General features: G+C 72.9%; 39 protein-coding genes. 19 read left to right on the top strand and 20 right to left on the bottom strand.

Annotation, left to right across the window (positions count from 1 at the left end):
- Positions 1-1,203, top strand: a complete 1,203-nt coding sequence (locus ACWEV0_RS26535) for a serine hydrolase domain-containing protein (RefSeq protein ID WP_453151997.1) — start codon at positions 1-3, stop codon at positions 1,201-1,203.
- On the opposite strand, the gene ACWEV0_RS26530 is transcribed toward ACWEV0_RS26535, so the two are convergent.
- Positions 1,200-1,781: a TetR/AcrR family transcriptional regulator gene (locus ACWEV0_RS26530; RefSeq protein ID WP_453151995.1), complete on the bottom strand. Its 582-nt coding sequence runs from the start codon at positions 1,779-1,781 to the stop codon at positions 1,200-1,202. The genes ACWEV0_RS26535 and ACWEV0_RS26530 overlap by 4 nt on opposite strands.
- Positions 1,782-1,934: 153 nt before the next feature.
- Here ACWEV0_RS26530 and ACWEV0_RS26525 point away from each other — a divergent pair, with 153 nt between their 5' ends.
- Complete coding sequence (locus tag ACWEV0_RS26525; protein WP_453151994.1) at positions 1,935-4,403, top strand: glycoside hydrolase family 3 protein; 2,469 nt, start codon at positions 1,935-1,937, stop codon at positions 4,401-4,403.
- A 58-nt stretch (positions 4,404-4,461) separates the two neighbouring features.
- On the opposite strand, the gene ACWEV0_RS26520 is transcribed toward ACWEV0_RS26525, so the two are convergent.
- Positions 4,462-5,358, bottom strand: a complete 897-nt coding sequence (locus ACWEV0_RS26520) for an SGNH/GDSL hydrolase family protein (RefSeq protein WP_453151993.1) — start codon at positions 5,356-5,358, stop codon at positions 4,462-4,464.
- A gap of 262 nt (positions 5,359-5,620) precedes the next feature.
- On the opposite strand from ACWEV0_RS26520, the gene ACWEV0_RS26515 reads away from it, so the two are divergent.
- Complete coding sequence (locus ACWEV0_RS26515) at positions 5,621-6,115, top strand: DUF3145 domain-containing protein (RefSeq protein WP_403793243.1); 495 nt, start codon at positions 5,621-5,623, stop codon at positions 6,113-6,115.
- A gap of 83 nt (positions 6,116-6,198) precedes the next feature.
- A complete protein-coding gene (locus tag ACWEV0_RS26510) occupies positions 6,199-7,821 on the top strand; it encodes an outer membrane protein assembly factor BamB family protein (RefSeq protein WP_453151991.1) in 1,623 nt (540 codons plus the stop codon).
- Between the two features lie 78 nt (positions 7,822-7,899).
- Here ACWEV0_RS26510 and fabF read toward each other — a convergent pair whose 3' ends face one another.
- The 5 genes from fabF to ACWEV0_RS26485 form a co-directional block, all read right to left on the bottom strand.
- On the bottom strand, positions 7,900-9,162 hold the full coding sequence (fabF, locus tag ACWEV0_RS26505; protein WP_453151989.1) for a beta-ketoacyl-ACP synthase II: 1,263 nt from the start codon (positions 9,160-9,162) through the stop codon (positions 7,900-7,902).
- 94 nt (positions 9,163-9,256) lie between these two features.
- Positions 9,257-9,505 (bottom strand): acyl carrier protein, encoded by a 249-nt coding sequence (locus ACWEV0_RS26500; protein WP_403793247.1) that lies wholly within the window; start codon positions 9,503-9,505, stop codon positions 9,257-9,259.
- Between the two features lie 57 nt (positions 9,506-9,562).
- On the bottom strand, positions 9,563-10,594 hold the full coding sequence (locus tag ACWEV0_RS26495) for a beta-ketoacyl-ACP synthase 3 (protein WP_453151988.1): 1,032 nt from the start codon (positions 10,592-10,594) through the stop codon (positions 9,563-9,565).
- Between the two features lie 18 nt (positions 10,595-10,612).
- Positions 10,613-11,545, bottom strand: a complete 933-nt coding sequence (locus ACWEV0_RS26490) for an ACP S-malonyltransferase (RefSeq protein ID WP_453151986.1) — start codon at positions 11,543-11,545, stop codon at positions 10,613-10,615.
- Between the two features lie 89 nt (positions 11,546-11,634).
- Positions 11,635-12,816, bottom strand: coding sequence for a PucR family transcriptional regulator (locus ACWEV0_RS26485; RefSeq protein WP_453151984.1), 1,182 nt, complete (start codon positions 12,814-12,816; stop codon positions 11,635-11,637).
- A gap of 123 nt (positions 12,817-12,939) precedes the next feature.
- On the opposite strand from ACWEV0_RS26485, the gene ACWEV0_RS26480 reads away from it, so the two are divergent.
- Positions 12,940-13,608, top strand: a complete 669-nt coding sequence (locus ACWEV0_RS26480) for a pirin family protein (RefSeq protein WP_453151983.1) — start codon at positions 12,940-12,942, stop codon at positions 13,606-13,608.
- A gap of 33 nt (positions 13,609-13,641) precedes the next feature.
- Here the strand turns inward: ACWEV0_RS26480 and ACWEV0_RS26475 are convergent, their stop codons facing one another.
- Complete coding sequence (locus ACWEV0_RS26475; protein ID WP_453151981.1) at positions 13,642-14,229, bottom strand: helix-turn-helix domain-containing protein; 588 nt, start codon at positions 14,227-14,229, stop codon at positions 13,642-13,644.
- A 110-nt stretch (positions 14,230-14,339) separates the two neighbouring features.
- Here ACWEV0_RS26475 and ACWEV0_RS26470 point away from each other — a divergent pair, with 110 nt between their 5' ends.
- Positions 14,340-15,758 (top strand): MFS transporter, encoded by a 1,419-nt coding sequence (locus ACWEV0_RS26470; RefSeq protein WP_453151980.1) that lies wholly within the window; start codon positions 14,340-14,342, stop codon positions 15,756-15,758.
- Positions 15,759-15,780: 22 nt separating this feature from the next.
- On the opposite strand, the gene ACWEV0_RS26465 is transcribed toward ACWEV0_RS26470, so the two are convergent.
- Positions 15,781-16,926 carry a L,D-transpeptidase family protein gene (locus tag ACWEV0_RS26465; protein ID WP_453151979.1) on the bottom strand — a complete coding sequence of 382 codons (1,146 nt, stop codon included), beginning with the start codon at positions 16,924-16,926 and terminating at the stop codon, positions 15,781-15,783.
- Positions 16,927-17,168: 242 nt separating this feature from the next.
- Between ACWEV0_RS26465 and ACWEV0_RS26460 the strand changes: the two genes are divergently transcribed.
- Genes ACWEV0_RS26460 through ACWEV0_RS26440 form a run of 5 tightly spaced genes read left to right on the top strand, consistent with a single transcriptional unit; the run spans position 17,169 to position 22,797 of the window.
- Positions 17,169-18,344, top strand: coding sequence for a lipid II:glycine glycyltransferase FemX (locus tag ACWEV0_RS26460; RefSeq protein ID WP_453151978.1), 1,176 nt, complete (start codon positions 17,169-17,171; stop codon positions 18,342-18,344).
- Positions 18,341-19,963 (top strand): murein biosynthesis integral membrane protein MurJ, encoded by a 1,623-nt coding sequence (gene murJ, locus ACWEV0_RS26455; RefSeq protein WP_453151977.1) that lies wholly within the window; start codon positions 18,341-18,343, stop codon positions 19,961-19,963. Before ACWEV0_RS26460 ends, murJ begins: the two co-directional genes overlap by 4 nt.
- Before the next feature lie 43 nt (positions 19,964-20,006).
- The gene (locus tag ACWEV0_RS26450) at positions 20,007-20,690 is read left to right on the top strand and encodes a response regulator (RefSeq protein WP_453151976.1); all 684 of its coding nucleotides are present in this window, start codon (positions 20,007-20,009) and stop codon (positions 20,688-20,690) included.
- Positions 20,691-20,698: 8 nt separating this feature from the next.
- Positions 20,699-22,168, top strand: a complete 1,470-nt coding sequence (locus ACWEV0_RS26445; protein ID WP_453151975.1) for an ATP-binding protein — start codon at positions 20,699-20,701, stop codon at positions 22,166-22,168.
- Positions 22,165-22,797 carry a hypothetical protein gene (locus tag ACWEV0_RS26440; RefSeq protein WP_453151974.1) on the top strand — a complete coding sequence of 211 codons (633 nt, stop codon included), beginning with the start codon at positions 22,165-22,167 and terminating at the stop codon, positions 22,795-22,797. Before ACWEV0_RS26445 ends, ACWEV0_RS26440 begins: the two co-directional genes overlap by 4 nt.
- Before the next feature lie 9 nt (positions 22,798-22,806).
- Here ACWEV0_RS26440 and ACWEV0_RS26435 read toward each other — a convergent pair whose 3' ends face one another.
- Complete coding sequence (locus ACWEV0_RS26435; protein ID WP_453151973.1) at positions 22,807-23,388, bottom strand: TetR family transcriptional regulator; 582 nt, start codon at positions 23,386-23,388, stop codon at positions 22,807-22,809.
- A 125-nt stretch (positions 23,389-23,513) separates the two neighbouring features.
- On the opposite strand from ACWEV0_RS26435, the gene ACWEV0_RS26430 reads away from it, so the two are divergent.
- Entirely contained in the window at positions 23,514-24,389 is an 876-nt protein-coding gene (locus ACWEV0_RS26430; RefSeq protein WP_453151972.1) for a class I SAM-dependent methyltransferase, read from the top strand.
- A gap of 9 nt (positions 24,390-24,398) precedes the next feature.
- Here the strand turns inward: ACWEV0_RS26430 and ACWEV0_RS26425 are convergent, their stop codons facing one another.
- Entirely contained in the window at positions 24,399-25,217 is an 819-nt protein-coding gene (locus ACWEV0_RS26425; protein ID WP_453151998.1) for a serine hydrolase domain-containing protein, read from the bottom strand.
- A 73-nt stretch (positions 25,218-25,290) separates the two neighbouring features.
- On the opposite strand from ACWEV0_RS26425, the gene ACWEV0_RS26420 reads away from it, so the two are divergent.
- Together ACWEV0_RS26420 and ACWEV0_RS26415 are read left to right on the top strand one after the other, a co-directional pair.
- Positions 25,291-25,713: a MerR family transcriptional regulator gene (locus ACWEV0_RS26420; RefSeq protein WP_453151971.1), complete on the top strand. Its 423-nt coding sequence runs from the start codon at positions 25,291-25,293 to the stop codon at positions 25,711-25,713.
- Positions 25,710-26,750, top strand: coding sequence for an aldo/keto reductase (locus ACWEV0_RS26415; protein ID WP_453151970.1), 1,041 nt, complete (start codon positions 25,710-25,712; stop codon positions 26,748-26,750). The genes ACWEV0_RS26420 and ACWEV0_RS26415 overlap by 4 nt, the downstream gene beginning before the upstream one ends.
- 35 nt (positions 26,751-26,785) lie before the next feature.
- On the opposite strand, the gene ACWEV0_RS26410 is transcribed toward ACWEV0_RS26415, so the two are convergent.
- From ACWEV0_RS26410 to ACWEV0_RS26380, 7 genes are all read right to left on the bottom strand, one after another.
- Positions 26,786-27,991, bottom strand: coding sequence for an acyltransferase family protein (locus ACWEV0_RS26410; RefSeq protein ID WP_453151969.1), 1,206 nt, complete (start codon positions 27,989-27,991; stop codon positions 26,786-26,788).
- On the bottom strand, positions 27,988-28,995 hold the full coding sequence (locus ACWEV0_RS26405) for an alpha/beta hydrolase (RefSeq protein WP_453151968.1): 1,008 nt from the start codon (positions 28,993-28,995) through the stop codon (positions 27,988-27,990). The genes ACWEV0_RS26410 and ACWEV0_RS26405 overlap by 4 nt, the downstream gene beginning before the upstream one ends.
- Before the next feature lie 179 nt (positions 28,996-29,174).
- Positions 29,175-29,861 carry a response regulator gene (locus tag ACWEV0_RS26400; RefSeq protein ID WP_453151967.1) on the bottom strand — a complete coding sequence of 229 codons (687 nt, stop codon included), beginning with the start codon at positions 29,859-29,861 and terminating at the stop codon, positions 29,175-29,177.
- 162 nt (positions 29,862-30,023) lie between these two features.
- Positions 30,024-31,370: a sensor histidine kinase gene (locus ACWEV0_RS26395; RefSeq protein WP_453151966.1), complete on the bottom strand. Its 1,347-nt coding sequence runs from the start codon at positions 31,368-31,370 to the stop codon at positions 30,024-30,026.
- A gap of 101 nt (positions 31,371-31,471) precedes the next feature.
- Positions 31,472-32,350, bottom strand: a complete 879-nt coding sequence (locus ACWEV0_RS26390) for a DUF4429 domain-containing protein (RefSeq protein WP_453151965.1) — start codon at positions 32,348-32,350, stop codon at positions 31,472-31,474.
- An 88-nt stretch (positions 32,351-32,438) separates the two neighbouring features.
- Complete coding sequence (locus ACWEV0_RS26385) at positions 32,439-33,662, bottom strand: alpha/beta hydrolase (RefSeq protein WP_453151963.1); 1,224 nt, start codon at positions 33,660-33,662, stop codon at positions 32,439-32,441.
- 296 nt (positions 33,663-33,958) lie between these two features.
- A complete protein-coding gene (locus ACWEV0_RS26380) occupies positions 33,959-34,588 on the bottom strand; it encodes a TetR family transcriptional regulator (RefSeq protein ID WP_453151962.1) in 630 nt (209 codons plus the stop codon).
- A gap of 162 nt (positions 34,589-34,750) precedes the next feature.
- On the opposite strand from ACWEV0_RS26380, the gene ACWEV0_RS26375 reads away from it, so the two are divergent.
- Positions 34,751-36,382 carry an MFS transporter gene (locus ACWEV0_RS26375; RefSeq protein WP_453151961.1) on the top strand — a complete coding sequence of 544 codons (1,632 nt, stop codon included), beginning with the start codon at positions 34,751-34,753 and terminating at the stop codon, positions 36,380-36,382.
- A 146-nt stretch (positions 36,383-36,528) separates the two neighbouring features.
- Complete coding sequence (locus ACWEV0_RS26370) at positions 36,529-36,921, top strand: peptidase inhibitor family I36 protein (protein ID WP_453151959.1); 393 nt, start codon at positions 36,529-36,531, stop codon at positions 36,919-36,921.
- Here the strand turns inward: ACWEV0_RS26370 and ACWEV0_RS26365 are convergent.
- Positions 36,902-37,675: a potassium channel family protein gene (locus ACWEV0_RS26365; RefSeq protein WP_453151958.1), complete on the bottom strand. Its 774-nt coding sequence runs from the start codon at positions 37,673-37,675 to the stop codon at positions 36,902-36,904. The two genes, ACWEV0_RS26370 and ACWEV0_RS26365, sit on opposite strands and share 20 nt — an antisense overlap.
- 196 nt (positions 37,676-37,871) lie before the next feature.
- Entirely contained in the window at positions 37,872-40,604 is a 2,733-nt protein-coding gene (gene aceE, locus ACWEV0_RS26360) for a pyruvate dehydrogenase (acetyl-transferring), homodimeric type (RefSeq protein ID WP_453151956.1), read from the bottom strand.
- Between the two features lie 415 nt (positions 40,605-41,019).
- Here aceE and ACWEV0_RS26355 point away from each other — a divergent pair, with 415 nt between their 5' ends.
- The 3 genes from ACWEV0_RS26355 (at position 41,020) to ACWEV0_RS26345 (ending at position 42,785) form a co-directional block, all read left to right on the top strand.
- Positions 41,020-41,442, top strand: a complete 423-nt coding sequence (locus ACWEV0_RS26355) for a DUF3052 domain-containing protein (protein ID WP_453151955.1) — start codon at positions 41,020-41,022, stop codon at positions 41,440-41,442.
- Between the two features lie 147 nt (positions 41,443-41,589).
- Positions 41,590-42,048, top strand: a complete 459-nt coding sequence (locus tag ACWEV0_RS26350; protein WP_453151954.1) for a peroxiredoxin — start codon at positions 41,590-41,592, stop codon at positions 42,046-42,048.
- Positions 42,049-42,209: 161 nt separating this feature from the next.
- Positions 42,210-42,785: a TerD family protein gene (locus ACWEV0_RS26345; RefSeq protein WP_403793296.1), complete on the top strand. Its 576-nt coding sequence runs from the start codon at positions 42,210-42,212 to the stop codon at positions 42,783-42,785.
- Positions 42,786-42,843 lie beyond the last annotated feature (58 nt).

Below are 42,843 nucleotides of genomic sequence, written 5' to 3'. Positions count from 1 at the left end.
ATCAGCCCGATCAGGGCCCGTTGCGCGAGGCTGAATCTGGACACCTCCGTCATGGCCCCGTTCGCGACGGCCCCCGCCACGGCCGTCCCGGCGGCCGTCGGTGCGGGCCCGCACCACGGCGACGAAGACTGCCCGCCCGGCGGCCTCGGCCCCGAGCTGACCGCCAAGCTGGACAGGACCGTCGAGGACGTCCGCAAGCAGGCCGCCGTCCCGGGACTCGTCGTCGGCCTGTGGCTGCCCGGCAGGGGGTGCTACGTCCGCACGAGCGGCGTCGCCGACAAGTCCACCGGACAGCCGATGTTCGCCGACACCTTCGTCCGGATCGGCAGCGAGACGAAGACCTTCACCGTCACCGCGCTGCTCGAACTCGTCGACGAGGGCAGGGTGAAGCTGGACGACCCCATCGACACGTACATCCGCGGCGTTCCCAACGGCAGGAAGATCACGCTGCGCCACCTCGCCGAGATGCGCAGCGGCCTCTTCCCGTACACCTCCGACCCCGACTTCATCCACGACCTGTACAGCGAGCCGGAGCGGCAGCTCAACCCCTGGGAGGCCCTCTCCTACGGCTACCGGCACAAGAACATCGCGGAGCCCGGCAAGACGTTCCAGTACTGCAACTCCAACCTCGTCCTGCTCGGCCTGGTGATCGAGAAGGTGACCGGCCGGCCGCTGAGAGACGTCATCCACGAGCGCGTGGTCCGCCCGGGCGGCCTGCGCCACACCTTCCTGCCGAAGGCTGCCGAGTTCCCCGAGCCGCACGCGCACGGGTACAGCAACCAGACGCTGACCGGGGCCGTCGCGGACACCACGGACTGGAACCCGAGCTGGGCATGGGCCGCCGGCGGGATGATCTCCAACCTCCGGGACCTGCGCCGCTGGGCCCCGGTCCTCGCCACCGGAGAGCTGCTCAGCCCCGAGACCCAGAAGCAGCGCCTGAAGCTGCTGCCGACCGGCTTCCCCGGCACCAGCTACGGCCTCGGCATCCTCAAGACCAACGGCTGGATCGGGCACAACGGCTCGCTGCCCGGATACGAGACCGTGACCGTCTACCTGCCCGAGCAGAAGGCGACCATGGTCCTCATCCTGAACACCGACTCCCTCGTCGCCGGAGGCCAGGAGCCCTCGACCCTGGTGGCCCGGGCGATCACCCGCGTCATCACCCCGGACCACGTGTACGCGGGCGGGATCACCCCGCGCTAGGACGCGGCCGAACGGTTCGCCGGGGCGAGCAGCGCCAGGAAGTCCCGGAACGACGCCGGCATGTCCACCGCGTCCGGGTCGAGCAGCCACTGGAACTGGAGGCCGTCCATCACCGCCGTGAGCAGCGGCGCCACCTGCTCCGGGGTGAGGCCGCCGGGCAGCTCGGCGCCGTACTCGGCGCGCAGCACGTCGGCCATGTTCTCCCGCACCTGGACGTAGCGTTCGGTGAAGAAGGCGCGGGCCGGGTGGCCCTCCGTGACGCTCTCGCCGAGCAGCGCGGAGAAGGTCTGCACGATGCCGGGGCGCATGGCGTTGTACTCGACGAGCGACTCCATCAGGTCGAGACGCCAGCGCTCCCGGTCCCGGCCGCCGCTGGTGTCCCAGCGGTCGCGCTCCTCCAGGACGGCGACGAGCAGCGCCTCCTTGGTCGGGAAGTAGTGCAGCAGGCCCTGCTGGGTGAGCCCGACCCGCTCGGCGACGGCGCCCAGCGACGCGCCCCGGTAGCCGCGCTCGGCGATCACCTCGAGGGCGGCCCGGACGATCTCCGTCCGCCGCTCCTCGCTCCTGGCCCGTGCCATCGCACTCGCCCCCTTCCGTAGCCCCGACTCTGACAGGACCGTACGGCATCCCCACCAACAGAAGATAACGAAACGCTAACGTAACCTACCGATCTACAGGTAGGCGAGTCACCATGGGCCGCACCCCAGCACTTCGGACCAGGAGGAACGGCCATGGCAGAGACGAAGCCGCGGACCGACGCGGACACCGTGCGCGAGCAGGCCGTCGAGGCGGCCCTCGGCAAGCTCGACCTCGACGCCAAGGCCCGGCTGCTCGCCGGCCAGGACATGTGGTCGCTGCCGGCCCTGCCCGAGATCGGCCTGGCCTCCCTGGTCATGTCCGACGGCCCGATCGGCGTCCGCGGCGTCCGCTGGACCGCCGACGACCCGTCCGTCGCGCTGCCCTCGCCCACCGCGCTCGCCGCCACCTGGGACCCGGCGCTCGCCCGCCGGGCCGGCCGGCTGCTCGCCCAGGAGGCCCGCCGCAAGCGGGTCCACGTCCTCCTCGCACCCACCGTCAACCTGCACCGCACCCCGCTGGGCGGCCGCCACTTCGAGGCGTACAGCGAGGACCCGTACCTCACCGGCGCCATCGGCACCGGCTACGTCCAGGGCGTCCAGGACGGCGGCGTCGGCACCACCGTCAAGCACTTCGTCGGCAACGACGCCGAGACCGACCGCTTCACCGTCGACAACCGCATCGCCCCGCGCCCGCTGCGCGAGCTCTACCTCGCACCCTTCGAGGCCATCGTCAGGAACGCCCACCCGTGGGGCATCATGACCGCCTACAACCAGGTCAACGGTGTGACGATGACCGAGCACCACCACCTCGTCAACGAGGTGCTGCGCGGCGAGTGGGGCTTCGACGGCTACAACGTCTCCGACTGGATGGCCGCCCGCTCCACCAAGGCCGGCATCGAGGGCGGCCTCGACGTGGCCATGCCCGGCCCGCAGACCGTGTACGGCGAGACGCTCGCCGCCGCCGTCCGGGCCGGCGAGGTCGACGAGAGCGCCGTCGACACCGCCGTGCGCAACGTCCTCCGGCTCGCCGCCCGCGTCGGCGCCCTCGACGGCGTCCCGCCGGTCGTCGCCGAGCCGCCCGCCGGCATCGACGGCGACGCACTGGCCCGCGAGATCGCCCGCCGCGGCTTCGTGCTCGTACGGAACGACTCCCGCGACGGACAGGCCGCCCTGCCCCTGCGCGGCGGCTCCGTCGCCCTCTCCGGCGCCGCCGCCCGCGACGCCCGTGTCCTCGGCGGCGGCTCCGCGCAGGTCTTCCCCGACCACACCGTCTCCCCGCTCGACGGCCTCACCGCCGCCCTGCCGGAGGGCACCCTCTCGTACGCGATCGGCGCCGACCCGAGCGACGAACTCGCCCCGGCCGACCAGGGGTTCACCCTGCGCGCGGTGTGCCGTGACGCCCACGGCACCGTCATCGGCGAGGGCAGCCTGCCCAACGGCCAGGTCCAGTGGATCGGCGACGACCTGCCGGCCGGCGTCACCCACGACACCCTCGCCTCCATCGAGGTCACCGGCACCTTCACCCCGCGCGAGAGCGGCGAGCACGCCTTCGGCACCCGCGGCCTCGGCGCGTTCACGCTCACCGTCGACGGGCGGACGCTCTTCGACGGCGTGCAGACCATGGGCCCCGAGACCGACCCCTTCGAGGCGTTCTTCGGCTCGCCCGTCGAGCGCGGCAAGGTCGCCCTCACGGCCGGGCAGACCGTCGAGGTCTCCCTGCGGCACACCCTCGACAAGGAGTTCGCGGCCCCGCTGCCGGCCGTCATGATCTCCTTCGTCCACCTCGGTCCGCGCCGTGACCCCGACGAACTGATCGCCGAAGCCGTCGAGGCCGCCCGCGCAGCCGACACCGCCGTCGTGGTCGTCGCCACCACCGAGCGCGTCGAGTCCGAGGGCTTCGACCGCAAGGACCTCGCCCTGCCCGGCCGCCAGGACGACCTCGTCCGGGCCGTCGCCGCCGCCAACCCGAACACCGTGGTCGTCGTCAACGCCGGCTCCCCGGTCGAGATGCCGTGGCGCGAGGACGTCGCCGCGATCCTGCTCAGCTGGTTCCCGGGCCAGGAGGGCGGCGCCGCCCTCGCCGACGTGCTCACCGGCGCCGAGGAGCCCGGCGGCCGGCTGCCCACCACCTGGCCCGTCGCGCTCGCCGACGTGCCCGTCACCGAGGTCGCCCCGACCGGCGGCCGACTCGACTACGCGGAGGGCGTGTTCATCGGCTACCGCGCCTGGGACCGGGCCGGCGCCGTCCCCGCGTACCCCTTCGGCCACGGCCTCGGCTACACCACCTGGTCGTACGACTCCCTCGTCGCCACCCAGGACAGCGCCACCGTCGTCCTCACCAACACCGGCGAACGCACCGGCCGCGAGGTCGTCCAGATCTACCTCGCCCCGGTCGCCGACAGCGCGGGACGCCCGGCGCGCTGGCTGGCCGGCTTCGCGAGCGTCGAGGCCGCCGCGGGCGAGACCGTCGAGGTCACGGTCGAACTCCCGCGCCGCGCCTTCGAGATCTGGGACGAGCGCGCCGGCGAGAAGGGTGCCTGGACCCTCGTCTCCGGTGCGTACGAGGTGCGGGCCGCTCACTCGCTGGCCGACACCCGCCTGACGGCGACCCTGGAGATCTGACGTCTCTCCCCACCGACCGGCCCCGGGGCGGAACCTGACACCGCCCCGGGGCCACCCGCTATCTGCGGGTCACCTGCCGGTACGCGAGCTCCGCGAGCCGCGCCTGGCCGTCGCGGCTCGGATGGAACCAGTCCCAGGGGCTCAGCTGCCCGTCGCCGAAGGCGAAGCCGAAGACCGCGCCGCCGTCGTAACGGCAGCGGGTGTCCTTCGCGCACACCTCCTGGAGCACCCGGTTGTACGCCACCACCCGCTCGCGCACCTGGGCGCGGCGCTGCTCGGCGGCCGGGCCGAGGTCCTCGGCGTCCTTCAGCATCGAGCCGCAGATGCCCAGTCGCCACACCTGACGGCCCATCGGGTTCACCCGGCCGGTCGCCCACAGCCGCTTCAGGTCCGGCACGCTCGACACGTACACCTGGGCCTTCGGTGCCCCGGTCCGCAGCCGGGCGAGGGCCGTCGTGAAGGAGGCGCGGAACTCGTCGACCGGGGTCATCAGCTCGGGCCTCTCCCGGCAGGCGTCGTTCGCGCCCATCATCACGGTGACCAGTTCCGGGCGCTCGGCCGCCGCCCGCGTCATCTGCGCGGGCAGTTCGGCCATCCGGGCCCCGGTCCTGGCCAGGTTCCAGCTCCGGCCCGCGACCCGCTCCGGGCCGAGCAGCCGCAGCGCGAGGCTGTTGACGGCCGCGTCGGTGCCGGTCGCCCACGACGCCTCGGGGCAGTCGGCGAGCACCGTACAGGCGTCGAAGGCGCGGGTGATGGAGTCGCCGACGGCGGCGACGGAGGCGGGGGCCGTGTTCCACACCGGCGTGGGCTTCGGCTTCGGCTTCGGTGCCTGCCGGGCCGCCGTGCGGGTGGCGTCCGCGGCGTCACCGGCCGAGCAGCCCGCCACGGCCGCCGTACCGAGCAGCGCCGCCGTCACCGTGGCGACAGCGGTGCTGAAACGTTTTCGCCCGCGCATTCGGGAGCCCCTCCTCCGGCGTCCTGGCGAGTGAAAGCTTGGTGCCCACCCGCCCCCGACCGACCGTACGTCACCCCGACACGGGCGCGGCACGGTAGCTTTTCCCCCGTCGAACCAGAGGCGCCCCCGCCGATCGGCTCCGGTAAATTACATCACGTCACATGCTGTCCCCTTTTTGGGGGTTTGCGAAGACCGCTTCTCGTGATGATGTTTACTGAGGCCGCTGGGTATGGCGAACCTCGTCCCCACACTGGAGGTCCCGGTGACGACACGTGGAGTCCTGTACGTACACTCCGCACCGCGCGCGCTCTGCCCGCACGTCGAATGGGCGGTCGCGGGCGTCCTCGGTGCGAGGGTCCAGCTCGACTGGATCCGTCAGCCGGCGTCCCCCGGGACCTGGAGAGCCGAGTTCTCCTGGCAGGGCGAGACCGGCACCGCCTCCAAACTCGCCTCCGCGCTGCGCGGCTGGCAGATGCTCCGCTTCGAGGTCACCGCGGAACCCTGCTCCAACGCCGAGGGCGAGCGGTACAGCGCCACGCCCGAGCTCGGCATCTTCCACGCGGTGACCGGCATCCACGGCGACATCCTCGTCCCCGAGGACCGGCTGCGCGCCGCCCTGGCCCGCGCCACCCACGGCGAGACGCAGCTCGAGGCCGAGATCGCCAAGCTGCTCGGCAAGCCCTGGGACGACGAACTGGAGCCCTTCCGGTACGCGGGCGAGGGCGCCCCGGTCCGCTGGCTGCACCAGGTGGTCTAGGGGATCCGGGTGCTCCGTTGATCCAGGTGCTCTAGATTCCCCGCCGGGGCCCGCAGGGGGCGGGCCCGGGGCAGGGGTGCGAGATGAGTAGACGTCCGGCGGCCGCCACGGCCGCCGTTCTGCTGTCCGGGGCGCTCTTCGGCGCGGCCGCGGTGCTGCTCGGCGGCTTCGTCGTCGAGGGGCTCGGCGAGATGAACTTCGCCTGCGAGGGCTCCTGGCCCGAGGGCGGCACGGTGTGGTGGTGGCTGCTCGCCGGGGCGGCGCTGCTCGCGGCGGGCCGGGCGGGCTTCACGCTGGGCACGCGGGGCGGGCCGGAGGGCGCGGTTCCGGTGAACGGAGAGAAGCGGCCGGTGAAGCTCGGCGAGGCCGGCGAGGCCGACAGGCTCGACGGGCGCGACAAGCCGGGCGAGGCCGGCCGGGAGGACGGGAAGAAGTCGCAGCTCACCGGCCTCACCGGCCTCACCGGGCTTCGCGGAGCCGAACGCGCCGCCCTCGCCGTCGCCGTCTGTCTCGGCCTGGTCGCCGGGGCCTGGGGCGTCGGCCTCTGGCCCGGCGGCGACGAGGACCCGGCCGCGGACCGGCCGGCGACCGGCCGCCCGGCCGCCAAGGCCCCCGCCGGGCAGCCCGCCGTCACCTGGCAGGTGCGGCCCACCGCGCAGGGCGAGCGGTGGCCCGGCGCCTGGGGCCTCGGCGACGCCGTCGTCCACGCCCGGCTCGACGGGCTGACCTCGTACGACGCCCGTGACGGCAAGGTCCGCTGGAACGTTGCGGCGCCCACCCGAGAGGCCGTCTGCGCGATGAGCCCGCGCGTCGGCCGGAACATCGGCCTCGTCGCGTACGGACGCCACGACAAGCCCTGCGCGACCCTGGCCGCCGTCCACACCGGCACCGGCAGGATCCTCTGGCGCCGGGCCGTCGACGGCGACGGCGTCGCCGAGGGCGGGGTGGCCGTCGGCGGCCAGGTCGCCGTCGCCGTCGAGGACCGCGCCGTCCGGGGCCGCTCCGCCGAGAGCGGCGCCCAGCGCTGGCAGCGCCCGCTGGGCGAGGACTGCGAGGTCAAGGCGGTGGACGCGGACGAGACCCGCACCCTGCTCGTCGAGCAGTGCGGCAAGGGCGCCCGGGTGCTCGCCCTCGACACCGCCACCGGCAAGGAGCGCTGGCAGCACCCACTGGACGTCGAGTCCGACGCCGAGGCCGCCGTCCTGTCGGTGGCACCCGCGGTCGTCGCCGTCCGGGAAGAGGACGAACGCGGCACCCACGCGGTGCTCGCCCTCGACGACCGCGGCACGCCCACCGCGAACGTGCCGCTGTCCGGACCCGACGGAGTGATCGACCCGTTCCGGAGGGGCCGTCAGATCGTGGCCGGCGGGCTGCTGGTCACGCCCGTGGAACGGTCCTCGTCGGTGGCCGTCCAGGTCGTCGCGTACTCCCTGAAGGACGGCCGCAGGGTGTGGGCGCACACCGCGGAGGACACCATGTTCCAGGCACTCGCCCCCGAGCCGGACGGCACCGTCGGCGCCCTCACGTACGGGGGCGACATCGTCCTGCTCGACGCCGCGACCGGAGCCGTACGCCGCACGATCGATAGCAAGGGCAACAAGCAGGTCGTCTCGATCTACCCCGAGCTGATCCCGGTGACGGGCGGGCACGTCGTCGCCAACGACATCTCGATGGAGGGCGAACCGGCGGTCGTCGGCATCCGCTGACACTTCTGCCCGGACATGCGAAGGCCCTCTGCCGGTACGTTCCGGCAGAGGGCCTCAAGCAAGACTGCTGACGTCGGGTCAGACCGTCCGGAAGGCCAGCACCACGTTGTGGCCGCCGAAACCGAACGAGTTGTTGATCGCGGCGATCGTGCCCTGCGGCAGCTCGCGCGGCGTGTCGCGGACGATGTCGGCCTCGACCTCCGGGTCCAGTTCGTCGACGTTGATCGTCGGCGGGGCGATGCGGTTGTGCAGCGCCAGGACGGTGGCGACGGTCTCGATGCCGCCGGCGCCGCCGAGCAGGTGGCCGGTCATCGACTTGGTCGCGGAGACCGCGACGTGGTCCAGGTCGTCGCCCAGGACCTTGCGCAGCGCCTTGATCTCGGCGACGTCGCCCTGCGGGGTCGACGTGGCGTGGGCGTTGAGGTGCACGACCTCGGACGGCTTCAGGTCCGTGTCGTCGAGCAGGTTCTGCAGCGCGGCGGCGATGCCGCGGCCGGTCGGCTCGGGCTGCGCGATGTGGTGGCTGTCGGCGGACAGGCCCTGGCCCAGCGCCTCGCAGTAGATCTTCGCGCCGCGCGCCTTGGCGTGCTCCTCGGACTCGAGCACGATCACGCCCGCGCCCTCGCCCAGGATGAAGCCGTCACGGCCCTTGTCGTAGGGGCGGGAGGCCTTCTGGGGCTCGTCGTTGTTCTTGGACATCGCCATCATGTTGGCGAAGGCCGCGATCGGCAGCGGGTGGATCGCCGCCTCGGTGCCACCGGCGACGACCACGTCGGCACGGCCGGAGCGGATCATCTCGATGGCGTAGCCGATGGCCTCGGCACCCGACGCGCACGCGGAGACCGGGGTGTGCACGCCCGCCCGGGCGTTCACCTCGAGGCCGACGTTGGCGGAGGGGCTGTTGGGCATGAGCATCGGCACGGTGTGCGGGGAGACGCGGCGGACGCCGGACTCCTTCAGCACGTCGTACTGGTCGAGCAGCGTGGTGACACCGCCGATGCCGGAGGCGATGACGGAGCCGAGCCGCTCGGGCGCGATCTTCTCGTCCTCACCGGCCGGGGCGGTGTAGCCGGCGTCGGCCCACGCCTCGCGGGCCGCGATCAGCGCGAACTGCGCCGAGCGGTCCAGCTTGCGGGCCAGCGGCCGGGGGAGCACCTCGGAGGGGTCCACCGCGGCGAGCGCGGCGATCCGGACGGGCAGCTCAGCGAAGCGCTCGCCCTCCAGGGGCTTCACGCCGGAGCGGCCCGCGAGGAGGCCCTCCCACGTGGAAGCGGAATCGCCACCCAGCGGAGTGGTTGCGCCGATACCGGTGACGACCACGGTGCGATTGGTCGAGCTCACAGGAATTCTTTCTCCATGTGTGTGATGGTCGAAAAACGGCGCCACCGCCGGGTGGCGAACCGGTTCAGCCGGACCAGGTCCGGCTGGGGCCGAATCAGGCCTGGTGCTCGAGGATGTAGTTCGTGGCGTCGCCGACGGTGCGGAGACCCTTGACGTCCTCGTCGGGGATCTTGACGTCGAAGCGCTCTTCGGCGGCCACGACGACCTCGACCATGGACAGGGAGTCGACGTCCAGGTCGTCGGTGAAGGACTTGTCGATCTCGACGTCCTCGACCGGGATGCCGGCGATCTCGTTCACGATCTCGGCGAGGCCCTTGACGATCTCGTCCTGGGTGAAGGCCATGGTGGCGCTCCTTCTGGTGTGTTCTGTAGAAAAGGGCTTCCGGATGATCCGGAGTGCCTAGGGGAGAGTAACGACCGTCGCGGCGAAGACGAGACCCGCCCCGAAGCCGATGATGAGCGCCGTATCGCCGCTCTTGGCCTTGCCGGTCGCCAGGAGCCGCTCCATCGCGAGCGGGATCGAGGCGGCCGAGGTGTTGCCGGTGGTCTCGACGTCACGGGCGACCGTGACGTGCTCCGGCAGCTTGAGCGTCTTCACCATCGAGTCGATGATCCGCATGTTGGCCTGGTGCGGGATGAAGACGTCCAGGTCGTCCGCCGAGATGCCGGCGGCGTCCAGGGCCTGCTGGGCGACCTTCGCCATCTCGAAGACGGCCCAGCGGAACACCGCCTGGCCCTCCTGCGTGATGGCCGGGAACTTGATCTCGCCGCGCTCGTCGAGCGGGAGCTGCGACACGTCGCCGACGCGGTACTCGTTCCACGGCACGGTCTGCTTGATGGTCTCGGACTTGTCGCCCTCGGAACCCCACACGGTGGGGCCGATGTGCGGCTCCTGCGAGGGGCCGACGACCACGGCACCGGCGCCGTCACCGAACAGGAAGGCCGTCGCGCGGTCCTCCAGGTCCGTCAGGTCGCTGAGCCGCTCCACGCCGATGACGAGGACGTAGTCGGCGGAACCCTCGACGATCATGCCCTTGGCGAGCGTCAGGCCGTAGCCGAAGCCCGCGCAACCGGCGGAGATGTCGAAGGCGGCCGGCTTGCCGGCGCCGATCTTGTCGGCGATCTCGGTGGCCACCGCCGGGGTCTGCTTGAAGTGCGAGACCGTGGAGACGACGACCGCGCCGATCTGCTCGGGGGTGATCCCGGCGTCGGCGATGGCCTTGCCCGCGGCCTCCACCGACATCGCGGTGACGGTCTCCTCGGGCGAGGCCCAGTGGCGGGTCGCGATGCCGGAGCGGGAGCGGATCCACTCGTCGGACGAGTCGATCTTCTCCAGGATCACCTCGTTGGGCACCACACGGGTCGGGCGGTAGCCGCCGACACCCATGATGCGCGCGTAGGGGTGACCCTTGCTGGGCTGAATCTTCGCCATGCTTCTCGACACTCCTTGTCAGGCCGTGGCCGTGTCAGTGGACGTCGACTCTGCGATAAGCGTGCGGGCTGCGTCGAGGTCGTCGGGGGTCTTCAGCGCCACGGTGGGGACACCGGGCAGAGCGCGCTTGGCGAGACCGGTCAGGGTGCCACCCGGGCAGACCTCGACCAGGCCGGTGACACCGAGCTCCTTGAAGGTCTCCATGCACAGGTCCCAGCGGACCGGGTTGGCGACCTGGCCGACCAGGCGCGCGATGACCTCCGCGCCCGTGGTCACGACCTGGCCGTCCTTGTTGGAGACGTAACGCGTGTTCGGGGCGGCCGGGGACAGCTCCTTGGCCGCCTCCTCCAGCTTCGCCACCGCGGGGGCCATGTGGTGCGTGTGGAACGCGCCCGCGACCTTCAGGGCCACGACACGGCGGACACCCTCGGGCTTGTCCGCCTCCAGGGCGGCCAGCTGCTCCATGGTGCCGGCGGCGACGATCTGGCCGGCGCCGTTCACGTTCGCCGGGGTGAGGCCGAGCTTCTCGAGGTGCGGGACGGTCACCTCGGGGTCGCCGCCGAGCAGCGCCGACATGCCGGTCTGCGTGATCGCGGCGGCCTCGGCCATCGCCAGACCACGGGTGCGTACGAGACGCAGCGCGGCGATGTCGTCGAGGACGCCCGCGAACGCGGCCGCGGTGATCTCGCCGACGCTGTGGCCGGCGACCGCGCCGGGCGCCACGTCGCCGAGGGCGGCGGCGGACAGCAGGCCGGCCGCGACGAGCAGCGGCTGGGCGACGGCGGTGTCGCGGATCTCGTCCGCGTCCGCCTTCGTGCCGTAGTGGGCAAGGTCGAGCCCGATGGCGTCGGACCAGGCCGCGACGCGGTCGGCGGCACCGGGGAGTTCGAGCCAGGGAGTCAGGAAGCCGGGCGTCTGGGCGCCTTGGCCGGGAGCGACGAGTACGAGCACCCTCACACTCTCTCTTGGGGACGGTCCCTGACGCCCGTGGGGACTAGGACGAAGAACCGTCGGGGGAATTGTTGGTGTTCAACAAAAGTCTAGGACTGCGTCTCCGCGTCGGCCAAGCGCCCCAGAATCAGCGCGATCCGCAGAGTGAACGCCGAGCGGACATCGGAGGGTGACCATCCGGTGACGTCGGTCACACGTCGAAGCCGGTAGCGCACGGTGTTCGGGTGCACGAAGAGCATCCGCGCCGCGCCCTCCAGGCTGCTCGCCTGCTCCAGATAGACACTCAGCGTTTCGAGCAGCGCGGAACCCGCCTCCTCCAGCGGTCTGTAGATCTCCTCCACCAACTGCTCGCGCGCCGAAGGGTCGGAGGCGATCGCTCGCTCCGGGAGGAGATCATCCGCCAGGACCGGCCGCGGGGCGTCCTGCCACGCCGAAGCCGCCTTCAGGCCGGCCGCGGCGGCCTGCGCGGACCGGGTCGCGGCCAGCAGGTCGGGCACGACGGGGCCGGCGACGACCGGGCCTGCGGCGTACGGGCCGATCAGCGCCTTCGCCACGGCCAGCGGGTTGTCGTTGCCGCCCGCGATGACGACCAGGCGGTCGCCGAGGACGCCGGTGAGCACCTGGAGCTTGGCGTGCCGGGCGGCGCGGCGGATCGCCTCCACCGTCAGCTCGGAGTCGCCGTCCGGGGCGGTGCCGAGGACCACGCACACGTGCTCCGGCGAGTTCCAGCCGAGCGCGGCGGCGCGGGACACGGCGCCCTCGTCGGCCTCGCCGGACAGCACCGCGTTCACGACCAGGGACTCGAGCCGGGCGTCCCAGGCGCCGCGCGCCTCCGCCGCCTGCGCGTACACCTGGGCGGTCGCGAAGGCGATCTCCCGCGCGTACACGAGCAGCGCCTCGCGCAGCACACGCTCGTCGCCCGGCGCCGCGACCTCCTCGATCGCGGCCTCCATGACCTCGATCGTCGTCCGCACCATCTCCACGGTCTGGCGCAGCGTGATCGCCCGGGTCAGCTCGCGCGGCGCCGTGCCGAAGACGTCGGTCGAGATCGCCTGCGGGGTCTCCGGGTGCCGGAACCACTCCGTGAACGCGGCGATGCCGGCCTGCGCGACCAGACCGATCCACGACCGGTTCTCGGGCGGCATCGCCCGGTACCACGGCAGCGACTCGTCCATGCGGGCAATGGCGTTGGCGGCGAGCCGCCCGGAGGACTGTTCGAGGCGCTTCAGGGTCGCGGCATGCGGGTGAGCGGCGTTCACGGGTTCAGACACGGGGACAAGACTGCCTTATCGGGACGGCGACGTGCGGGGGCGGGGCTGCGTCAGGACGGAGTCGGGTCGCAGTCGGGACGGTTTCGCGGGGCGCGCGGGCCCCGGACGGTTACCGTGGGCGCCGTGATACGCATCCAGCGCGACGGCGAGCGCTACCCGGGCGGTGACCCCGAGGCCGGCATCGAGACCCGGCACGCCTTCTCCTTCGGGTCGCACTACGACCCCGACAACCTCCGCTTCGGGGCGTTGATCGCCTGCAACGAGGAGCGTCTCGCGCCGGGCGCCGGCTTCGACGAGCACCCGCACAGCCACACCGAGATCGTCACGTGGGTGGTGGAGGGCGAGCTGACCCACCGCGACTCGGCGGGCCACGCGACGGTCGTCGGGCCGGGGGACGTGCAGCACCTCGGCTCGGCGGCCGGGGTGCGGCACGTGGAGCGCAACGACGGCACCGAGCCGCTCGTCTTCGTCCAGATGTGGCTGGCGCCGGTCGAGCCGGGCGGGGACCCCTCGTACGAGGTCGTCCGCGGCATCGCCGACGCCACCCCGTACGCCCTGCCGGCGGCGGGCGCGATGCTGCACGTGCGCCGCCTGGAGACGGGCGGGCGGGCGGCGCTGCCGGCCGCGGACCTCCTGTACGTGCACGTGGTGCGCGGCACGGTCCGGCTGTCGGGCGAGGAGCTGGCGGCGGGGGACGCGGCGCGCGTCTCCGCCGAGCGGGACCTCGCGCTGCTCGCGACGGCGGACGCGGAGGTCCTGGTGTGGGAGATGCGGAGCGCTTCGGGCGTCTAGGGTCCGGTCCGGCCCCGAGCCGCGGAGGGGCCTCTAGGCGGACGGTCCGGCGCGGACGACGGCCTGGTCTCCGTGGGGCCCGAAGAGGTGCAGGATCTCCACGGCGTTGTCGTCCGCGGGGCCGAACCAGTGCGGCTCCGTGGTGTCGAACTCGGCCACTTCGCCGGGCCGCAGCGTGACGTCCCGCGCCCCCAGGATGAGGCGCAGCCGGCCGGCGAGGACGTAGAGCCATTCGTAGCCCTCGTGCGTGACCGGTTCCGGCGGTCGGGGTGACAGCACCTGCTTGAAGACCTGCACGCGGCCCGGGTACTGCGTCAGCGGCACGAGGACGCTGCCGCGCTGCCTGCGCAGGGGCTGGAGGTGCACCCGCGGATCGCCGCTGGCGGGCGCCGCGACCAGCTGGTCGAGTGCGACGTGGTGCGCCCGGGCCAGCGGGATGAGCAGGTCCAGGGTCGGGCGCCGGATGCCCGACTCCACCCGCGACAGTGTGCTGACGGAGATCCCGGTCGTGGCCGCGAGCGCCTCGAGGGTGAGTCCCCGGTCCTTGCGCAGCCTGCGCAGCCGGGGCCCGATGCCGTCGAGGATCCGCTCCAGCTCGGTGTCCCTGGGTCCTGTGTTCATGGCTCCAGTTTTGCAGTCCTCGCAAAAACGGTGGGCCGTGCTCGTCGTACGGGCCGAACCTGGCCGGGCACCGTCCCCGGACACCGGGCACCGGACATCGGAGGAAGAACGTGACCGCGACGACCCACCCCGCTCGACCAGCCGTCCCACCCGTGCTGAGCGCGCGCAGACGCTGGACGGTCCTCGCCGTCTGCTGCCTGAGCATGTTCCTCGTGGGCCTGGACACCACCATCGTCAACGTGGGCCTGCCGGCCATCGGGCGCGGCCTGGACACCGACACGCGCGGCCTCGAGTGGATCGTGGACGCCTACACCCTCGTGCTGGCCGGCCTCCTGATCTCCTCCGGCGCGCTGGCGGACCGCTTCGGACGCCGCCGGGTGTTCCAGTGCGGCCTCGCCGTGTTCGGCGCGGCCTCCCTGGTCTGCGCGCTCGCCCCGTCGGCGGGCGTGCTCGTCGCGGCCCGCGCCGTGCAGGGCGTCGGCGCCTCGATGCTCAGCCCCGTGGCGCTCGCGATCGTGGTGAACGCGATGCCCGACCCGAGGGAACGGGCGCAGGCCATCGGCATCTGGGCGTCGGTGTTCGGACTGAGCATGGCCGCCGGACCCGTCACCGGCGGCGCGCTGCTCGCCGGGCTCGACTGGCGGGCGCTGTTCTGGATCAACGCCCCCGTCATCGTGGCCGCCCTGCTGCTCAGCGCGGTCTTCGTGCCGGAGTCCCGGGGACAGCGGGTCCGGCGCCTCGACCTGCCCGGCCAGCTCCTGCTGACCATCGCCCTCGCGGCCGTCGTCGGCGTCCTGATCGAAGGACCGCGCATCGGCTGGACGTCACCCGCGGCGCTCGCCGGATACGCGGGGGCCACCGTGGCGACGGCGGCCTTCGTGCGGGTCGAGTCCCGCCGGGCCGAACCGCTGATGGATCTGCGGCTCTTCGGACGCCCGGTCTTCAGCGGTGCCGTCGTGGGCGCGGTGGCGGTCTTCGTCGCCCTGAACATGACGCTGCTGCTCAACACCCTCTACCTGCAGCACACCCGGGGCTGGACGGCGCTGGCCGCCGGCGTGGCGACGCTGCCCCTGGCCCTCGGAGCGACCGTCTGCGCCCCCTGGTCCGGCCGCATGGTCGGCCGCACGGGGCCACGGCTGCCGCTGCTGCTCGCCGGCGGCTTCATCACGGCCGGCGGGGCCTGCCTCGTCCGGCTCACCCCGCACACCAGCGTGCTCCTGCTCCTGACCGCGTACGCGCTCATCGGCGTCGGCTTCGGCTTCGCCAACGCCCCGATCACCAACACCGCCGTCAACGGACTGCCGCCCGAGCGCGCGGGCGTGGCCGGGGCGATCACCTCCACCGCACGCCAACTCGGCGCCGCCCTCGGCATCGCCATCGCCGGCGGCCTGGTCACGGGCGCCGCCCCGACGGCGCTCGCACACGCCTCCCGCCCGGGCTGGACCCTGGTCGCGGCCTGTGGCGTACTGCTCCTCGCCGTAGCCCAGGTGTCACGGCCGAAGGAGACGCCGCCCAAGGGCTCCGTCTAGCGAAAGGCGTCCACGACGGGGCTCAGCGCAGCGCGCTCTTCGTCTGCCACTGCTCCCAGCTCAGGTTCCACGCGCCGTAGCCGTTGCCCTCCGCCACCTCGCCCTTCGTCTCCGCGCCCTTGATCTCGAAGGGGTCGCCGGGGCGGAGCGCGGCGAAGAGGGCGGACGCGTTGGCGTCGCTCATGCCGATGCAGCCGGAGCTGTGGTTCTCGCGCCCGAAGTACGCCGCGTTCCAGGGAGCCGCGTGGGCGTACATGCCCGACCAGGTCAGACGCATCGAGTAGTTGACCATCTTGTTGTAGGCGTCGCCGAGGCCGACGGTCTCGGAGTTCATGCGGATGGTGCCCTCCTTGGCCATGAGGACGGCCGTGCCGCGCCACGAGCGCTTGTCGCCGCCGGGCGTGCCGCCGGAGACGGGGATGGTGCGGACGGCGCGGTCGTTCTCCAGGAGCGTGAGCTTCTTGCGGTCGAGGTCGACCTTCACCACGCGCGCGGTCGTGTCGACGGTGAAGCCCGTGTGGTAGTCGCGGACGAACCAACCGCCGCCCGAGTCCGTCCCGTTCAGCGTCGCGTCGAGCGTGACCTTGGTGCCGGGCTTCCAGTACTCCTTGGGCCGCCAGTCGACGCGGTCCTTGCCGGAGTAGTCCGTGACCCAGCCCCAGGAACCCTCGGTGGGGTTGGAGGTGGTGACCTTCAACTGGCGTTCCACGTCCGCCTTGTTCCGCACCGGACGGTCGAAGACGATCGAGAGGGGCTGGGCGACGCCGACGGTGGTGTTCTTGCCGGGGGCCAGGGTCAGCTTGTTGACCTTGTCGGCGGCCGGGGTGGAGAAGGACGAGCGGGAGGTCGTCTCCTTGCCGCCGGCGCCGCGGGCGGTGACCTCGACGGTGTACGAGGTGCCGGGCGCGGCCCTGCGGTCGGAGGTCCAGGAGGCGCCGCCCGGGGCGGTACGGCCCGCGAGCTCGCCGCCCTTCGCGTCGACGACCTTGACCCGGGCGATCGAGCCGCCGCTCGCGGTCACGGTGACGGGCTTCCCGGCGGCCGGCGGCACCACGGTCACCTTCGCGGGCGCGCCGCTCGCGGCGGAGTCGCCCGCGGCGGACGACGACGGCTGCTCCGCCGTCGCCGCCGAACAGGCGGTCAGCGTCAGGGCCGACAGCAGGAGCACGGGTATGTGTATGCGGACACGAGCACGCACGGGACAGACCTCCGGGAGAGGCGGACAAAGGTGGGATGCATCGGACTTTAGGCCGCCCCACCTGCCCTCCGCCCGGCCCGCGGCCCGTATGACGACGGCTGAAGAGAAACGGTCATCGTCCGGTCACATTCCTCGCGCGGAGCGGTCAAGACCGGCTGTGAGTCTCCTGTGCGCCCCACCACCGAACGGGGCGGAACCTGGAGGCTCCCGTTGTGTCAGCGCTGCTCATGACTCCCGCACCCGCCCGCACCGCACTCCGGCTCGGACCCGTCACCCCCGAGGCGTACCGCGCGTTCCTCGCCGCCCGCTCCACCGGCCCCGACGGGCCGAGCTTCCTCCAACTGCCCGCCTGGGCCGGGGTCAAGGAGGGCTGGAGCCACCAGCTCGTCGGCTGGGGAAAGGAGTCGGGCGAGCTGAGCGGCGTCGCCCTCGTGCTGCTCCGCCCCTTCCCCGGCACCCGCAAGTACTTCGCCTACCTCCCGGAGGGGCCGGTCGCCGACTGGGCCGACCCCGACCTGGACGGCTGGCTCGACCCGCTCCTCCACCACCTGCGCGCGGCCGGCGCCTTCGCCGTGCGCATAGGCCCCGGACCCGCGTACCGCCGCTGGACCGCCGCCACCCTGAAGGCGCACACCGGGCCCGGCCGCCGCCTCGCCGACGTCCTCGCCACCGAGGTCGACCCGCTCGGCTCGGCCGTCGCCGAGCGGCTGCGGGCCCGCGGGTGGCGGCGCTGCGGCGGCGAGTCGGAGGACGGCGCCGACGCCCAGCCCCGGCTCGTCTTCCAGGTCCCGCTCACCGGCCGCAGCTCCGACGACCTGTGGTCCGGCCTCAACCAGGAGTGGCGGCGCAACATCCGCAAGGCCCGCAAGAGCGGCGTCGAGGTCGTCGTCGGCTCGGCGGCGGACCTGCCCGAGTTCCACCGGCTGCTCCGCATCACCGAGGAACGTGACGGATTCCGGCTCGGCCGCTCCCTCGCGTACTACGAGCGCCAGTACGCCGTCCTCAACGCCGAGCACCCCGGCCGCATGAAGCTCTATCTCGCCCGCCACGAGGGCGAGATCCTCGCCGCGCACACCATGATCACGGTCGGCCGGCGGGTCTGGTACCAGACCGGTGCCTCCGCCGACCACCGCCGCGAGGTCCGCCCCTCCAACGCCCTGCAGTGGCGCATGCTGCTCGACGCCCACGCCCAGGGCGCCGACGTCTACGACCTGCGCGGGGTACCCTCCACCCTCGACCCGGACGACCGCGCCCACGGGCTGCTGCGCTGGAAGCTCGGCACCGGCGGACAGGTCGTCGAGACCCTGGGGGAGTGGGAGATTCCGTTGCCCGGCACGACCAACCACACGCTGTACCGCGCCTTCCAGGCGTACCTGGCCCGCCGATGACGGCGAGCGTCACCGAGACGACGGAGAAGGCCGGCACGTCCGTCCTCCGCAGCGGCGCGCTCATGGCCGCCGGCTCGCTCGTCTCCCGCGCCACCGGCTTCGTACGGTCCGCCGTCGTCGCCGCGGCCATCGGCACCGGCTTCGTCGCCGACGGATACGCGGTCGGCAACTCCGTACCCACCATCGTCTACATGCTGCTCCTCGGCGGCGCCCTCAACGCGGTCTTCGTGCCCGAGCTGGTGAAGGCGGCCAAGGAGCACGAGGACGGCGGCGCCGCCTACACCGACCGGCTGCTCACCGTCTGCGTGCTCGCCCTCGCGGTGCTCACGGCCGCCGCCGTGCTCGCCGCACCCGCGATCGTCGACGCGTACACCGACTACACGGGCGCGCAGCGGGACATGACGATCGCCTTCACTCGTTCCTGCCTGCCGCAGATCTTCTTCCTGGGCCTCTTCACGCTGCTCGGGCAGGTGCTCAACGCGCGCGGCCGGTTCGGCGCGATGATGTGGACGCCGGTCCTCAACAACGTCGTCGTGGTCGCCGTCTTCGGCCTCTTCCTGGCGGTGTCGGACGGCGGCCGACTCACCGCGGGCGAGACCGCGCTGCTCGGCTGGGGCACCACCGCCGGCATCGCCCTCCAGGCCGTCGCCCTCTGGCCGTCGCTGCGCGCGGCCGGCTTCCGCTGGCGGCCCCGCCTCGACTGGCGCGGCAGCGGACTGACCGCGCCGCTGCGCGCGGCCGGCTGGCTGGTGCTGCTCGTGCTCACCAACCAGGCCGCGTTCTGGGTCACGACGAAGGTCGCCACGGCGGCCGGCCAGCGCGCCGAGGGCGCCGGGCTCAGCGCGTACAACAACGCCTACCAGCTGTGGATGGTCCCGCACGGCATCATCACCGTCGCCCTCGTCACCGCGCTGATGCCCCGGATGAGCGGCGCCTCGGCCGAGGGCGACCTCGCCGCCGTCCGCGGTGACGTCGCCTACGCGCAGCGCGGCACCATGGCGGCCATCGTCCCCGCCGCCTGCGCGCTCTTCGCGCTCGCGGTGCCGCTGATGGGCACGGTCTTCCAGTACGGCCGGACGGACGCCGGCGCGGTCCGCTCGATGGCCTGGATCCTGATGGCCCTCGCGCCCGGACTCGTCGCGCTCTCCGGCCAGTACGTGTGCACCCGCGCCTTCTACGCCCTGCGCGACACCCGCACCCCCTTCCTCCTCAACCTGGTCATCGCCGCCCTGAACGCGCTGCTCGCGGTCTGCTCGTACGCCTTCCTGCCGGCCCACTGGGCCGTCGCCGGCATGGCCGCCGGCTACTCGCTCGCGCTGTGGGCGGGCTGGGGCCTCACCGCGTACGTGCTGTCCCGGCGGCTGCGGGGAGCCGAGCGGACGGGCACGGGGGCGGCCGGCTCGCTCGTACGGCTCCTCGTCGCCGCACTGCCCGCCGCCGCGCTCGGCCTGCTGACCGCCGAACGCACCGCCCCCGCGGGCCGGGTGGTGTCGGGCCTCGCGGGCGCGCTCGTCATCGTCGCCGTGTTCGCCCTGCTCGCCCGGCCGCTGCGGCTCACCGAAGTGCAGGCGCTGACCGGGAACGTGACCGGCCGCGCCCGGCGTCTCACCAGACGATGACCGCCCCTCATACCGACCGCCCTGACCTTGGGATACTCCACAGATGCCACGCGTGCTGCTGATCGAAGACGACCCCTCCGTCCGCGAGGGCGTCGAGCTCGGGCTCCGGCGCCGCGGGCACGAGGTGCGCACCGCCGCGACCGGCGAGACGGGGCTCGCCGCGCTCGGCGAGTTCCGGCCCGACCTGCTGCTGCTCGACCTGATGCTGCCCGGCATGAACGGCGTCCAGGTCTGCCGCCGGGTCCGCGAGACCAGCCAGCTGCCGATCATCATGCTCACCGCGCGCGGCGACGACTTCGACGTGGTCGTCGGCCTGGAGGCGGGCGCCGACGACTACATCGTCAAGCCTGCCCGCACCGAGGTCATCGAGGCACGCATCCGGGCCGTCCTGCGCCGCATCGAGGAACCGGGCGGCGGGCGCCCGGCCGTGGAGTTCCACGGCGAGCTGGCCATCGACCGGGCCGGGCTGACCGTCGCCAAGAACGGCGAGCGGCTGGCCCTCGCCCCCTCCGAGCTCAAGCTGCTCCTCCACCTCAGCGCCGCGCCCGAGCAGGTCTTCAGCCGCCAGCAGCTCCTCGAACACGTCTGGGAGCACAGCTTCCACGGCGACGCCCGGCTCGTCGACGCCTGCGTCCGCCGGCTGCGCACCAAGATCGAGGACCCGGGGGAGCCGCGCTACATCCAGACGCTGCGCGGCTTCGGCTACCGCTTCGGGCCGATCCAGTGAGAGCCCACGTGCCGGGCGACGACGGCGACCGGCCCCCGCGACACCGCCGCCGGCCGCGCCCCTTCGGCCTGCGCACCCGGCTCGTCCTCGCCTTCCTCCTGGTCGCCGCCGTCGGCTGCGGCACGACGGCCGCGCTCACCTACCGGGCCGCCCGCACCGCGATCCTGGAGCAGACCCAGGACACCGCCGTCTCCGCCTTCCGCCAGCAGGTCGAGACCCTGAACATCCAACTGCCCGTCGACCGCGACGGTCTGCGCAACGAGCTCCAGCGGATCGCCCGGCAGGGCAAGCCGCGGCCCTGGCGGGTCTACGCGGAGTACGGCGACATGCGGGTGTCGTCCACCGACCGGGACGAGTCGAGCGTGCTCACGCCCGAGCTGCGCCGCCGGGCCGGCGCGGCCGGCACCACCCACGGCAGCTTCCAGCGGGTGGTCAGGAACGGCACCCCGTACCTCACCGTCGCCGTCCCCGCCCTCTTCGGGAACTTCAAGGGCTATCCGGAGGACCACCCCACCGGTCTCGTGCTCTACGCGGTGATGGACCTCAGCGAGGAGGAGGCCAACATCGGGGCCATGCTGGTCGCCGCCCGCGACGGCGCGCTGCCCGCGCTGCTCGTCGCTCTGGTCCCGGCCCTGGTCGCGGCCCGGGGCGTGCTGCGCCCGGTGCGGGAGCTGCGGCGCGCCGCCCACAGCATGGGACGGGGCCGCCTGGACACCCGTATCCACGCCAAGGGCAGCGACGAACTCGCCGACCTGGCCAGGACCTTCAACGAGTCCGCCGCCGAGCTGGAACGTTCCGTCACCGAGCTGCGGCGCGCCGAGGCCCGCGCCCGCCGCTTCGCCTCCGACGTCTCGCACGAGCTGCGCACCCCGCTCGCCGGCATGCTCGCCGTCACCGAGGTCCTCGACGAGGACGCCGGCACGCTCGACTCCGACACCGCACGGGCCGTACGCCTGATCAGCGCCGAGACCGGCAAACTGGCCGTGCTCGTCGAGGACCTGATGGAGATCTCCCGCTTCGACGCCCGCGCCGCCGAACTGCACACGGACGAGGTCGACGCGGCCGAGATGGTCCGCAAGACGCTCCAGAACCGCCACTGGACCGATCCGGAGCGGATCACCGCGGAGCTCACCGACGGCATCCGCGCCCGTCTCGACCCGCGCCGCTTCGACGTCGTCGTCGCCAACCTGGTCGGCAACGCGCTGCGGCACGGCGCCCCGCCGGTGACGGTCCGGGTGCACGCGGAGGGAGACTGGCTCGTGACGGAGGTCGCCGACCGGGGCCCGGGCATCCCGGCGGACGTCCTGCCGCACGTCTTCGACCGCTTCTACAAGGCCGACCAGGCCCGTACCCGCTCGGCCGGCAGCGGCCTCGGCCTCGCCATCACCCAGGAGAACGTCCGGCTGCACGGCGGCACCGTCGTCGCCGCCGACCGCCCGGACGGCGGCGCCGTCTTCACCGTCAGGATCCCGCTGTGAGCCGCCGTCCCCCGAGCCGCCGCCCGCGCCCGCGCACGCGTCTGCGCACGCGCCTGGGTCTGTACGCCGCTGTGCTGGGCCTGCTCCCGGGCCTCGCGGCCTGCGGCATCCAGGGCAGCGACGTCGTGGAGGCCGGCGGCGCGGCGCCGGTCACCGTGCAGCCGACCAGCGAACCCCGGCTGCTGCTGTTCTTCGTCGGCAAGGACGGGCGGCTGATGCCGGTCGCCCGGGACCTCCACTTCTCCTTCGGGCAGGACTGGGGCGAGGGCACCGGCACCGGCGGGACCGTGACGCCCACCCACCCGACCGAGGTCGTCGGTTACCGGGTCGCCACCGACAAGGTGCTCAGCACGCTCCTCGACGGGCCGGACGAGAAGGAGCTCGCCGCCGGCCTCACCACCCGGCTCATCCTGCACGGCGGCGGCGATCCCCACGTCGAGCCGCGCGCCGAGGACGGAGGCGGGGAGCTGCGCCTCCGGCTCTCCGTCCGGGTCCGGGACCTGGACCCGGTCGCCGTGCAGCAGTTGGTGTGCACGACCGCCTTCGCCGAGAGGTGGGGCAGCGCGGTCCCGGTCGTGATCTCCGGGACGGACGGCGCGCTGCCCGCGACCAGTTGCAGGCTGGGTTAGCGAGGAGGGTCAGCCCAGCAGCGCCGTGACGAGGCGCCGCATCTCGTGGCGCGGGTCGGGGGAGCCCGGCCAGCTCGTCATCAGCAGGTGGTGGGCGGTGCCGACGACGGCGAGGGCGACCGAGTGCGGGTCGACGGTCCCGGCGAGACGGCCGCGGTCCCGTTCGGCCGTCAGATAGCCGGCGACCGACTCCTGGATCGCGCCGAAACCGGGCGCCCCGTCCTGCAGGGCCTCCCGCACGCGCTGCGCGGCGGCCGGGCGGGTCATCGCGAGCCCGGACAGCGCCGGGCCGCCCGACTCGAAGAGCACCAGGACGACGGCGTCGAGGTTCCCCGCCACCGTGCCCTCGCCGGCCAGGCCGGCCAGGGCCGCCGCCTTCCGCGCGGTACGGGCGAAGCGGTCGAGGCACAGCTCGGCCACGAACTCGTCGAGCCCCGCGAAGTGCGTGTGCAGCAGCCCCTTGGCGCAGCCCGCCTCGGTGGTGACGGCCCGGCTGGTGAGCGCGCCCGGCCCGTCCCTCTCCACGACGCGCTCGGCGGCGGCGAACAGGCGCTCGCGCACGTCGGGCGTCGCCACTCCACGCGGTGACATGGCTGTCTCTCCCTCTCCCCGGATTCCCTGGACCCGTTCGGATCGTAATCGGGATTGCGAGTATGGGCGCGCGCCCATACTGTTTGGGCGTACGCCCATTCTCTGGGGCAGCTCAGGAGGCAGTCATGTCGGAGAACGTCGGCACCACCGTCAACACCGCGCAGGAAGAGGCCTGGAACGGCCCCGAAGGCGCCCACTGGGCCCGCCACCAGGACCGCTGGAACGCCGTCAACGAGGGCTTCGACGAGCCGCTGCTCACCGCCGCCGGCATCGGCAGCGGCAACGGCGGGGGAGACGGCCGGGGCCACCGCACCCTCGACATCGGCTGCGGCGCCGGCCAGACCACGATCCTCGCCGCCCGGCGCGCCCCCGAAGGCCGCGCCCTCGGCCTCGACCTGTCCGGCCCGATGCTCGCCGAGGCCCGCGCCCGCGCCGCCCGCGAAGGCGTCACCAACGCCGACTTCACCCAGGGCGACGCCCAGACGCACGCCCTGGAGCCGGGCGCCTTCGACGCGGCGATCAGCCGCTACGGCGTGATGTTCTTCGCCGACCCCGAAGCCGCCTTCGGCAACATCGGCCGCGCCCTGCGCCCCGGCGGCCGGCTCGCCTTCGTCAGCCCCGCCGAACCGGAGCTCAGCGACTGGCTGGTGGCCATGACCTCGCTGCGCGACATCCTGCCGGTGGGCGACCTCGGCACGCCGGGCCAGGGCATGTTCTCCCTGGAGTCCCCGGACCGCATCCGCGCCGTCCTCACCGCCGCCGGCTTCACCGGCATCGCCGTCGACCGGGCCGACGCGTACGGGAACTGGGGCCGGGACGCCGAGGACGCCGCCGACTTCCTGCTCGCGAGCGGCCCCGGCCGCCACCTCATGGACCAGGTCGACGCGCCGGCCCGGGACCGCGCCCGCCGCGCCCTCGCCGACCACCTCCGCGCCCACCAGGCGGCGGACGGCACGGTACGGCTGCGCAGCGCGGCCTGGCTGGTCACGGCCACCGCCTGAGCCGGGTTCCTACCGGGCGCGCAGCTCCGCCAGCACCGCGTCCGTGAACGGCGGCCACGCCTCGATCGCCCACGGCCCGAAGGGCCGGTCGGTCAGTGCCACGCAGGCCGCACCCGCGTCCGGATCGATCCACAGGAAGGTGCCGGACTGGCCGAAGTGCCCGAACGTCCGCGGCGAGGACGTGGCACCGGTCCAGTGCGGCGCCTTGCCGTCGCGGATCTCGAAGCCGAGGCCCCAGTCGTTCGGCCGCTGGTGCCCGTAGCCCGGCAGGATGCCGGTCAGGCCCGGGTGCTGGACGGTCATCGCGTCCACGACCGTGCGCGCGTCGAGCAGCCGCGGCGCCTGCACCTCGGCGGCGAAGCGCACCAGGTCGTCGACGGTCGACACGCCGTCCTTGGCGGGCGAGCCCTCGAGGCTCGTGTCCGTCATGCCGAGCGGCTCCAGGACGGCCTGGTGCAGATACTCGGCGAAGGGGATGTCGGTGGCCTTGGCGACATGGTCGCCGAGCGCCTCGAAGCCGGTGTTGGAGTAGATCCGCCGGGTGCCGGGCGCGGCCATGACGCGGTTCTCGTCGAAGGCGAGCCCGGAGGTGTGGGCGAGCAGATGCCGTACGGTCGAGCCCTCGGGCCCGGCCGGCTCGTCCAGGTCGATCGCCCCCTCCTCGTACGCGACGAGCACCGCGTACGCCGCGAGCGGCTTGGTCACGGAGGCGAGCGGGAAGCGCCGGCTCGTGGGGCCGTGGGACCCGGCCAGGGTGCCGTCCGCGCGGACGACGGCGGTGGCCGCGGTGGGAACGGGCCAGTTCTCGACGGCCTTCAGGCTCTGCATGCTGCTCTGCATGCGGCCGAGCCTACTTCGCCCGCTTGCTTAGAGTGGACTCCAAGTCTCTAGCGTGGGGGTCATGAGCGTGATCGACAGCACGAGCACGAGCACCAAGCCGGTGATGGCGCCGGAGCGGTTCACCATCAGCGAGGTGGCGGCCCTGACCGGACTCTCGGCCCACACCCTGCGCTGGTACGAGCGGATCGGCCTCATGCCGCACGTGGACCGCTCGCACACCGGTCAGCGCCGGTTCAGCCGGCGTGACCTGGACTGGCTGGCCTTCGTCGGCAAGCTGCGGCTCACCGGCATGGCGGTGGCGGACATGGTCCGCTACGCGGAGCTGGTGCGCGAGGGTTCCCACACCCACGACCAGCGCCGGGCGATCCTGGAGGGCACCCGGACCGACGTCGTCGCCCGGATCGCCGAGCTTCAGGACGCCCTGGCCGTGCTCGACCTCAAGATCGATCATTACGGCACCGTCTGCGGAGGCACCTCTTCATGAGCAGCAACACCAGCGGCATCAACGGAAAGATCGACACCGTCCGCCTCGGCGGCCCCGACGGACCCGAGATCGGCGTCCAGGGCTTCGGTGCCATGGGCATCAGCGAGTTCTACGGCGACACCGACGAGGCCGCGGCCCGCGACACCCTCGACGCGGCCCTGGAGGCCGGCGTCACCCTCATCGACACGGCCGACGTCTACGGGCAGGGCGCCAACGAGGAGTTCCTGGCCCCGTTCGTCACCGCGCACCGCGACGAGATCGTCATCGCCACCAAGTTCGCCATCGAGCGGCGCGACGACGACCCCGCGTACCGGGGCGTCAACAACGACCCCGCGTACATCCGCGCGTCCGTCGAGGGCAGCCTGCGCCGCCTCGGCATCGAGACCATCGACCTCTACTACATGCACCGCCGCGACCCTCAGGTCCCGCTCGCCGAGTCCGTCGGCGCGATGGCCGAACTGGTGAAGGAGGGCAAGGTCCGGTACCTGGGCCTGAGCGAGGTGACCGGAGCCGAGCTGCGCGAGGCGCACGCCGTGCACCCGATCACCGCCCTCCAGTCGGAGTGGTCTCTGTTCTCCCGGGACGTCGAGCACAGCGCGGTCGGCACGGCCGCCGAACTGGGCGTGACCTTCGTGCCGTACTCGCCGCTCGGCCGCGGCTTCCTCACCGGCGCCTTCGCCGACGCCGGCAAGGAGCTCTCGGCCACGGACTTCCGCCGCCACCAGCCCCGCTTCTCCGGCGAGAACGCCGAGCGCAACGCGGCCCTGCTCGCACCGCTCCGCGCCATCGCCGCCGAGCACGACGCCACCCCCGCCCAGATCGCCCTCGCCTGGGTGCAGCAGCGCGCCGCGGTGCACGGCCTGACCGTCGTCCCGATCCCCGGCACCCGCAAGCGCTCCCGCCTGCTGGAGAACGCCGCCGCCACCCGCATCACCCTCGACGACACGCAGCTCGCGGCCCTGGAGCCGATCGCGGGCCTGGTGGCGGGCGACCGCTACACGGACATGACCTTCACCTCGGCGGCCCGCGAGGGCTGAGGCCGCACACCCTCCGAGGCTCGCGCGAGCCGGGCTCACGCCAGCCCCAGCGCGAACACCGCGAAGCCCGCCGCGAGCACCCCCGCCGCCGCGCGGCGGGCCGGGCCGGTGCGCGTCCACGGGGACTCGAAGCCCCGCGCGTACCGGCCGAGGAGGACGAGCAGCCCGGCGAAGAGCGGCATCCAGGCGAGCCGCGCCAGGATCCAGCCGACCGAGTCGGGCGCGCCGACCAGGCCGGTCAGCTCACCCGCGTACGAGGCGGGGATCGCGGCCGCGAGCATCGCGGTCTGGTGCCAGCACAGGATGGTCATCGCGGACAGGTTGATCACGACGACCGGCGCCCACAGCCCGGGCCGCCGCTTCAGGAGTCCGCCGAGCCGCTCGCGCAACAGGATCGCGGCGCCGCTCTGCGCGGCGGCGAGGGCGAGGACGAGCAGCGACGGCGGATGCGAGTTGGTGCGGGCCTCGCCGGGGACGCCGACCATCGAGGCCGGGTAGCCGAACCACAGCAGCAGCGCGGCGAACAGCGCGACGCCGCCGGTCAGCAGCCCCCAGGCGTGCCGCCGGGTGATCCGGCCCTCGGCCCAGGAGACGCCGAGCTGGTACGCGAAGAGCCAGCCGGGCAGGATGTTCAGGAGGCTCAGCCAGGACGGCACGGCGGCGGAGTCGGCGTACGGCCCGTAGCGCAGGAAGTCGACGACCGCGACCGAGCCGAGCAGCGGGACCGCCGCCCAGACCCCCAGCCGCCGCGCGGCGCGCACGCAGTACGGCGTGAGCGCGGTGACGACCACGTACACGCCCACGAACCACAGCGGCTGGACGACCAGCGTCGACGCGGTCCGCAGGGTGTCGTACGGCACTCCGAAGCCGTAGTGCAGCAGCGGCAGCAGCGTGGCCCACACGGCGGTGACGCCGAGCACCGGCCGCCCCAGCCGGGCCAGCCGGCCGCCGAGCCAGGCACGGGTGCTGCCCCCGCGGCGGCGGAAGGAGAGGGCGGATGCGTAGCCGCCGACCAGGAAGAAGATCCCCAGCATCTGCAGGACCCAGCTGACCGGCGCGAGTCCGCCGAACGACGACAGCGGGCTCGCGTTGTGGATCGCGCCGTCGGCGGAGAGCGTGAAGCCGCCGAGCAGCCAGTGCCCGGCCGGCACGGCGAGCAGCGCGAGGGCGCGCAGCCCGTCGATCGCGCGGTCGCGGTGGGCGGGGGTGGACGCCTCGATCTTCTCGACGAGCCGGTTCACCGGACGTCCCCCTCGGCGATCGCGGCGAAGGCGCGGAGCGAGGACGTGCCCGGCGCGAAGTAGCCGTCGTGGCCCTGCGCGTCGGCGGCGGGGATGCGACGGGCGCCGAACTCCGGCGCGGCGGGGTCGCTGCCGTGGCCGAGGCCGGCGAACTCGACGTACGGGACCCGGTCGATCCAGTCGGTCGGGTCCTTGGCGGCCCACACCCGGGCCGTGGTGTTCAGGGCGGTCACGTCGTCGGCGCGCATCCCGGGCGAGGCGATGGCGACCAGGTCCTTGGCCTTGAGCCGGTGCGCGGCCACCCCGCAGACCACCGAGCCGTAGCTGTGGCAGAACAGCGCGGGCTCGGCGGCGCCGACCGCCCGCAGGCCCTCGGTGAAGCGCGCGAGGCGGTCCGCGCCCGCCTCCGCGAGGTCACCGGTGGCGGCGTCGATCCCGACTCCGACGGGGGTGGTGTACCCGGCCCAGGCGACGACGGCGGTCCGGCCGTTCGTGGCCGCGCGCAGCGCCGTGGCCTTGCGCACGAGCGGCGCGAGGTTGCCGGCGTCGATGTCGGAGCCGGGCACGATCACCGCCACGTGCTCGGCCCTGGCCAGGTCCCCGTAGACGAGTACGGCCTGGCCGCGGCCCCGGGGGTCGTACGCGAGGACCCGCGCCTGCCCGTCCCGCCCCGCGAACCTGCCGCCGCTCGTACGGGCGTTGGCGGCGTACCGCAGGGCGAGCGGGACGCCGTCGAGGTTGCCGACGACGCTCGGGTGGGACCGGACGAGCTCCCGCTGCCGCGCCGGGCTCAACCCGCGGAAGTACGCGGCGACCTGATCGGGCGTCATCCGCTCGGGGTCCGGCAGCCCGTCGGCCCGCCAGGCCGCCGTCCCGACCGGCGCCCCGGTCACCGGCTCCTGGGCGCTCCCGGACGCCCAGCCCGCCGTGCCGGCCACCACGGTGGCGGTGAGCGCGGCAGCGACCAGGGTCCTGCCGATCCGGGTCCTGGTGATGGGACGCATGCGGCCCTCCCTTTCCGTTCCTGTCTCTCTCGCGTCGCTGGCGAGAGGAAGGTAGGAACGGAGTGGGTGACGGCACGTCACACCGGGGCGCCAAGCCCGAACTCATACCGGGGTAGGGGCCGGAGGACCAGCCGGCCCGAGGCCGGGGGTGGGGTTGTCCCCCGGGGGCCGACCGGTGGTCAGCGGCCTCCGCCCGGTGTGACCAGGCCCGACTCGTACGCGAAGACCACCGCCTGCGCCCGGTCGCGCAGGTCCAGCTTGGCGAGCACCCGCCCGATGTGGGTCTTCACGGTCTGCTCGGCGACCACCAGATGCCCGGCGATCTCCTGGTTCGACAGGCCCCGGGCGATCAGCTCCAGGACCTCGGTCTCGCGCGGGGTGAGCCCGTTGAGGCGGAGCGCCGCCCGGTCGCCGCGCGGGGCGGCGGGCCGGGCCGCGGCGAAGTCGGCGATCAGGCGCCGGGTCACGGACGGCGCGAGCAGCGCGTCGCCCGCGGCCACCACCCGGACCGCCGCGATCAGGTCGGCCGGCGGCGCGTCCTTGAGGAGGAAGCCGGAGGCGCCGGCGCGCAGCGCCTCGTACACGTAGTCGTCCACGTCGAAGGTGGTGAGCATGAGCACCTTGGGCCGGTGCACCACGCCCGGTGGCGGATCGAGGATCGCGCGCGCCGCCGCGAGCCCGTCGAGCTCCGGCATCCGCACGTCCATGAGGACCACGTCCGGGTGCGTCGTGCGGGCCACCTCGATGCCCTGCCGGCCGTCCGGCGCCTCGCCCACCACGTCGATGTCGGGCTGCGCGGCGAGCAGGGCGGCGAATCCGGCCCGCACCATGGCCTGGTCGTCGACGATGATCACGCGGATGGTCACAAGGCGCCCTCTGGTTCGGTCGGTTCGGGTCGGGCCACGGACCGGCTCACCGGGCCGGTCAGCCCGGGGCCGGGCCCACCGGCCAGGTCAGCCTGGCCCGGTCAGCCCGGTCAGCCCGGTCAGCCCGGGCCGGTCAGCCCGGCTCGGTCAGGCCCGGGCCGGTCAGCCCGGGTCGGTCAGCGGCAGCCGGGCGGCGACTCGGAAGCCCCCGTCCGGCAGCGGCCCGGTGTCGAGCGAGCCGCCCGTCAACCGTACGCGCTCCCGCATCCCGACGAGCCCGTGCCCGGTGCCGGCGCCGCTCTCGACCGGCCCCGAGCCGCGCCCCGAACCGTTCCCCTCCGGCGGCCCGTTGACGACCAGGACGTTCAACCAGCCCTCGGCGTCGCCCCGTACGGACACCCGGGTCGTCGCCCCCGGCGCGTGCCGGACGACGTTGGACAGCGCCTCCTGCACGATCCGGTACGCCGACAGGTCCACCGCCTGCGGCAGCCCGGCCAGGTCCAGGTCGGCCGCGAGCGACAGCTCGGCCGGCACCCCGGCCCGTACCGTCGCCTCCACCAGCTGCTGCACCCGGTCGAGCCCCGGCTGCGGCGCCCGCTCGCCCTCCGCGCCCTCGCTGCGCAGCACCGCAAGGAGCCGCCGCATCTCGGCCAGCGACTCGCGCGCCCCGGCCGCGATCGACGCGAACTCCTCGCGGGCCGGCTCGGGCAGGTCGGGGATGCGGTACGGGGCGGAGTCGGCCTGCACGGTGATCACCGACATGTGGTGGGCGACCACGTCGTGCAGCTCGCGGGCGATCCGGGTCCGTTCCTCCAGGAGCGTGCGGCGGGACCGTTCGGCCTCGCTGATCGTCTCCTGCTCGACGAGCCGCCGTTCCGCCTCGCCGCGGCCGCGCAGGGTCGCGGTGAGCAGCAGCAGGACCCCGCTGAGGACGAACAGGACGATGGGGATGCCGTCCACCCGGCTCGGCGAGACCAGCGCGAACATCGCCCCGGCGGCACCGGTCATCAGCCACACCCCGACCAGCGCGCGCCGCGACTCGCGCGGCCCGAGCGCCGCCATCAGGGCGAGGTAGCCGACCACGACCATCGGCGTCCACGGCCAGGGCTTCCCGGCGACCGGATCGCCGATGAGCAGCACGAAGCCGCCGACGACGTCCGCGGTGAAGATCACCCACCAGGCCTGCAGCGGCCGCGTGACGGCGACGAGCAGCGGCACGGTCTGCGCCGTGCCCAGCGCGCCGGCGACGGCGCCGTTCACCCCGTACTCGTTGATGAGCACGGCGATGCTGACGGGCAGCAGGGCGGCGACGAAGGCGAAGGCGACGGCGTACGGCAGCCACCGCACCCACGGCTTGGCCGCCCGCGCGAGCAGCGCCTCGCCGTGCCCGGTGGGCGTGGCGAGGGCGACACCGATGCTCCGTACGCCTTCGCGGACCCGGGTGAGGGCCCGGACGAGGGGGAGCGGCATGTGCGGTCTGCGCCGCTTCTCTGCTGTGGCTTCCTTCATGGTCCGCACAGCGTAGGCAGCCGGGCCGAGCCGTACGTCATACCGGGGTGCGGGCCTCGGGGTCGTACCCGGGTATGACCCCGAGAGGGGCGCGCGCCGGCTCAGAGCTCCGCGAGCAGCTCCGCCTTCTTCGAGGAGAACTCCTCGTCCGTGACGAGCCCCGCCCGGTGCAGCTCACCCAGGTGGCGAATCCTTTCGGCAATGCCCGCCGGATCCCGCTGCGGCACCGTCACCGGCACCCGCGCCGACGCCCCGCGGATCGCCGCGAGGACCGAGGCCGCGAACGGCAGGGACTGGTGGACCGGCCCGTAGCCGAAGCCGAAGACGACGGACGCCGGGTCGTGGTCGGGCTGCGCCGGCCGCCCGTCCGGGCCGTCCGCCCCGCCGTCCCGGGCGAGCAGCCGCAGATAGCCGTCGAAGACCTCGGGCGAGCGCCACTCGACGCCGCTCAGCTCGCGCACCCGGAAGGTCTGGTCGCCGGCCTTCCACTTCTCCGAGGACGCGCCGGACCACGACCAGCGGAAGGACACCTCCGACACCCCGTCGAAGCTCGCCTTCCCGTCGTACGCCTTGAAGGACTGCGGGCCCTCCGGCGCCGCGACCAGGAAGCCGTCCGCGGGCAGATCCGCGTCCTCGTGCGGGAGGACCGCGTGCAGCTCGTCGCGGTAGTACTCGGCGAGCGTCTCCTTGTCGGCGGGCAGCACCAGGCGGTACGGGTCGGACCCGTCCTTCAGCTGCCCCGCCGCCGCCTCCATCAGCGGATCGGCCCCCGCCCGTGGCACGGCGTGCAGCACGACGGTGCCCCGCGCCCCCGGCGTCAGCGTCACCGACGCCAGCGCCTCGTGCGGGACGCGTCGTTCGCGCAGCGCCTGGAAGAGCTTCGGAGTGCGGATCCCCCGTTCGAAGCGGATGACGACTGCGTCGCTCTCGAACTCCCAGGTGGCATGAATTCCGGCCAGCACATCACCCATACGCCTCATCGTATGCGGCGTATGCCCCGACGTCGCCCCTCCGTAACCACCGTAAATCCGCCGCGACGCACCGGTACCGGTCGGCGAGCTACGCGCGTCAGGAGGCCTGGGCGCCGAAGATTCCACGGAGACAGGCGCTGTCGGCGGTCGAGCAGGTCAGCGAACGGTACGAGCCGACCCCTATCGCCGCGAAGTTCTCCAGGCTGCGCGTGCCCGGTACGAAGTAGCCCGCGTGCCCGTCCGCGCCGTCCGCCGAGAGCAGCCGCGCGCCGAACTCCGGCGCCACCGGGTCGGTGCCGTGCCCGACCCCGCCCAGCTCCAGGTGCGGCACGTCGGCGATCCAGTCGTCGGTGTCCCGCATGGCCCAGACCCGGGCCGCGGTGTCCAGGTCGGCGACCCGGTCGACGCGCATCCCGGGGCTGCCGGCCACCACCACGTCGGACACCCGCGCGGGCAGCCGGGGCGCGGCGACCCCGCACAGGACGGAGCCGTAGCTGTGGCAGAACAGCGTGACCCGCGAGTTCCCGGGCAGCGCGCCGGTGAGGTCGACGAGCCGGACGGCGCCCCGCTCGGCCAGCTCCCCGAGGGCCGCGTCGATGCCGACGCCGACGGGCGCGGTGTAGTCGGCCCAGGCGATCACGGCCGTACGCGCGCCGGGGTCGGCCCGCCGCTCGGCGTCGTACAGCGACTCGGCCATCCCGACGACCGCCGAGTAGGGGCGCGCGGTCTTCTGGAAGGTCAGCAGGTTGGTGTCGACCCCGGGCACGATCACGGACACCCGCCGGGCCCGCTCCAGGTCGCCCAGGACCTCCGCCGTCCGCCCCGTACCGCTCGGGTCGAAGGCGAGTATCTGGCGGCCCGGCCGCATCAGCGACCGGAAGCGGTCGAGCCGGCGCTGCGCCTCGTGGCGGCCGTCGGCGCTGAGCCTCGGGTCGTCGACCCGGCCCCGCTCGGCGGCCAGCGTTCGGCCGAGCGAGACCCGGTTGGCGCGGTAGCGCAGGGTGACGGGGGCGCCGTTGAGATTGCCCACGACGAACGGGTGGGCGGTGGCGAGCCGGGCGCCCTGCGCGGGACCGACGGCGGCGAAGAACGCGGCGACCGTACGGGCCGGCGCCGCCGGGTCCGGCAGCGCGCGGCCGCCGACCCGGTCGCGCGCCCAGGCGGCGAGCGCCTGCGCCCGGGTGTCGCCCTGCGTGGGCTGATGCCGGATCGTGGTCCATCCCGTGGTCGCGAGGAGCACGAACACCACCGCCAGCGCGAGCAGCGCGCGCCAGACGGAGAGGGCGACCGAGAGGGCGGGGTCGGAGTCGAAGGAAGACATTGGGGGCCACCCTAGGGGCCGCCTCAGGGTGGCCGTGCCACGAGTGACGCGGATCACGCGGGGCGGGGGCGAGGTGGTGACGGTGGGTGAGGGAGCGTGCGTACGGGCGTGCGGATGTCCGGGCGGGCGTACGGACTTACGAGCGCAGGGACTTCACGGGCTGAAATGCGTACGGGCTGACGGGCGTGCGGACTTACGGGCGCAGGGACTTCACGGGCTGAAGTGAGTGCGTACGGGCTGACAGGCGTACGGGCTTCGCGAGCTGACGGGCTTCGCGGGCTGACGGGCGTACGCGCTCAGGGGCGCCAGCGCGGGGCGAGTGCGGCGCCCAGGTGGTCGAGGTACTGCTCGGTGAGCGTGCGGATCGAGTCCAGTGTCTGGTCCTCGCCGCGGACCCAGAGCTGGCCGGTCACCCGCATCACGCCGCCGAACGCGGCGACCGCGATCCGCGGCCGCGGGTCCTCGTCCACGTCGAGTCCCTCGCGCTCGGCGATCACGCGGGCGAGGGTGTCCTCCATCTCGGTGGAGCGGCGCAGATGCACGGCGAGCAGGGCCGGCGTGGACTCGATGAGGTGGAAGGTGCGGAGGTACAGCTCGACGGGGACGACCTCCTCGATCGCCTCGCCGATGGTGTCCCAGCCGCCGAGCACCGCGTTGCGCAGCGCGTCGAACGGGCCCTCCCCGGGCGGCCGCTCGGTCAGCGAGCGGAGGAAGCGCTGCTCCACCATCTCCTGGACGGCGAAGGCCACGTCCTCCTTGGTGGCGAAGTAGCGGAAGAAGGTGCGCTGGGAGACGTCGACGGCGTCCGCGATCTCGTCGACGGTGGTCCGCTCGTACCCCTGGGTGGTGAACAGTTCCAGGGCCACCCGGATCAGCGCGTCGCGGGTGCGCTGCTTCTTGCGCTCGCGCAGACCGGGAGCAGTCACGTCCGGCGCCCCTCTTCCGTCACGTTCTCCGCCACGTCTACGTCTTTTTCTCGCCGTCTCATCGCCGTTCGGACCTGCTCAGCGTACCTGTGAGCTACGTGACAGTTACCGGCGCGTGAATCGCTTTGTCAATTGTCAGCGGCTGACACTAGCCTCGTTCTCATGACTAGTCAGATCACCGTGGAAAAGACCCCGCAGGGTCAGGGGGGTGCCCCGGAGCCGGAGCCGGCCGACGCGGCTCCGGCGAGGGGACTGCGCGGTCACCCGTGGCTGACCCTGTTCTCCGTCGCAGTGGGCGTGATGATGGTCGCGCTCGACGGCACGATCGTCGCCATCGCCAACCCCGCCATCAAGGAGGACCTCCAGGCGTCGCTCGCCCAGGTCCAGTGGATAACCAACGGCTACCTGCTCGCCCTCGCCGTCGCCCTCGTCACCGCCGGCAAGCTCGGTGACCGCTTCGGCCACCGGCAGACCTTCCTCATCGGCATCACCGGCTTCGCCGCCGCCTCCGGCGCGATCGGCCTGTCCAGCACCATCGGGCTCGTGATCGCCTTCCGGGTCCTCCAGGGCCTCTTCGGCGCCCTGCTCATGCCGGCCGCGCTCGGCCTGCTGCGCGCCACCTTCCCCGCCGAGAAGCTCAACATGGCCATCGGCATCTGGGGCATGGTCATCGGCGCCTCGACCGCGGGCGGTCCGATCGTCGGCGGCCTGCTCGTGGAGAAGGTCAGCTGGCAGTCCGTCTTCTTCATCAACGTGCCGGTCGGCGTCCTCGCGCTCGTCCTCGGCCTCGTGATCCTCAAGGACCACCGCGCCGAGAACGCCCCGCGCTCCTTCGACGTCTTCGGCATCCTGCTGCTCTCCGCCGCGATGGCCGCCCTCATCTGGGGCATCATCAAGGCCGGCGAGTCCTGGGGCTGGGGCGGCGGCAAGACCTGGGGCTGCCTGATCGGCGCGCTCGTGCTCTTCGCCGTCTTCGCGCTGTGGGAGACCAGGGCCAAGGAGCCGCTGATCCCGCTGAAGATGTTCCGCTCCGTGCCGCTGTCGGCCGGCGTGGTCCTCATGGTCCTGATGGCCTTCGCCTTCATGGGCGGCCTCTTCTTCGTCACCTTCTACCTGCAGGGCGTGAAGGGGCTCAAGCCGGTCGACGCCGGTCTGCACCTGCTGCCGCTCACCGGCATGATGATCGTCTCCTCGCCGCTGGCGGGGGCGCTGATCACCAGGTTCGGCCCGCGGGTCCCGCTGGTCGGCGGCATGGTGTGCACCGCCGTCGCGATGTTCGGCATGATCAGCCTGACCCCCGGCACCGGCACCCTCACCATGTCGCTGTGGTTCGCGCTCCTCGGCCTCGGCCTCGCCCCGGTCATGGTCGGCGCCACCGAGGTCATCGTCGGCAACGCGCCGCTGGAGCTGTCCGGCGTGGCCGGCGGTCTGCAGCAGGCCGCGATGCAGGTCGGTGGCGCGCTCGGCACGGCGGTGCTCGGCGCCGTCATGTCCTCCAAGGTCTCCAGCGCCTTCGGCGAGAACTGGCGCGCCGCGCAGCTGCCCGGGCCCGCCGACCCGCGCCTGGAGCAGGCCGCCGAGTTCGGCATGGTGCCGCCGGAGCTGGCCAAGGCGCCGGGCATGACGCCCGAGATCGTCCAGGTCATCGGCAAGGTCATCCACGACACCTTCATGGACGGCATGGGCTTGGCCTTCACCGTCGCCGGTGTCGTGGCGGTCGTCGCGGCGCTGGTCGCCACGCTCACCAAGCGCGGCGAGAACGCGGAGGCGGGCGCGGGCGCGGCCCACATCTAGGAGTCGCCGGCGGACCCGCCGGCTCTCGGGGTTCCCGTAGGGGGCCGTCACCTGTTCGCGTGAACGGGGGCGGCCCCTCTTCCGTTGCGGCGGACCCTCCGTCATGCTCTTGGTTACAGAGAGTTACGAGACGGGGGTTCACCTGCATGTATACGAAGACGCTTCTCGCCGCCGGAGTCCTGCTGACCGCGCTGGCGGCACCGGCGGTCCCGGCCCAGGCCGCACCGACCGCGCTCGCCAGGTCCACCGGCACGGCCCTCGGCGCCTGCGGGCCCGGCCAGCTGTGCCTGTGGCCGAAGGCCGACTTCAAGGGCAAGGCCCAGGTCCACGAGCTGACCTCGGTCGACATCGAGAGCTGCGTGGCCCTGCCGGCCGGCACCAGCGCCCAGTCCCTGGCCAACCGGACCGGGCGGCCGGTCACCACCTACCAGTCCGCCGAGTGCGCGGAGACCGGCGAGTTCGAGACCTATCCGGGCAGAGGGACGTGGGCGCCCCAGACGCCTTACCAGGTACGGGCGTTCAAGATCTGGGAGAGGTAGGCGCAGGCGCGGGCGAGGGGACTTCCGGGGTCCCCGGGTCCGCCGGCGGGACCGAGAGGCGCGCGACCTCGGCCCGCAGGGCGCGCACCTCGGCGGTCAGCGCCTCCAGGAGCTCGGTCTGCCGGCGCTCGGCCTCGTCGTCCCGGTCGAAGCGGGAGATGAACCAGGCCGCGATGTTGGCCGTCACCACACCGAGCAGCGCGATCCCGGACAGCATCAGGCCCACGGCGAGCACCCGGCCCAGACCGGTCGTCGGGGCGTGGTCGCCGTAGCCGACGGTGGTCATCGTGGTGAAGGACCACCAGAGCGCGTCCCCGAGCGTCTTGATGTTGCCGTTCGGCGCGTCCCGCTCCACGTGCAGCACCGCGAGCGAGCCGAACATCATCAGCCCGACCACCGCGCCCGCCACATACGTGGTGAGCGTCATCTGCGGGGCCATCCGGGCCCGCCGGCCCACCAGGAGGAGCGTGGACACCACCCTGAGCAGCCGCAGCGGCTGCACCATCGGCAGTATCACCGCGATCAGGTCCAGCGGATGGCCGCGCACGAAGGCCCACCGGGCCGGGGCGAGCGCGAGCCGCACGAGGTAGTCGAGGGCGAACGCCGCCCACACCGCCCACTCCACGTGGGTGCACAGCCGGTGCACCCACGGCTCGGCGCCCGGCGCCACGATCGGCACGGCGTAGGCGGCACCGAACGCCACGGCCAGCACGAGCAGCGGCTTCTGGGTGAGCTGCTCCCAGCGATCTCTCATGCCCGCATCGTAGGGAACGCCAGGGGAAGCCGAAGGGCGGCGGGACCGTGGCCCCACCGCCCTCACCAGGCACGACGCGCGGTGCCGCGCGCGATGCCGTTACGCCGTGCCGTGCCGCGTCGCCGTGCCGCTGTGCCGTTACGCGTCGCCGCGTCGCCGCGTCGCCGCGTCGCCGCGTCGCCGTGCCGTTGTGCCGTTACGCGTCGCCGCCGGCGGCGCCCGGGTGGGCGGCCGAGACGTCGAGCAGCTGGTAGCGGTCGATGGCCTGCTTCAGGGCCGAGCGGTCGACCTTGCCGTCGCGGGCCAGCTCCGTGAGGACCGCGAGCACGATCGACTGGGCGTCGATGTGGAAGAAGCGGCGCGCCGCGCCCCGCGTGTCCGCGAAGCCGAAGCCGTCCGCGCCCAGCGAGGTGTAGCGCCCCGGCACCCAGCGGGAGATCTGGTCCGGCACCGAGCGCATCCAGTCGGAGACCGCCACGAACGGGCCCTCGGCGCCCTGGAGCTTCCGCGTCACGTACGGGACGCGCTGCTCCTCCTCCGGGTGCAGCAGGTTGTGCTCCTCGACGGCCACGGCGTCGCGGCGCAGCTCGTTCCAGGAGGTCGCCGACCAGACGTCGGCGCGGACGTTCCACTCCTCGGCGAGGATCCGCTGCGCCTCCAGGGCCCACGGCACGCCGACGCCGGAGGCCATGATCTGCGCCGGGATCGTGCCGGCCTCGCCGCGCCGGTAGCGGTGGATGCCCTTGAGGATGCCCTCGACGTCCACGTCCGCCGGCTCGGCCGGGTGCTGGATCGGCTCGTTGTAGACCGTCAGGTAGTAGAAGACGTCCTCGGCCTGGGGGCCGTACATGCGGCGCAGACCGTCCTGGACGATGTGCGCGATCTCGAAGCCGAAGGCCGGGTCGTAGGCGACACAGGCCGGGTTGGTCGAGGCGAGGAGGTGGGAGTGGCCGTCGGCGTGCTGGAGGCCCTCGCCGGTCAGCGTGGTGCGGCCGGCGGTGGCGCCCAGCACGAAGCCGCGGGCGAGCTGGTCGGCCATCTGCCAGAACTGGTCGCCGGTGCGCTGGAAGCCGAACATCGAGTAAAAGACGTAGACCGGGATGAGCGGTTCGCCGTGCGTGGCGTAGGCCGAGCCGGCGGCGATCAGCGAGGCGGTGCAGCCCGCCTCGGAGATGCCGTCGTGCAGCATCTGGCCGGTCGGGGACTCCTTGTAGGCGAGGAGCAGTTCGCGGTCCACGGCCTCGTACTGCTGGCCGAGCGGGTTGTAGATCTTGGCGCTCGGGAAGAACGAGTCCATGCCGAAGGTGCGGTACTCGTCCGGCGCGATCAGCACGAAGCGCCTGCCGATCTCCTTGTCCCGCATCAGGTCCTTGAGCAGCCGGACGAAGGCCATCGTGGTGGCGATCTGCTGCTGGCCGGAGCCCTTCTTCACCGCCGCGTAGGCCTTGTCGTCGGGCAGCACCAGCGGCTTGGCGCGGACCACACGGGTGGGCACGTACCCGCCGAGCGCCTTGCGGCGGTCGTGCATGTACTGGATCTCCTCGGAGTTCCGGCCCGGGTGGTAGTAGGGCGGCAGGCCCTCCTCCAGCTGCCTGTCCGTGACCGGGATGTGCAGCCGGTCGCGGAACCGCTTCAGGTCGTCGACCGTCAGCTTCTTCATCTGGTGGGTCGCGTTGCGGCCCTCGAAGTTGGGGCCCAGCGTCCAGCCCTTGACGGTCTTGGCGAGGATCACCGTCGGCTGGCCCTGGTGCGCCTTGGCCGCGGAGAAGGCCGCGAAGATCTTCTTGTGGTCGTGACCGCCGCGGCCCAGGTGCAGGATCTGGTCGTCGGTCATGCCCTCGACCATGGCCCGCAGCCGCTGGTCGTCGCCGAAGAAGTGGTCGCGGATGTAGCCGCCGGTCTCCGTCGCGTACGTCTGGAACTGCCCGTCCGGCGTGTTGTTCATCTTGTTGACCAGGATGCCGTCGCGGTCCTGGGCGAGCAGCGGGTCCCAGGAGCGGTCCCAGATCAGCTTGATGACGTTCCAGCCGGCACCGCGGAAGACCGACTCCAGCTCCTGGATGACCTTGCCGTTGCCGCGCACCGGGCCGTCGAGGCGCTGCAGGTTGCAGTTGACGACGAAGGTCAGGTTGTCCAGGTTCTCGCGGGCCGCGAGGGTGAGCTGGCCGAGCGACTCCGGCTCGTCCATCTCGCCGTCGCCGAGGAAGGCCCACACGTGCGACTTGGAGGTGTCGGCGATGCCGCGCGCCTCCATGTAGCGGTTCATCCGGGCCTGGTAGATCGCGCCGAGCGGGCCGAGGCCCATCGACACGGTCGGGAACTCCCAGAAGTCCGGCATCAGCCGCGGATGCGGATAGGAGGACAGGCCGTCGGGGAACTTCGACTTCTCCTGGCGGAAGGCGTCGAGCTGCGCCTCGTTCAGCCGGTCGAGCAGGAAGGCCCGGGCGTAGATACCGGGGGAGGCGTGGCCCTGGAAGAAGATCTGGTCGCCGCCGTCGCCCTCGTCCTTGCCGCGGAAGAAGTGGTTGAAGCCGACGTCGTAGAGGGAGGCGGAGGAGGCGAAGGTCGCGATGTGACCGCCGACGCCGATCCCGGGACGCTGGGCGCGCGAGACCATCACGGCCGCGTTCCACCGGGTGGCGTTGAGGACCTTGCGCTCGATCTCCTCGTTCCCGGGGAAGAAGGGCTCGTCCTTCGTGGCGATGGTGTTCACGTAGTCCGTGCTGCGCATCTCGGGCACGGCGACCCGCTTCTCGCGGGCCCGCTCGATCAGCCGCAGCATGAGATAGCGGGCGCGCTCCCGGCCCCGCTCGTCGACGGCGGCGTCCAGGGAGTCGAGCCATTCCCGGGTCTCTTCCGGGTCGAAGTCCGGGACCTGGCTGGGAAGGCCGCCAATGATGATCGGGTTGCGATCGGATGCGGAAGCCACGCTGTTCCTTCGCTGGTCGGTGGAGCCCGCGGGGGAGGGGCCCCGCTGCGGCCGGGATGTTCATCGTGTACCCCGCCGACGGCAAACGTCATCTTTACCGAGCGGTAACCCTCGCGGGGCGCCTTGTTCGGTCAAATCGCAACCTTACGCCCATCCCGCGCATGCGTTCCGCCAGCGCGTTCGGCAGACTGAAGCCACAGAAGCCCACAATGCCGGGCGAAGAGTGCACGACTCGTCACGCAGTGCGACGGGTGTTCGCCGGAAGTTGCGGCGAGACGGCCCCAAACGTCACCGTTTCGGCGGTCTCATCGGCCGGGTACTTGCGCGATCCGCCCCGGCACGTGTGGACTACGGCCAGCGCCGCGCGTACGCGCGTGGCCGAAGCATTTTCCGATACATGATCAGGAGGCAAGCCGTGAGCGCGACCGCGGACCACGCGGAGGAGCGGACCAACCCGGCAGCGAGGCTGGGGTTCGAGCCCGGACAGGTGGTCCAGGAGATCGGTTACGACGACGACGTCGACCACGATCTCCGTGAAGGCATCGAGTCCCTCATCGCCCAGGATCTCGTCGACGAGGACTACGACGACGTCGCCGACGTCGTACTGCTGTGGTTCCGCGACGAGGACGGTGACCTCACCGACGCACTGGTGGACGCCATCGGACTCCTGGAGGACGGCGGCATGATCTGGCTGCTGACCCCGAAGACGGGCCGTGACGGCTACATCGAGCCGAGCGACATCAGCGATGCCGCGCAGACCGCTGGTCTCTCCCAGTCCAAGAGCATCAGCGTCGCCAAGGACTGGACGGGCACCCGCCTGGTCACCCCCAAGCGCTGACTCCCCGAACGCCGCACGGAGCCCCTGCCGGACACACCGGCGGGGGCTCTGCGCATCCCCTGTCGAGCTCCGTCCGGACCGCCCCTTAGGGTGGGTTTCACCGATTCGGCCCAAGGGCCGGCCCGCCGGCGAAGGGATGCGTACGCGATGGCGATCGAGATCGGCGCCGAGGCCCCCGACTTCGAGCTGAAGGACAACCACGGCCGCACCGTGCGGCTCTCCGACTTCCGCGGCGAGCGCAACGTGGTCCTGTTCTTCTACCCCTTCGCCTTCACCAGCGTGTGCACCGGCGAGCTGCGCGAGCTGCGCGACCACCTCGACGCCTTCGTCAACGACGACACCCAGCTGCTCGCCGTCTCCAACGACTCCATCCACACCCTGCGCGTCTACGGGGACCAGGAGGAGCTGGAGTTCCCGCTGCTGTCCGACTTCTGGCCGCACGGCGCCGCCTCGCGCGCGTACGGCGTGTTCGACGAGGACAAGGGCTGCGCGGTGCGCGGCACCTTCGTCATCGACAAGGCGGGCACGGTCCGCTGGTCCGTCGTCAACGCCCTGCCCGACGCCCGTGACCTCGACGACTACCTGAAGGCGCTCGCGGCGCTCTGAGCCGCGCCTTCGGCACGCCTTCCGGGTCCGGACGGGCCATGCTCCGCGCCACTCGGGCGAAACGTCTGTTTCGGCGGGGAACCCGTCACTAGGATCCACACGTTGATCCGATGCCAACGCACGACTGGGGGCGCTGCCCCTGGAACACACTGGAGGGACTCGTGGGAGTCAGCCTCAGCAAGGGCGGCAACGTCTCGCTGACCAAGGAGGCCCCTGGCCTGACCGCCGTCACCGTCGGTCTGGGCTGGGACGTCCGCACCACCACCGGTACGGACTTCGACCTCGACGCCAGCGCCATCCTGGTGAGCGAGGCCGGCAAGGTCCGCAACGACCAGGACTTCGTCTTCTTCAACAACCTGAAGAGCGCCGACGGCTCCGTCGAGCACACCGGCGACAACCTCACCGGCGAGGGCGAGGGCGACGACGAGCAGGTGAAGGTCAACCTGGCCGGCGTGCCGGCCGACGTCGCCAAGATCGTCTTCCCGGTGTCCATCTACGACGCCGAGAACCGCCAGCAGTCCTTCGGCCAGGTCCGCAACGCGTTCATCCGCGTCGTGAACCAGAACGGCGGCGCCGAGATCGCGCGGTACGACCTCTCCGAGGACGCCTCCACCGAGACCGCCATGGTCTTCGGTGAGCTGTACCGCCACGGCACGGAGTGGAAGTTCCGCGCCGTCGGCCAGGGTTACGCCTCGGGCCTGCGCGGCATCGCGCAGGACTTCGGCGTCAACGTCTGAGCCGACGCCGACGCCTGAGACAGGCCGTCAGCACCCGTCCGGCGCCGCACCTCCGTGC

Source organism: Streptomyces sp. NPDC003943 (assembly GCF_053605265.1).
The sequence above is the reverse complement of the archived record's forward strand: the minus strand, read 5'-3'. Positions and strand labels throughout refer to the sequence as shown.

Coding starts and splice junctions, on each gene's coding strand:
- ACWEV0_RS26390 (WP_453151965.1), bottom strand. CDS start 32,350: ATGAGGCGTATGGGTGATGTGCTGGCCGGAATTCATGCCACCTGGGAG.
- ACWEV0_RS26385 (WP_453151963.1), bottom strand. CDS start 33,662: ATGTCTTCCTTCGACTCCGACCCCGCCCTCTCGGTCGCCCTCTCCGTC.
- ACWEV0_RS26425 (WP_453151998.1), bottom strand. CDS start 25,217: ATGCAGAGCCTGAAGGCCGTCGAGAACTGGCCCGTTCCCACCGCGGCC.
- ACWEV0_RS26500 (WP_403793247.1), bottom strand. CDS start 9,505: ATGGCCTTCACCCAGGACGAGATCGTCAAGGGCCTCGCCGAGATCGTG.
- ACWEV0_RS26435 (WP_453151973.1), bottom strand. CDS start 23,388: ATGTCACCGCGTGGAGTGGCGACGCCCGACGTGCGCGAGCGCCTGTTC.
- ACWEV0_RS26375 (WP_453151961.1), top strand. CDS start 34,751: ATGACTAGTCAGATCACCGTGGAAAAGACCCCGCAGGGTCAGGGGGGT.
- ACWEV0_RS26365 (WP_453151958.1), bottom strand. CDS start 37,675: ATGAGAGATCGCTGGGAGCAGCTCACCCAGAAGCCGCTGCTCGTGCTG.
- ACWEV0_RS26370 (WP_453151959.1), top strand. CDS start 36,529: ATGTATACGAAGACGCTTCTCGCCGCCGGAGTCCTGCTGACCGCGCTG.
- ACWEV0_RS26420 (WP_453151971.1), top strand. CDS start 25,291: ATGAGCGTGATCGACAGCACGAGCACGAGCACCAAGCCGGTGATGGCG.
- ACWEV0_RS26395 (WP_453151966.1), bottom strand. CDS start 31,370: ATGAAGGAAGCCACAGCAGAGAAGCGGCGCAGACCGCACATGCCGCTC.
- ACWEV0_RS26415 (WP_453151970.1), top strand. CDS start 25,710: ATGAGCAGCAACACCAGCGGCATCAACGGAAAGATCGACACCGTCCGC.
- ACWEV0_RS26530 (WP_453151995.1), bottom strand. CDS start 1,781: ATGGCACGGGCCAGGAGCGAGGAGCGGCGGACGGAGATCGTCCGGGCC.
- ACWEV0_RS26450 (WP_453151976.1), top strand. CDS start 20,007: ATGCCACGCGTGCTGCTGATCGAAGACGACCCCTCCGTCCGCGAGGGC.
- ACWEV0_RS26405 (WP_453151968.1), bottom strand. CDS start 28,995: ATGCGTCCCATCACCAGGACCCGGATCGGCAGGACCCTGGTCGCTGCC.
- ACWEV0_RS26525 (WP_453151994.1), top strand. CDS start 1,935: ATGGCAGAGACGAAGCCGCGGACCGACGCGGACACCGTGCGCGAGCAG.
- ACWEV0_RS26495 (WP_453151988.1), bottom strand. CDS start 10,594: ATGGCGAAGATTCAGCCCAGCAAGGGTCACCCCTACGCGCGCATCATG.
- ACWEV0_RS26520 (WP_453151993.1), bottom strand. CDS start 5,358: ATGCGCGGGCGAAAACGTTTCAGCACCGCTGTCGCCACGGTGACGGCG.
- ACWEV0_RS26350 (WP_453151954.1), top strand. CDS start 41,590: ATGGCGATCGAGATCGGCGCCGAGGCCCCCGACTTCGAGCTGAAGGAC.
- ACWEV0_RS26510 (WP_453151991.1), top strand. CDS start 6,199: ATGAGTAGACGTCCGGCGGCCGCCACGGCCGCCGTTCTGCTGTCCGGG.
- ACWEV0_RS26430 (WP_453151972.1), top strand. CDS start 23,514: ATGTCGGAGAACGTCGGCACCACCGTCAACACCGCGCAGGAAGAGGCC.
- ACWEV0_RS26475 (WP_453151981.1), bottom strand. CDS start 14,229: ATGAACACAGGACCCAGGGACACCGAGCTGGAGCGGATCCTCGACGGC.
- murJ (WP_453151977.1), top strand. CDS start 18,341: ATGACGGCGAGCGTCACCGAGACGACGGAGAAGGCCGGCACGTCCGTC.